This is a genomic window from Pelomicrobium sp. P1 (assembly GCF_052805615.1).
This window is the reverse complement of record NZ_JBRBEM010000011.1, coordinates 1-54,022: the sequence shown is the minus strand read 5'-3', so window position 1 is coordinate 54,022 and position 54,022 is coordinate 1. Positions and strand designations below refer to the sequence as shown.

Annotated in this window: 60 protein-coding genes (1 of these 60 cut by a window edge); 13 read left to right on the top strand and 47 right to left on the bottom strand. The window is 65.4% G+C overall.

The window, feature by feature from the left end; translation table 11 throughout:
* The 27 genes from ACUVYZ_RS11770 to ACUVYZ_RS11640 form a co-directional block, all read right to left on the bottom strand.
* Positions 1–240 carry the start of a HoxN/HupN/NixA family nickel/cobalt transporter gene (locus ACUVYZ_RS11770; protein WP_446033065.1) on the bottom strand. It extends 660 nt beyond the left edge of the window, so the window shows 240 of its 900 coding nt (coding positions 1–240); it begins with the start codon at positions 238–240; the stop codon falls past the left edge of the window.
* A 244-nt stretch (positions 241–484) separates the two neighbouring features.
* The gene (locus ACUVYZ_RS11765; RefSeq protein WP_439934641.1) at positions 485–1,789 is read right to left on the bottom strand and encodes a sensor histidine kinase; all 1,305 of its coding nucleotides are present in this window, start codon (positions 1,787–1,789) and stop codon (positions 485–487) included.
* 70 nt (positions 1,790–1,859) lie between these two features.
* On the bottom strand, positions 1,860–2,312 hold the full coding sequence (gene nikR, locus ACUVYZ_RS11760; RefSeq protein WP_439934640.1) for a nickel-responsive transcriptional regulator NikR: 453 nt from the start codon (positions 2,310–2,312) through the stop codon (positions 1,860–1,862).
* Between the two features lie 73 nt (positions 2,313–2,385).
* Entirely contained in the window at positions 2,386–3,834 is a 1,449-nt protein-coding gene (locus ACUVYZ_RS11755; protein WP_147799291.1) for a nickel-dependent hydrogenase large subunit, read from the bottom strand.
* Positions 3,835–3,913: 79 nt separating this feature from the next.
* Entirely contained in the window at positions 3,914–4,948 is a 1,035-nt protein-coding gene (locus ACUVYZ_RS11750) for an NADH-quinone oxidoreductase subunit B family protein (RefSeq protein WP_439934639.1), read from the bottom strand.
* Positions 4,920–6,044: a sigma-54 interaction domain-containing protein gene (locus tag ACUVYZ_RS11745; RefSeq protein ID WP_439934638.1), complete on the bottom strand. Its 1,125-nt coding sequence runs from the start codon at positions 6,042–6,044 to the stop codon at positions 4,920–4,922. Before ACUVYZ_RS11745 ends, ACUVYZ_RS11750 begins: the two co-directional genes overlap by 29 nt.
* 10 nt (positions 6,045–6,054) lie before the next feature.
* On the bottom strand, positions 6,055–7,029 hold the full coding sequence (hypB, locus tag ACUVYZ_RS11740) for a hydrogenase nickel incorporation protein HypB (RefSeq protein WP_439934637.1): 975 nt from the start codon (positions 7,027–7,029) through the stop codon (positions 6,055–6,057).
* The gene (locus tag ACUVYZ_RS11735; protein ID WP_439934636.1) at positions 7,020–7,358 is read right to left on the bottom strand and encodes a hydrogenase maturation nickel metallochaperone HypA/HybF; all 339 of its coding nucleotides are present in this window, start codon (positions 7,356–7,358) and stop codon (positions 7,020–7,022) included. Before ACUVYZ_RS11735 ends, hypB begins: the two co-directional genes overlap by 10 nt.
* A 16-nt stretch (positions 7,359–7,374) precedes the next feature.
* Positions 7,375–8,463 carry a hydrogenase expression/formation protein HypE gene (gene hypE / locus ACUVYZ_RS11730; RefSeq protein ID WP_439934635.1) on the bottom strand — a complete coding sequence of 363 codons (1,089 nt, stop codon included), beginning with the start codon at positions 8,461–8,463 and terminating at the stop codon, positions 7,375–7,377.
* Complete coding sequence (hypD, locus tag ACUVYZ_RS11725; protein WP_439934634.1) at positions 8,460–9,629, bottom strand: hydrogenase formation protein HypD; 1,170 nt, start codon at positions 9,627–9,629, stop codon at positions 8,460–8,462. Before hypD ends, hypE begins: the two co-directional genes overlap by 4 nt.
* Positions 9,626–10,315, bottom strand: coding sequence for a D-sedoheptulose-7-phosphate isomerase (locus ACUVYZ_RS11720; RefSeq protein ID WP_439934633.1), 690 nt, complete (start codon positions 10,313–10,315; stop codon positions 9,626–9,628). Before ACUVYZ_RS11720 ends, hypD begins: the two co-directional genes overlap by 4 nt.
* Before the next feature lie 53 nt (positions 10,316–10,368).
* Entirely contained in the window at positions 10,369–10,644 is a 276-nt protein-coding gene (locus ACUVYZ_RS11715) for a HypC/HybG/HupF family hydrogenase formation chaperone (RefSeq protein WP_439934632.1), read from the bottom strand.
* A gap of 15 nt (positions 10,645–10,659) precedes the next feature.
* Positions 10,660–13,062: a carbamoyltransferase HypF gene (hypF, locus tag ACUVYZ_RS11710; protein WP_439934631.1), complete on the bottom strand. Its 2,403-nt coding sequence runs from the start codon at positions 13,060–13,062 to the stop codon at positions 10,660–10,662.
* Positions 13,059–14,273 (bottom strand): NHL repeat-containing protein, encoded by a 1,215-nt coding sequence (locus ACUVYZ_RS11705; protein ID WP_439934630.1) that lies wholly within the window; start codon positions 14,271–14,273, stop codon positions 13,059–13,061. Before ACUVYZ_RS11705 ends, hypF begins: the two co-directional genes overlap by 4 nt.
* A gap of 2 nt (positions 14,274–14,275) precedes the next feature.
* Positions 14,276–15,181: a NifU family protein gene (locus ACUVYZ_RS11700; protein ID WP_446033064.1), complete on the bottom strand. Its 906-nt coding sequence runs from the start codon at positions 15,179–15,181 to the stop codon at positions 14,276–14,278.
* 12 nt (positions 15,182–15,193) lie between these two features.
* A complete protein-coding gene (locus ACUVYZ_RS11695) occupies positions 15,194–15,409 on the bottom strand; it encodes a hypothetical protein (RefSeq protein ID WP_333841066.1) in 216 nt (71 codons plus the stop codon).
* A gap of 24 nt (positions 15,410–15,433) precedes the next feature.
* The gene (locus ACUVYZ_RS11690) at positions 15,434–15,664 is read right to left on the bottom strand and encodes a hypothetical protein (RefSeq protein ID WP_147799280.1); all 231 of its coding nucleotides are present in this window, start codon (positions 15,662–15,664) and stop codon (positions 15,434–15,436) included.
* Positions 15,665–15,693: 29 nt separating this feature from the next.
* Entirely contained in the window at positions 15,694–16,707 is a 1,014-nt protein-coding gene (locus ACUVYZ_RS11685; RefSeq protein WP_147799279.1) for a hypothetical protein, read from the bottom strand.
* A gap of 98 nt (positions 16,708–16,805) precedes the next feature.
* Positions 16,806–17,075 carry a hypothetical protein gene (locus ACUVYZ_RS11680; protein ID WP_439934628.1) on the bottom strand — a complete coding sequence of 90 codons (270 nt, stop codon included), beginning with the start codon at positions 17,073–17,075 and terminating at the stop codon, positions 16,806–16,808.
* A gap of 79 nt (positions 17,076–17,154) precedes the next feature.
* Positions 17,155–17,628, bottom strand: coding sequence for a hydrogenase maturation protease (locus tag ACUVYZ_RS11675; RefSeq protein WP_439934627.1), 474 nt, complete (start codon positions 17,626–17,628; stop codon positions 17,155–17,157).
* Between the two features lie 163 nt (positions 17,629–17,791).
* A complete protein-coding gene (locus tag ACUVYZ_RS11670; protein WP_439934626.1) occupies positions 17,792–18,106 on the bottom strand; it encodes a hypothetical protein in 315 nt (104 codons plus the stop codon).
* A gap of 52 nt (positions 18,107–18,158) precedes the next feature.
* Entirely contained in the window at positions 18,159–18,473 is a 315-nt protein-coding gene (locus tag ACUVYZ_RS11665; RefSeq protein ID WP_333841062.1) for a hypothetical protein, read from the bottom strand.
* 322 nt (positions 18,474–18,795) lie between these two features.
* Positions 18,796–19,383 (bottom strand): OmpW/AlkL family protein, encoded by a 588-nt coding sequence (locus ACUVYZ_RS11660; protein ID WP_147799275.1) that lies wholly within the window; start codon positions 19,381–19,383, stop codon positions 18,796–18,798.
* A gap of 105 nt (positions 19,384–19,488) precedes the next feature.
* Positions 19,489–21,084, bottom strand: coding sequence for a nickel-dependent hydrogenase large subunit (locus ACUVYZ_RS11655; protein ID WP_439934625.1), 1,596 nt, complete (start codon positions 21,082–21,084; stop codon positions 19,489–19,491).
* Positions 21,085–21,114: 30 nt separating this feature from the next.
* The gene (locus ACUVYZ_RS11650; RefSeq protein ID WP_147799273.1) at positions 21,115–22,077 is read right to left on the bottom strand and encodes an NADH-quinone oxidoreductase subunit B family protein; all 963 of its coding nucleotides are present in this window, start codon (positions 22,075–22,077) and stop codon (positions 21,115–21,117) included.
* A gap of 266 nt (positions 22,078–22,343) precedes the next feature.
* Positions 22,344–22,592, bottom strand: a complete 249-nt coding sequence (locus tag ACUVYZ_RS11645; RefSeq protein WP_147799272.1) for a hypothetical protein — start codon at positions 22,590–22,592, stop codon at positions 22,344–22,346.
* 10 nt (positions 22,593–22,602) lie between these two features.
* Entirely contained in the window at positions 22,603–24,060 is a 1,458-nt protein-coding gene (locus ACUVYZ_RS11640) for a sigma-54-dependent transcriptional regulator (protein ID WP_439934624.1), read from the bottom strand.
* 168 nt (positions 24,061–24,228) lie between these two features.
* Here ACUVYZ_RS11640 and ACUVYZ_RS11635 point away from each other — a divergent pair, with 168 nt between their 5' ends.
* Positions 24,229–25,416, top strand: a complete 1,188-nt coding sequence (locus ACUVYZ_RS11635; protein WP_439934623.1) for a phospholipase A — start codon at positions 24,229–24,231, stop codon at positions 25,414–25,416.
* A gap of 15 nt (positions 25,417–25,431) precedes the next feature.
* Here ACUVYZ_RS11635 and ACUVYZ_RS11630 read toward each other — a convergent pair whose 3' ends face one another.
* From ACUVYZ_RS11630 to ACUVYZ_RS11620, 3 genes are read right to left on the bottom strand one after another with little or no spacing between them, the layout of a single operon-like run.
* Entirely contained in the window at positions 25,432–25,728 is a 297-nt protein-coding gene (locus ACUVYZ_RS11630) for a YqjK family protein (RefSeq protein WP_439934622.1), read from the bottom strand.
* Positions 25,725–26,123 carry a phage holin family protein gene (locus tag ACUVYZ_RS11625; protein WP_333844462.1) on the bottom strand — a complete coding sequence of 133 codons (399 nt, stop codon included), beginning with the start codon at positions 26,121–26,123 and terminating at the stop codon, positions 25,725–25,727. The genes ACUVYZ_RS11630 and ACUVYZ_RS11625 overlap by 4 nt, the downstream gene beginning before the upstream one ends.
* 10 nt (positions 26,124–26,133) lie before the next feature.
* Complete coding sequence (locus tag ACUVYZ_RS11620) at positions 26,134–26,451, bottom strand: DUF883 family protein (protein WP_333844464.1); 318 nt, start codon at positions 26,449–26,451, stop codon at positions 26,134–26,136.
* Between the two features lie 321 nt (positions 26,452–26,772).
* Between ACUVYZ_RS11620 and ACUVYZ_RS11615 the strand changes: the two genes are divergently transcribed.
* From ACUVYZ_RS11615 to ACUVYZ_RS11595, 5 genes are all read left to right on the top strand, one after another.
* Positions 26,773–27,345 (top strand): LemA family protein, encoded by a 573-nt coding sequence (locus ACUVYZ_RS11615; protein ID WP_439934621.1) that lies wholly within the window; start codon positions 26,773–26,775, stop codon positions 27,343–27,345.
* A 39-nt stretch (positions 27,346–27,384) separates the two neighbouring features.
* On the top strand, positions 27,385–28,287 hold the full coding sequence (locus ACUVYZ_RS11610; protein WP_439934620.1) for a hypothetical protein: 903 nt from the start codon (positions 27,385–27,387) through the stop codon (positions 28,285–28,287).
* Between the two features lie 165 nt (positions 28,288–28,452).
* Positions 28,453–29,016, top strand: a complete 564-nt coding sequence (locus tag ACUVYZ_RS11605) for a cytochrome b (RefSeq protein WP_439934619.1) — start codon at positions 28,453–28,455, stop codon at positions 29,014–29,016.
* Positions 29,017–29,032: 16 nt separating this feature from the next.
* Positions 29,033–29,587, top strand: a complete 555-nt coding sequence (locus tag ACUVYZ_RS11600; protein ID WP_439934618.1) for a YceI family protein — start codon at positions 29,033–29,035, stop codon at positions 29,585–29,587.
* A gap of 79 nt (positions 29,588–29,666) precedes the next feature.
* Positions 29,667–30,233, top strand: a complete 567-nt coding sequence (locus ACUVYZ_RS11595) for a YceI family protein (protein WP_439934617.1) — start codon at positions 29,667–29,669, stop codon at positions 30,231–30,233.
* Positions 30,234–30,253: 20 nt separating this feature from the next.
* Here ACUVYZ_RS11595 and ACUVYZ_RS11590 read toward each other — a convergent pair whose 3' ends face one another.
* The 13 genes from ACUVYZ_RS11590 to ACUVYZ_RS11530 form a co-directional block, all read right to left on the bottom strand.
* Positions 30,254–35,086: an NAD-glutamate dehydrogenase gene (locus ACUVYZ_RS11590; RefSeq protein ID WP_439934616.1), complete on the bottom strand. Its 4,833-nt coding sequence runs from the start codon at positions 35,084–35,086 to the stop codon at positions 30,254–30,256.
* 125 nt (positions 35,087–35,211) lie between these two features.
* Entirely contained in the window at positions 35,212–36,150 is a 939-nt protein-coding gene (locus ACUVYZ_RS11585; protein ID WP_439934615.1) for a PLP-dependent cysteine synthase family protein, read from the bottom strand.
* Positions 36,147–37,319 carry a molybdopterin-synthase adenylyltransferase MoeB gene (gene moeB, locus ACUVYZ_RS11580; protein WP_439934614.1) on the bottom strand — a complete coding sequence of 391 codons (1,173 nt, stop codon included), beginning with the start codon at positions 37,317–37,319 and terminating at the stop codon, positions 36,147–36,149. The genes ACUVYZ_RS11585 and moeB overlap by 4 nt, the downstream gene beginning before the upstream one ends.
* A complete protein-coding gene (locus ACUVYZ_RS11575) occupies positions 37,316–37,645 on the bottom strand; it encodes a ubiquitin-like small modifier protein 1 (protein WP_439934613.1) in 330 nt (109 codons plus the stop codon). Before ACUVYZ_RS11575 ends, moeB begins: the two co-directional genes overlap by 4 nt.
* Positions 37,642–38,058 (bottom strand): Mov34/MPN/PAD-1 family protein, encoded by a 417-nt coding sequence (locus tag ACUVYZ_RS11570; protein ID WP_439934612.1) that lies wholly within the window; start codon positions 38,056–38,058, stop codon positions 37,642–37,644. The genes ACUVYZ_RS11575 and ACUVYZ_RS11570 overlap by 4 nt, the downstream gene beginning before the upstream one ends.
* A gap of 52 nt (positions 38,059–38,110) precedes the next feature.
* Positions 38,111–38,431: a Rieske (2Fe-2S) protein gene (locus ACUVYZ_RS11565; RefSeq protein WP_439934611.1), complete on the bottom strand. Its 321-nt coding sequence runs from the start codon at positions 38,429–38,431 to the stop codon at positions 38,111–38,113.
* Between the two features lie 58 nt (positions 38,432–38,489).
* On the bottom strand, positions 38,490–38,846 hold the full coding sequence (locus ACUVYZ_RS11560) for an SUF system Fe-S cluster assembly protein (RefSeq protein ID WP_439934610.1): 357 nt from the start codon (positions 38,844–38,846) through the stop codon (positions 38,490–38,492).
* A gap of 10 nt (positions 38,847–38,856) precedes the next feature.
* Complete coding sequence (gene sufU, locus ACUVYZ_RS11555; protein ID WP_439934720.1) at positions 38,857–39,306, bottom strand: Fe-S cluster assembly sulfur transfer protein SufU; 450 nt, start codon at positions 39,304–39,306, stop codon at positions 38,857–38,859.
* A gap of 35 nt (positions 39,307–39,341) precedes the next feature.
* Complete coding sequence (locus ACUVYZ_RS11550) at positions 39,342–40,592, bottom strand: cysteine desulfurase (RefSeq protein WP_439934609.1); 1,251 nt, start codon at positions 40,590–40,592, stop codon at positions 39,342–39,344.
* Complete coding sequence (gene sufD / locus ACUVYZ_RS11545) at positions 40,589–41,932, bottom strand: Fe-S cluster assembly protein SufD (RefSeq protein ID WP_439934608.1); 1,344 nt, start codon at positions 41,930–41,932, stop codon at positions 40,589–40,591. The genes ACUVYZ_RS11550 and sufD overlap by 4 nt, the downstream gene beginning before the upstream one ends.
* Positions 41,929–42,699, bottom strand: coding sequence for a Fe-S cluster assembly ATPase SufC (gene sufC, locus ACUVYZ_RS11540; protein WP_439934719.1), 771 nt, complete (start codon positions 42,697–42,699; stop codon positions 41,929–41,931). Before sufC ends, sufD begins: the two co-directional genes overlap by 4 nt.
* 28 nt (positions 42,700–42,727) lie before the next feature.
* A complete protein-coding gene (sufB, locus tag ACUVYZ_RS11535) occupies positions 42,728–44,176 on the bottom strand; it encodes a Fe-S cluster assembly protein SufB (RefSeq protein ID WP_439934607.1) in 1,449 nt (482 codons plus the stop codon).
* A 25-nt stretch (positions 44,177–44,201) separates the two neighbouring features.
* Positions 44,202–44,663, bottom strand: coding sequence for an SUF system Fe-S cluster assembly regulator (locus tag ACUVYZ_RS11530; protein ID WP_439934606.1), 462 nt, complete (start codon positions 44,661–44,663; stop codon positions 44,202–44,204).
* Positions 44,664–44,825: 162 nt separating this feature from the next.
* Between ACUVYZ_RS11530 and ACUVYZ_RS11525 the strand changes: the two genes are divergently transcribed.
* The 4 genes from ACUVYZ_RS11525 to ACUVYZ_RS11510 all read left to right on the top strand — a co-directional run bounded on the left by ACUVYZ_RS11525 (position 44,826) and on the right by ACUVYZ_RS11510 (position 48,997).
* Positions 44,826–45,734 (top strand): alpha/beta fold hydrolase, encoded by a 909-nt coding sequence (locus ACUVYZ_RS11525; protein ID WP_439934605.1) that lies wholly within the window; start codon positions 44,826–44,828, stop codon positions 45,732–45,734.
* Between the two features lie 228 nt (positions 45,735–45,962).
* The gene (locus ACUVYZ_RS11520; protein ID WP_439934604.1) at positions 45,963–47,414 is read left to right on the top strand and encodes a diguanylate cyclase domain-containing protein; all 1,452 of its coding nucleotides are present in this window, start codon (positions 45,963–45,965) and stop codon (positions 47,412–47,414) included.
* A 23-nt stretch (positions 47,415–47,437) separates the two neighbouring features.
* Positions 47,438–47,866 carry a DnaJ family domain-containing protein gene (locus tag ACUVYZ_RS11515; protein WP_439934603.1) on the top strand — a complete coding sequence of 143 codons (429 nt, stop codon included), beginning with the start codon at positions 47,438–47,440 and terminating at the stop codon, positions 47,864–47,866.
* A gap of 93 nt (positions 47,867–47,959) precedes the next feature.
* A complete protein-coding gene (locus ACUVYZ_RS11510) occupies positions 47,960–48,997 on the top strand; it encodes an MBL fold metallo-hydrolase (protein ID WP_439934602.1) in 1,038 nt (345 codons plus the stop codon).
* Positions 48,998–49,126: 129 nt separating this feature from the next.
* Here ACUVYZ_RS11510 and ACUVYZ_RS11505 read toward each other — a convergent pair whose 3' ends face one another.
* The gene (locus ACUVYZ_RS11505) at positions 49,127–49,783 is read right to left on the bottom strand and encodes an ArsR/SmtB family transcription factor (RefSeq protein ID WP_439934601.1); all 657 of its coding nucleotides are present in this window, start codon (positions 49,781–49,783) and stop codon (positions 49,127–49,129) included.
* Between the two features lie 98 nt (positions 49,784–49,881).
* Here ACUVYZ_RS11505 and ACUVYZ_RS11500 point away from each other — a divergent pair, with 98 nt between their 5' ends.
* From ACUVYZ_RS11500 to ACUVYZ_RS11490, 3 genes are read left to right on the top strand one after another with little or no spacing between them, the layout of a single operon-like run.
* Entirely contained in the window at positions 49,882–50,736 is an 855-nt protein-coding gene (locus ACUVYZ_RS11500; protein ID WP_439934600.1) for a sterol desaturase family protein, read from the top strand.
* Positions 50,723–51,763 carry a VTT domain-containing protein gene (locus ACUVYZ_RS11495; protein WP_439934599.1) on the top strand — a complete coding sequence of 347 codons (1,041 nt, stop codon included), beginning with the start codon at positions 50,723–50,725 and terminating at the stop codon, positions 51,761–51,763. The genes ACUVYZ_RS11500 and ACUVYZ_RS11495 overlap by 14 nt, the downstream gene beginning before the upstream one ends.
* A complete protein-coding gene (locus ACUVYZ_RS11490) occupies positions 51,738–52,091 on the top strand; it encodes a DsrE/DsrF/TusD sulfur relay family protein (RefSeq protein WP_439934598.1) in 354 nt (117 codons plus the stop codon). The genes ACUVYZ_RS11495 and ACUVYZ_RS11490 overlap by 26 nt, the downstream gene beginning before the upstream one ends.
* 44 nt (positions 52,092–52,135) lie before the next feature.
* Here the strand turns inward: ACUVYZ_RS11490 and ACUVYZ_RS11485 are convergent, their stop codons facing one another.
* The 3 genes from ACUVYZ_RS11485 to ACUVYZ_RS11475 form a co-directional block, all read right to left on the bottom strand.
* Entirely contained in the window at positions 52,136–52,642 is a 507-nt protein-coding gene (locus tag ACUVYZ_RS11485) for a MaoC family dehydratase (protein WP_439934597.1), read from the bottom strand.
* 16 nt (positions 52,643–52,658) lie between these two features.
* On the bottom strand, positions 52,659–53,822 hold the full coding sequence (locus ACUVYZ_RS11480; RefSeq protein WP_439934718.1) for an acyl-CoA dehydrogenase family protein: 1,164 nt from the start codon (positions 53,820–53,822) through the stop codon (positions 52,659–52,661).
* A 65-nt stretch (positions 53,823–53,887) separates the two neighbouring features.
* Positions 53,888–54,016 (bottom strand): hypothetical protein, encoded by a 129-nt coding sequence (locus ACUVYZ_RS11475; RefSeq protein ID WP_446033067.1) that lies wholly within the window; start codon positions 54,014–54,016, stop codon positions 53,888–53,890.
* Positions 54,017–54,022: the final 6 nt, after the last annotated feature.

Genomic DNA, 54,022 nt, shown 5'->3' with positions numbered 1-54,022 from the left:
GACCACCGCCCCGTGGCCGAGCGAGAACAGGAAACCGCAGAACCGCGCAAGCCTTGGGTTTGCCCGGGCGTTGAAGCGGGTCAGGCCGTCGATCGTGGCCAGGTGGTCTGCGTCGAGCCCATGCTTCAATCCGAGCGTAAACGCCAGAACCATCAAGGCGAGCCCGTTCGTCTGTAAGGCTTCCAAGTTTCTCCTCCGATTTTCAACTGCCGCGTCTGTGGGCCGGTCCCTGCGAATCATCGAGCGGCTCCCAGCAGAGGAGCAGGCGACGATCCGCCCAGAAGCCATCGCCATCTCCGTCGAGGCGGCCGTCTCGAACCTTGACCGGCCCGGCGGTATGACGATTTACAAAATTGTCATAACAAAAACCGTGCCATGTAGCCGGTCCATTGTTTATTCATGGTTTTTGTGCAATTTCTGGACGGGGGAGTGGAAAGTTGCTTTCCAAACTGTTCGCGCCCCTGGCATCCCCTTGGACGCTGGCTCACGCCAAGGGCAAGGCCAAGGTGAAGACCGCGCCCCCTTCAGGATGATTGGCGGCGCAAAGCCGCCCCCCGTGACGCTCGACGATGCCGTAGCTGATGGACAGCCCCAACCCCGTGCCCTTGCCCACCGGCTTGGTGGTAAAAAACGGGTCGAACACGCGGGGAAGGTACTGTTCGGGAATGCCGGGGCCGTTGTCGTGGAAAGCGATCTCGATGCGGCCGTCCTTCGCCCGACCCGTGATCTCCAGCCGCGCATTCTCTTTCCTGCCGACGCTGTCGACCGCGTTTTGCACGAGATTGACGATCACCTGCTGCATCTGGCCCGCGGAGCCCATGACCGGGATCTCGGGCGGAACGTCCATCACCACCTGCAGGTGGGTGCCCGAAGCCTTGATCACCCAGCGCACCGACCGCTCCAGGACTTCCCGGAGGTTAAAGCGCACGTTTTCATTGCTGTCCGCAGCGGAAAAGCGTTTCAGGGCATCGACGATGTCGCGGGTGCGCTCGGCGCCCTCGATAGTGCCTTCGATCAGGGGGTTCAAGTCCTCCAGGATCCGATCGATGCGCAGGCTGCGGCGCAGCTCGGCGAGTCTGGCCTCGGGCGCACCGGCATGCACGGCTTCCAGATAGGTCCAGAGGCGGCCGACATAGCGCTTGAGGGCATGCACATTGCCCAGGACGAAGCTGATGGGATTGTTGAGCTCGTGGGCCACCCCAGCCACCAACAGGCCCAGAGAGGCCATTTTCTCCGAATGCACCAACTGCTGCTGGGTACGTTTCAAGTCCTCATGCGCTTCCCGCAATGCTTGATAGGCGCGCTTGAGTTCCCCCACCGGGCGCCCCACCAGCACCATGCCCACCGCCTTGCCCACCGTGTTGTAGCGAGGCGTCCAGTTCACAGCGACCGGGATCGCCGTGCCATCGGTCGCCCGGAACTGCAGCTCGCAATCCGTCAGGCCTTCCCCGTGGAGGTGGTGAATAAACTGAGCCGCCCGCTCCCGGGAAGCCTTGTCAGCGAGCAGCTCCAGCACGCACACGCCCCGCAACGCCGCGGCCTCTCGTCCCACCAGCTTGACGAGCGCGCGGTTCACCTCCTGGATCGCTCCTTTCCGGTCGCACACGATGAGGATGTCGGACATGGAAGTGAGGACGCTGAAGAGGAACTGCTGGGTTTCCTCCAGCTCGGCGTTCTTCTGCTCCAGCGCCACCTCGTACTGCAACAGTTCGCTGTAGACCTCGTCCATCTTGCGGATCACGTCGATCCACACGGATTCGCCGACTTCGCCGAGGTTTTCCGGAATCACGGACCGCTCGGGCAGAGCGCGCCCTGCTGTCGATCGCTCCTGTTTGTGCCGGGCCTTCATCGCCGGACTGCTAAGTCTTGGGGCGAGTGTGGAGATGTTGATGGGCGGCGTCCGCCGCCTCCAGGTCCACGGGAACGAGGTTGAGGCTGCCATGGCGCACGCCGCGCTCCGCCATCACGCTCTCCGCGAACTGCCTCACCGCCGCGGTCGGGCCGCGCAGAACCACGGTCTCCAGGCAATGCTCGTGATCCAGGTGCACGTGCATCGTCGACACGCACAAGTCGTGGTGAGCGTGCTGCTTGTGGGTCAGGCGCTCGGCGAGCTCCCGCTCGTGATGGTTGTAGATATACGACAGGCTGGCAGTGCAGAAAGGTGCATCCCCGGAGCGCAGGCGCTGCTCTTCCAGGTGCCGGCGCAGCAGATCCCTGATCGCCTCGGAGCGGTTCTGGTAGCCGCGCACCCGGATGAACTCGTCGAATTCCCGGGCAAGGCGCTCATCGAGCGAAATCGTGAAGCGTTCCATCTCCTGGGCTGTAATCGCTAAACTTAAGCCGCGACTCGCTCTCCACCCCCCCGGCAGCCCGCCGTTTCACCTCCTAATGCACGGTGCATACCATGCAAGGGTCGAAGGAGCGCACCACGTGCTGGACGGCGACGGGCACCGTTTCCCCTTCCTGCACCGGCGCGCCCACCAGGGCCTGCTCCAGGGGGCCGGGCACGCCCTGCGCGTCGCGGGGTGAGAAGTTCCAGGTGGTCGGTGAAATGATTTGATAATTATGGATGCGGCCTCGCCGGACCTCCAGCCAATGGCCGAGGCTGCCGCGCGCGGATTCGGTGAGCCCGACCCCGCACCCCTCTTCCGGCACCGGCGCGTGGTGGCAGAAGGGTGCACCCGGCTCCAAGGCCCGTACCCAGGACTCCATGGCGGGAACCACCAGCGCCAGCTCCAGCAGCCGGGCGATGACCCGATTGCGCACGTTACCGCCGCTTTGCGCCACGAGGTCCCGGATGAGGGGGTGCCCGTTCACCACTTGGCGGGCGAGCGCCCCCGTCTCCGCCACGTCGCCGTTCAGGCGCGGCGCCTTGCACCAGGAGTAGGCCTGCGGTTTCTCGGCCAAAGGCTGCGTGACCCCATGCGCAGGAGGTTGGGGCTTGGCCGGTCCCGCCATCCAGCTGTGGCTGATGTCCTCGGTAATGGCGTCGACATCCAAAGGCTTGAACTCGCCATCCCATACGCCACGGCGGAACATGAATCCATCCCCCTGGGAATAGGTCCCATAGCTCAGAAACCGGTCGGTCGCGCGTCCCAGTTTTTCCAGCGCCAGGTCCTGAGCGATCTCCAGGAACAGACGGAAATCGCTCGCGTCCGGCGCCCGGGCTGCCATCCAGCCTTCCAGGTCCCGGGCGCTCTCCAGGCCTGCCACCGCTTCCAGGGCATCGCCAAACAGCGTTTTCTCCAGAGACCTCCGGAACTCCCTCAGGATGCTGTAAAGCCGTATCTTTTCCCCTCCCTCCACGGGACGAGCGGAGCCCCCCGGCTGGATGGAAAGCGTATGAGGCCACTTGCCGGCCATGGACCCCATGAGCGAGAGCAGCTTCGCCCGGGCCGGCAAGGCGTCGCCGGCGGCCGAGCCCTCGATGGCCTTGAAGCGCGCCTGGACGGCGGTAAACCAGGGCCGATGGCGGTAGACGTCCCTGGCAAAATCCGGCATGAAGAAAAGGTAGAAATGGGTGAAATGATCGGCCAGGTTCTCCGCAGCCAGGATGAGGTTGGTCGCCAGCCGGCCATTCTCTGGCGGCTCGAGCTTCATGAGGTTTGCCAGAGCTGAGGCCGCCGCGACCGACTGGGACACCGAGCAGATGCCGCAGATACGCGGCGCAAACACGAGCGCGTCCATGGGGTCTTTGCCGCGCAGGATCTGTTCGAAGCCGCGGTATAGGGGGGAATTCACCCGGGCCGAACGGACTCGGCCTGCCGCGACCTCGAGGGTGACTTCGAGGTCGCCCTCCACGCGGTTAAAAGGGCCAACGACTAGCCGGCTCATGGGAGTATCCTCTTCCCGGCAAGGTCTTTTCTGCCCTCCTCAAAGAGAGATGAGGATACCACACCGGCCATCCTCCGCTTCATCGGAGGCGGGTTTTGCGAATCGCAGGCGTAATCACCTGGTGGTCGGACACTGCATTCTCCCGCACCCGCCTGGGCGTGGCCGATTTCGACAGCGACGCCAGCGCCACGAACCACGCCTTGGGCATATCCGTGGGCAATCCCACGGGAATGCCGGCGATCTTGGGCGTCTGGGCAAAGGGATGACCCGGCTCCTCAAAGCCGGGCTCGGTGCAACTGATGCAGGCATAACCGCCTCGGGTACATGAGCCCTCGCCGTTCCACAGGCGAATGTTGCAGTCGGCGTGGGCCTGGGTACCCTTGCAGCCCATGTTCTCCATCATGCAGCCCAGGTCCGAGGGCTTCTCCGCGCTGGCCTTGAATTCGTAATACTCGTTGCGCGTGCAGCCATGGTGAACGAGATGATCGGCGTAGAAACGCGGCCGCCCCAGCGCGTCCATATCGCGCTCGGAAAAAAGGCCGAAGGCCAGGCACATGAGGGTCTCAACGACCCAGTTGGGGTGCGTCGGGCAGCCCGCGACGTTGATGACCGGCAGCCCTGATCGGGAACGATATTCCACACCGAGCAGCCCGCCGGGCTCGTCGCCCTCGTACTGGAGCCCGCAGGCGTCCGTCGGATTGCCGCCGGCCGCCGTGACCCCACCGTAGGCGGCGCAAGTCCCGACCGCGACCGTATAGCGGGCCACGCTCGCCAGCTCCCGGACCCAGTGGATCATAGGGCGGCCAGTACCAGCAAAGAGATGAAAGCGCCCGGTGCCGTTCGGGCCCCGAAGCAGCGACCCCTCCACGCACAGCGCGTCGAGCGTCACCTGACCTGACAGGCAGCGCTCCATGACTCTGGTCACTTCAACTCCCGTCTCCTCGGACAAGGAAGGGTGCCACAAGAAGCGTACGCCCGCCGAGCTCAGCATCTCGAAGAGGTTGCACGAATCGGCGCACAGCAGCGACATGGTGCAGCCTCCGCAGCCGCCCGACTGCAGCCAGAGAACGTTGATGCCTTCCGGTTTAGGGCCGATCATTTTTTTCCATTCCATAACGGGCAAGCTTACTGCGCAGGCCCGCCCTGGAGAGTCCCAGCTCTCGGGCGGCTTGGGTCTTGTTCCAGCGGTGGCGGATGAGGGTTTCCTTCAGCATGCGGGCTTCCAGGATTTCCATCCGCTCCTTGAGCGTTCCGTCCAGCCGTGACAGGGTGGTGAAGGCCGCTTCGTCGGCCTCTTCCTCTGCGGCGTGAAACACCTGGGGCGAAAGCAGCTCGGCGCCAAGGCGGGGGCCTCTGGCCAAGGCCAGCATGCGCACAATCTCGTTTTCAAGCTGGCGTACGTTACCCGGCCAGCGATAGGCTTTGAGCAACGCCAGGGCCTCTTCGGTAAACCCTTCCACGGGCTTGCCCAGCGCCGCCATGGCCCGCGCCAGGATATGGTTCGCGATGAGCGGAATGTCCATCGGGCGCTCCCGCAACGCAGGCACATGGAGGGTGACCATGGCTAGACGGTAGTAAAGGTCTTCTCGAAAACGGCCCCGCCGCACCTCCTCCTGGAGGTTTCGGTTGGTGGCGGCGATCACCCTCACATTCACGCGCAGCGTACGGCTGGAGCCCACCGGCCGGATCTCCCCGTTTTGCAGCACGCGCAGCAGCTTCACCTGAAACGCGGGTGAGGTTTCACCGATCTCGTCGAGCAATAGGGTGCCACCGTCGGCCTGCTGGAACAACCCCACATGATCCTCGTAGGCGCCGGTGAAGGCCCCGCGCCGATGACCGAAGAGCTCGCTTTCCAGGAGCGGATCCGGCACCGCGCCGCAGTTTTCCACCACGAAGGCACGGCTCGCCCGGAGGGAACGGTCATGGATGGCGCGGGCCAGCAACTCCTTGCCCGTGCCGGATTCGCCGGTGATCAGGACGGAGATGTCGTACGGGGCAACCGCCTCCGCCAGCTCGCACACGGCGTTCAAGGGACTGTCCGGGGCCCGTACCAGGCGGTCCAAGTCGCCCAGGCGGTTTAGAACCTCGCCTTCAGCCTGGTGGGAACGCGCCTCCTCATCGACCAGGCGCACGGTCGACCGCTCCGCCACCAGCCCTTCCCTGCGCCGGGGATCGACCTGCGGGCCGCGCGCTGTAACGATCGCCTCCATGCTTCGCGCCTTATGCAACCCCCGCGTGCGGCCTCTCGTGACGCTGACTTCGCAGCCAGCCGTACCAGGCGTCCATGCCCTCTCCTGTCTGAGCCGACACGCGCAACACCCGGATCGCAGGATTGACCTCCCGGGCAAAGGCGATGCAGCGTTCGATATCGAATTGAAGATAAGGCAGGAGATCGATCTTGTTGATGACCATGAGCTCACTCGCCTTGAACATGTGGGGGTATTTGATCGGCTTGTCCTCGCCCTCGGTCACCGACAGAATGACCACTTTGGCCTGCTCGCCCAAATCAAACAGCGCCGGACACACCAGGTTGCCCACGTTTTCGATCATCACCACCGAGCCGAACGGCGGATCGAGTTCGCGCAGACCCCGCGCCAGCATTTCGGCGTCCAGGTGGCAGCCGGTTCCGGTGTTGATCTGAATCACCTTGCATCCCGTGGCTCGGATACGCTCTGCATCGTTGATTGTCGCCTGGTCGCCTTCGATTACATGGATCTGCAGCTCTTCCTTGAGATCGCGGATGGTGCGCTCCAGCAACGTGGTCTTTCCAGCACCCGGGGAGCTCATGAGGTTCAGTGCCACCACGCCGCGCCCCGCGAGCCATCCCCGATTGCGTTCGGCGAGCAACCGATTCTTCGCAAGGACTTCCTCCTCAAGCGCCATGGTGCGGGTGTGCCCTTTGGCCTGGCCCCCGATCGCTGCACCGGCCGGCACGGGCCCGTGAGCATGTTCATGGACGTGGTCATGGGCATGATCGTCGGGATGATCGTGTCCGTGGCCGCGAAAGGCATCGCGATCATGCGTGTGCCCGCGCCCCTGCGAATGCTCGCGGATATGCGCATGACTGTGATCGTGCGCGATCCCCAGGGCATGGGCGCGGTCATGCTCCGCCTTGCTCAGCGTGATCGTCTTTCCCGTTGCCGGATCCGTCAGAGTGATTGTCTCTGTGTCTGAACAGCCGCAGGTCATGCACATTCCGCCACCTCCATCTCTTTGATTTTCAGCTCCTCTCCGGCAATCAGCTCGAGGCTCGAGCTGCCACACGGACAACGGCCGTAGGGTTCGGCAAGCGCCATCTCACCGCCACAGCCCCGGCAAATGGCCCGCCCCGGCACCTCGATGATTTCCAGTTCTGCGCCCTCGGCCGGCGTGCCCCTTGCGCACACATCGAAACAAAACCGCACTGCATCGGGCATCACGGCCGACAGCTTGCCGATTTCCAAGGTCACGCGCAGAACCTTCGCGCCCCGGGCCTGTTCGCTCACGATCGCGACGATGCTGCGGGTAATGCCGAGCTCATGCACGTCTTGCGTCTCCTCGCTAGCAGATTCTCGGCAGTTGTTCGCCCACCAGCATGTCAACGATGCGCTCGCCGCCGAACACGGTCTGCAGAACCACGACGCCCGCCTGTTCGCCGGTCACTTCTCCGATCACCGCTGCATGCTCGCCCGCTGGGTGGGCGCGCATGGCCGCCAGCACGCGCTGCGCCGCTTCAGCCGGCACCACGGCCACCAGCTTTCCCTCATTCGCCAGATAAAGCGGGTCGAGGCCCAGAATCTCGCACGCGCCCTTCACCTCCTGGCGCAGCGGCAGCGCTGCCTCCCGAACGCGGATCGTGACCCCGGAGCTCTGCGCGAACTCGTTCAGCACGGTCGCCACGCCGCCCCGGGTCGCGTCGCGCAGGCAGTGGAGATCGGGACATGCCCTCAACATGGTCTCCACCAGTCCGTTGAGCGGTTGGCAGTCGCTTGCAATCTGGGTTTCAAGCGCCAGCTCGTTGCGGGCGACCAGGATTGCCGTGCCATGATCCCCCAGGTAGCCGCTCACGATGACCGCGTCGCCCGGGCGGGCGTTGCGTGCGGAAATCGATATCCCTTCCGGAACGACGCCGATCCCGGCCGTGTTGATGAAGAGCTTGTCCGCCGCGCCTCGTTCCACCACCTTGGTGTCACCGGTGACAATGTAAACGCCCGCCTGTTCTGCGGTGCGCTTCATGCTCGCCACGACGCGGCGCAGCGCCTCCACCGGTAGCCCCTCCTCCATGACGATTCCGCAGGACAGAAACAGCGGCTTTGCCCCGCTCACCGCGAGATCGTTGACCGTGCCCGCCACCGCCAGCGTGCCGATGTCGCCGCCGGGAAAAAACAAAGGATTGACGACGAAGGTGTCGGTGGTGAAGGCGAGACGATCGCCGTGGGAAGCGAGTTCCGAAAGCGCAACCACCGCCTGGTCTTCCAGGGCGGCGAGCGCCGGGTTATCGAACGACCCGACGAACACGTCTTCGATGAGATCCCGCATCGCCTTGCCGCCGCTGCCGTGGGCGAGCGTGATGTGCGAATCGCGCAGCCGGCCGCGCTTGCGCAAGCTCCCTTCGATCACCCGGACGGCGGCTTCAGCCCGATCGCTCATGGGTTGATCCTTCGCTGAGGCCCGCCATGTTGCAGCCGGCCGTGTTTCGAACCTAGCTCGATCCGCCCATAGCTGTAATAGGCCGCGCAGGCGCCCTCGGACGAGACCATCAGAGCGCCGAGCGGTGTTTCCGGGGTACAGGCCGTCCCGAACACCTTGCATTCGTGGGGCTTGATCACACCCTTGAGCACCTCCCCGCACTGGCACGATTTGGGGTCGGCGATTCTCACGTTGGGCACGGAAAACTTGCGCTCGGCGTCGAACTCAGCGTAGGCGTCTCGAATACGCACGCCGGAGTGATCGATGGAGCCCAGGCCACGCCATTCGAAAAACTCCCGCAGCTCGAACACCTCATGGATGGCGGCCAGAGCTTGGGCGTTACCCTCCTCGGGCACAACCCGGCCATATTGGTTTTCCACCTCGCAGCGGCCCTCGGCGATCTGCCTGAGCACCATCCAGACGGCCTGAAGCACGTCCAGCGGCTCGAACCCGGCAATGGTGATCGGTTTCCCGTAATGCCTGGCGATAAACTGGTACGGGCGGGTGCCGATCACCATACTCACGTGACCCGGGCCCAGGAACCCGTCCAGGTGCATGTCCGGTGAATCGAGAATCGCCTTGATGGTGGGAATGATGGTGATATGGTTGCAGAACAGCGAGAAGTTGCGCAGCCCCTCGGCCTTGGCCTGCAGCACCGTCATGGCCGTGCTGGGCATGGTGGTTTCAAACCCGAGGCCGAAAAAGACGACCTCCCGCCCGGGATTTTCTCGCGCCAGCTTGAGCGCGTCGAGGGGCGAATACACCATGCGCACGTCTGCGCCGTCGGCTTTTGCCTGCAACAGGCTCTTCTTCGACCCGGGCACTCGCATGGCATCGCCGAAGGTGGTGAAGATAACCTCCGGGCGCTCCGCCAGCGCCACGCAGTCGTCCACCCTCCCCATCGGCAGCACGCATACAGGGCAGCCGGGACCGTGCACGAACTCCACTTCGACCGGAAGCATCTGCTGGATGCCGTAGCGGAAAATCGAATGGGTGTGGCCGCCGCACACCTCCATGATCTGCAGGGGACGCCGGCGCGCCCGCTCGATCCGCCCGACCAGGTCCCGGATCTCTTTGGCCAGCGTGCGCGCCTTTTCCGGGTCGCGGAACTCATCGACATATTTCATGGTTCATTCCTTGCCGCAAGACCGCCGCGGTCGTCAGCGAGCAGCGTGTGCACGAGATCCCACAAAATGTGATAAATCGCCACGTGGGTTTCCTGGATGCGATGAATGCTGTCGGTACGCACCGTCAGGCAGTAATCCACATCGGGGCTTACGGCCATCTTGCCGCCGTCCATGCCCGACAGCCCAATGGTCACCATTCCCATTTCCTTGGCCTTGGCGAAAGCCGCGAGCAGGTTTTCCGAGTTGCCGCTCGTCGAGACCCCGATCAGACCGTCGCCGGCGCGCCCCAAGGCGACGATCTGGCGAACGAAGATGTGCTTGTAACCCACGTCATTGCCCACCGCCGTCATCATCGCCGTATCGGCTACCAGGTTCACCGCCGTCAACGCAGGGCGCCCGGCGGTGATGGGATGCAAAAACTCCACCGCGATGTGGGCGGCGTCGCAACTGGAACCGCCGTTACCCATGCTGTAAAGGCGCCCATGACGGCGATACACATCGGCGATAGCGTGGGCGACCTGAACGACCTGCTGCGCGTTCTCTTCAAAGAAGGCGCGCTTCACCTCGTAGCTGTGCCGGGCCTTTTGCCGCACCGACTCGAGCAGCGCCTGGTTCAGCGCGTCCGGATTCTGTCGATCGCCGTGCAGGAACGGGTAAAGCGTTTGCAATGCGTCGCGTTCTGGCATGGGTCAAGCGGCTCAAGGGGGGTCAGCGGCGACTATTTCAGAGCGCCGGGCCGCTACGCCGTGGCTTGCATGGCCTGGATTTCGGCCTGCACTTCGCCCAGTTGGGTCAGAAGCTCCAGCGTGCGCGCGGCCTCTTCTTCGTCGATGCGGCTCATGGCGAAACCGACGTGCACCAGGACCCAGTCGCCGACGCATGCCGCAGCGGGATGGGCCTCATCGACGATGCAAGCGATGTTGACCGTTCGCCTGACGCCTCCCACATCGACGATGGCGAGCTTTTTGTCGGGATCGGTCACTTCCACGATCTGCCCCGGGATTCCCAAGCACATCCTTTCCTCCTTGCCCTATTGGCTATTGGTCAGCGATCTTGCCGCGGCGACAGCAGCCTGTCCCAGCGCCAGCCCGCCATCGTTCGGAGGCACATGCCGGTGGGTCAGTACCTCAAAGCCGATGGCCTTGAGCCGCGCCGTCACCTGCTCCAGCAGGACGCGGTTCTGGAAGACGCCGCCCGACAAGGCAACCGTCCTGACAGGCTGGTCGCCGCCGGCCTCCCGGCTGAGCGTGTCGACCATGCGCGCGATGACCATGGCCAGCCCCTTGTGGAAGCGAGCCGCAATGACCGGGACCGGCGTGCCCAAAAGCAGATCCCCGAGCAACGCCTGCCACATGGCCAGCGGCTCCACGTAAGGGAGATGGGCGGACTTGAGCCTCGGAATCGCGAACGGATAGGCGAGGAGTTCGTCCTCCTCCTTCAGCGTGCGCTCGTCCACCAGGGCTTCGAGCGCCACCGCCGCCTCCCCTTCGTACGTGACCCGCTCCCGACACACGCCTGCCGCCGCCGCGACGGCGTCGAACAGCCGCCCGCACGAGCTGGCGAGCGGGCTGTTGATTCCGCGGCTGATCATCCGATCCAGCAGGCGGCGAGGCTTGGCTTCCAAGAAGCGGTAAAGGTCGAGTTCAGCGTAGTTCATCGCGAACCGGGCCCAGCCCATCTCGGCCATCAGGTGCGCGTAGGTGTTGCGCCACGGCTCGTACACCGCCTGCTCCCCACCCGGCATCGCCACCGGCTTGAAGGTGCCCAGCCGCTTGCACACGCGGTAATCAGCGAGCAGGAACTCCCCGCCCCATAGGGTGCCGTCCGTGCCGAAGCCCATCCCGTCCAGCGCCACACCGATCACCGGTCCCCCCTCCAGCGGGAAGGCGTTTTCCGCCAGACAGGCGGCGATATGGGCGTGATGATGCTGCACTTCCAGCAGGCTCGCGCCCCAGCGCGCCGAGAGCTCTTGCCCCCACTTGCGCGATAGATACTCGGGATGGCAATCCACCGCGACGATCCGTGGTTCGTGCTCGAACAGCTTCAAATACTGTTCGACGCAGCTGCGGTAATCCGCGTAGGTCAGCGCATCTTCCAGATCGCCCATGTGGTGCGACACGATGGCCCGTCCGTCACGCAACAGGCAAAACGTGTTTTTCAGCTCGCCGCCCATGGCGAGCACCGCCGGAGCGGCGGAAAAACCAGGCGCGAGGGACAGAGGGGCCGGCGCGTAACCCCGTCCCCGCCGCAGGACGCGCGGTGCACCGGCCATCTCGCGCACCACGGAATCGTCCACGCGCCGGGCGACGTCCCGGTTATGCATCAGGAAATACTCGGCGATGCCGCCCAGGCGGGCGCGGGCCTCGGCATTGTCGATGCACTGGGGCTCGTCCGAGCGGTTGCCGCTGGTCAGCACGATAGGCCGGTTCATCCGCCGCAGCATCAAGTGGTGCAGCGGCGTGTTGGGCAACATAAAGCCCAGGGTCTTCACGCCGGGCGCCACGCTTTCCGCCACCCGCTCCGGTCCGGTCGCATCCAGAACGACGATCGGGCCGGCCGGGCTGCGCAGCAGCGCTTCTTCGCCCTCGGTCACCGCACAGTAACGGCGCACCGTCTCCACATCCCGCGCCATGAGGGCGAAAGGCTTGCGGCTGCGCCGTTTGAGCCGGCGCAGGCGGGCGACGGCCGCTTCATTGCAGGCGTCGCACGCGAGCTGGAACCCTCCCAGCCCTTTGATCGCGACGATATGCCCGCGCTGGAGCAGCGTACAGACAGCGTCCACGTCGTCCAGCATGGTGAACGCTTCGACCGCCACCGGCGCCCCATCGGCGCGCTCCAACCAGGCACGGGGCCCGCAGGCATGGCAGGCGATCGGCTGCGCGTGGAAGCGGCGATCCGCGGGGTCGGCGTACTCAGCGCTGCACTGCGGGCACATGGCGAACGCCCGCATCGTGGTCGTGGCGCGGTCGTAAGGGATGGCCTCGATGATGGACAAACGCGGGCCGCAGCGGGTGCAATTGGTGAAAGGATAACGGTAGCGCCGCGCGAAGGGATCGAATACCTCCTGGACGCATTCGGGACAGGCTGCCGCGTCGGGCACGACGCCGGTGCGAATGCTGGTCGCATGGCTGCCAAGAATGCGAAAATCCGGGTGCTGGGGAAGAACTGCGGTCGGCTCGCGCTCGATGCGATCGATGCGGGCAAGCGGCGGAGCTTCGCGAAGCAAGGCTGCAGCGAACCGATCGAGGGCCGCGACGGGACCGCACACATGGATGCTCACGCCCTGCCCGTCGTTCGCCACCGAGCCGCGCAGGCCGTAGCGGCGGGCGAGCCGCCACACGGTGGGCCGGAACCCCACGCCTTGAACCAGGCCCTGCACCCGGATGCGCTCGGCCGCCTCCTGGGTGGTCTGCATATCGGCGACATCGTTCATGAAGCCAGCTCCTCCGAGAGCCGCCAGAGCAGCACGCGGTTGTTGCCCGAATCGCTGACCACGACCAGTCCATCGCGGTGCATGATTCCATAGGGCCAGCACAGGCTGTCCCGCGCGGGAAGCTGCCAGCGGTTATCTCCCTTGGCGTGGAAATCCGGCTGCCCCGTGAGCGCCCTGGCCTCCGCCCCGGTGCGGCAATCTTCCGCCCGCCACGCGAGCAGACGGGAGTTGGCGGTATCCGCGACAAGGAGCCAGCCTCCAGCGGCATCCACGCCGTAGGGCATGTTGAGGCTGGCAGCGCTGGGCCAGTAGAGGGATTGGTTATGGTCCACTTGGTGAAAATCGCGCTGCCCCAGCACCACATCGCAGGGTGTCCAGTTCTCGCCCGGAATCGCGTCCCACACCATGATGCGGTTATTGCCTGCGTCGGCCACGCAGAGCCGGCCCTGCCACACGACGATGCCGTGGGGCCAGCGCATGCTGGCGGCCGTGGGCGCTCCCCCGCCGTTCTCGTCGCGGCTGACGAAATCACGCTGCCCCAACACCAGATCCGCCGGTTGGCCGTTCACCTCCGGCAGACCGTTCCACATGAGCACACGCCGGTTGCCGGTGTCGGCGACCCATAACCGGGCGCCATCCCAGTGCACGCCGTAGGGCCAGAATAGACTGCCGGCGGATGGATCGTCCTTGCCGCCGTTGGGCTCGACCGACTCAAAGTCTTTCTGCCCGAGCACCCGGTCCGCCGGAACGTTGTGGTCCCGGGGAAGGGTTTTCCAGATCAGCACCCGGTGGTTCCAGGCGTCGGCGACCGCCAGCCCGTCGCCGCAGAGCGCGATGCCGGTGGGCACATTCAGCGTTGCCGGGCCCGCCGGTCCTTTCGCGTTACGTCCCTCGTGCGCGAAATCGGGCTGCCCAATGACCCAGTCTGCCGGCGTCCCGTCCTGAGACGGCAGCCGCGCCCAACCGAGCAGTCGATGATGGCCAGTGTCGCTGACCCACAGCGGTCCCTCAACCCCTGCAAGGCAGGCTCCCCGAGGTCCAAAGAGCGAGGCGGCCTCCGGCTTCACGGGGAGCGCCAGGCCCTCGCCGCTGCGGGCGGCGCCGATGCACGCGAAGGGTCCGCCGCGGTCCAGCACGGGCACAGCAGACGTTCCGCCGACCATCTCGCGCTTCAAGGCCGGAGTCCACCTCACCCGTAAAGACGTCGCCATCGCTACTCTTCCAACCGCACCTGGACCCGATCGCCGAGCACCCGGACGGCATGCACCCGTAACTGGACCTCGGGGGCCGTCAGGCATTCGCCCGTCTCCAACAAGTACTGAAAGCCGTGATAAGGGCACGTGATGATGCCATCGCGGACCTCTCCCATCTCCAAAGGCATCCCGAGGTGGGCGCAGCTATTGTCGAAGCAGCTCACGTGGTCGCCGCGTTTGCTGAGCAACACGGAGCGCCCTTTGATCTTGCACTCGGTCACGCCGCCTTCCGGGATGTCGTCGAGCCGGGCAGCATCCACCCAGCCGGAGCCCGCGTGCAGCGCGAAGGGGCTGATAAAGTGCACCGTGGCCACGCCTTTGTTTTGGGTATCCGCAGCACCCTTGCTTGCCTGTTGGATATGGAGAATCTCCGGGCAGTGGACGCGGATCGCCCTTTCGACGCCTTCGGTCAGCGTCTGGCTTGAAGCGGGACAGCCCTGGCACGACCCGATCAGACGGATTTCCACCGTGTCGGGGGGCTTGACTGCCACCAGCTCCACGTCGCCGCCGTGGGACTGCAAGAACGGGCGCACTTCGTCCAGCGCTCTCTGAACCCGCGTCTCCAGGGGCTCCTTGACGAGTCCGTGGAAACGCAGCACCCCATAGACCACTTGGTCGCTGACGGCCTCCCGCATGCGAGCAAGCGCCGCCGGCTCACCCTTCAGCGCGCGAATCAGGCGTTTCAGGGCTTCCTTATGCAGGTCCTCGATCGCCGATTTGAGCGCCTGCACGGTCAGCCGCTGCCCCTCGTCCCAGTCGGCGATGATCGCTTCGAGACGGGTGATCGCCTGAACCAGCCGTTCCAAATCGGCCGCGGAATCGCCGCCGCTCTGGAGGCCTGCCTGATCAGTCGAGGGGCCGTTCATAGAGGAGGAAACTCAGTTGTACTTGAGATCCTTGAACAGATAGGGCTGCAGCAAGCCGGTTCCCAGGGCGGCGATCACCACCGTCCACCCGATCGGCAATCCCGCTTTTGCCAGGACGATGACAGCGATCAGGGATGCCAAAAAACCGATAAGCCACTTCCTGAACACTGCGCGCGGGTCCCGGAACAGCTTGCCCTTGAAAAACAGCTTGAGCGAATTAAGAAACATATCCCACATGGTTCCCCCTCAGCCTCAGACCAGCGCGAGGATGATCAAAGCCAGCAGAATTCCGGGCACCGCGCCGGTCGGGCCGAACATGGCTCCCATCAGGGCCGCCAGCTCATTGCCCAGATCTTTTCCAGCGAGCCTCATACCCGCCACCGCCCCGCCGCCCATCGCCAGCAGGAAAGCCAAAAAAGTCCAAATCGCGATCGTGAGAACGCCGAGCTGTCCGGTTGCCAATTGATTCAAGATTCCCTCCATTCAGTGTTTTCCTCACGACAAAGACACCATCAAAGCCGACTCGCCCGCCCATCGCCATTGCCGCGACGGGCCGACTGATCGGCAAGCTCCTGCTCGATCTCCGCCAGTGCCTCTTCCACGACGGCTGCGCTTCCAACCTGATTCAGGCTTAAAAAAATGCGCCGCGCCTCCTCATAGAGTTCCCGCGCCCGGAGAAGATTGGCACGACGCCCGGAACCAGGGTTTTCAAGCTCATCTGGAAGATTTCTGAGCACGTTGGCTTTGTTTGATATGGTGTTGGCATATTCCAGAGGCGTGTCGCGGGCGTTGCGGACCTTGAGCGCCTCATCGTAGGCGGCAAGCGCGCGCAAGTTGTTTTCCAGCGGATGGCCGGAGGCGGCATATTGCAGCGCGTTGCCGAGGTTGTTCTGAACCATTGCGTATTCGGTCGGATGATCGACCAGGTTGATGACCTTGAGGACCTCTTCGAACGACTGAACGGCCAGCGCCTCGCGCATTTTGCCGCGCTCGTCGGACAGCGGAATCGACAAATAGGCAATCGCCAAGTTATTGTGGAGAATGGCGTATTCCTGGGGGTACGCGTCGCGGGTGAAGACTTTCAAGGCTGCGTGATAGCACCGGATCGCCTCTTGGATGCGGGCCGCGCCGGCGCTGGAGAGCGACTGCAGCACCAGCCCCAGGTTCATTTCCGCTTCCGCAACCTCTTCCGGCCGCCCCTTCTCCTTGAGGACGGGGATCGCCTCTTCATAGCACGCCCGGGCCCGATGGAGCGCGTCGACACCGCCATCGGGCAATGCCTGTAAGGCCGTGCCCATGCGGGCGCGCAGCCGGGCCCTGAGCAAGACCGCCTCAGCGGGACAGAGATCGAGCGCGCGCTCGTAGAGCGCGACGGCGTGCTGCAACTGATCCGGGGTTTTCGGCCGCATCTGCATGCCCATGGCAATTTCCATGAGCATTTCGGCCTTCTCCTCCGGCGTCCCCGCCGCCGACTCCGCCGCCTGAATGGCGGCCTTGAATTGGGACGCCGCCAGGGTCTGCGCCATGGGCTCCTCCTAAGGTCGTGCGATCAACTTATTTTTTAGTCGTACTTTAGAAGGAAACCGAAAAACTGTCAATAGATTTTTCAACTTGTAAATTAAATTTACACTCCCTGAGATTTCGCCAAGTTGGACAGGACCAGGGCGGCCGCCTCGGGGCTCCACTGGGCAAGGACGACATGCTGTTGAAAATCTTCAGCAAAACCGTTTTCCCGGAAAAACTCCTGAGCGTGAACCACCCGGTCTCCCCGGGCATTGCGCGTCTTGACCAGCAATCCCCCGGCAGACCCGTGCACCAAGGGGATGACCAGGATCTTGTCTTCCCGGGCGACGAGCGCGACCGTCTGAGCGCCGGCAAAGTAAAGGTCGTACATCTCCCGCGGCAAATAGAGGCTGCCCCGACAGATGGAAACGGCCCTCTGCGGCCGATCAGCTTCAACAAGGCCGGCGGGATCAGGCTTCCGCGTATTCATCGATCATCTGCTCAAGGTCAGCGATCACCTTCTGCGCCGACAGGCGCACCGGCTCGCTCAGTTCCAGGCCAAAATCGAGGCGAGCCGCCTCGATCAGGTACACGGTCACATCGGTCGGGAAGTCTTCGCGAAAGAGCCGCTTTCCTGCGGCCAGCGCATGGTCCCAGCGGAAATCGTGCAAGGTGTATCCAGGCTCGTGATCGGAAGCCAGCTCGCTTCCTGGCACCTGGAAGATGGCGCCGGCCTCGGATCCGGTCCTGGCTGCATCGACGATGACGAGTTTGCGCGTGCCCCGGGCCTGGAACATCACCTCCATTCCGCCGGTCCCGGCGTCGAACACGCGCACATGGTCACGTGGCCGCTCGACCAGATAGGCCTGCAACGACCGGGCGACGAACACACCCACGCCGTCGTCGCTGCGAACCGGATTGCCACAACCGATGATCGTGAGCATGCTTTACCCCCTCTTCACCGAAACAGCGGGGGACCCGCTCCACCGTCCAAGGCGATCAAGCGTTTCTCTGGGCGGTCGCAGGGCGCGGCATCAGGCCCGGTGGAAAGCCCACGACGCCCTGGCGGCAGCCGCACCCCGGGAGCCTGGGCGCCCGGTGCCGTCTTTAGATGCGCCACAGCCGGCACGACCACTTCGGCTTCACCGGGATTTGCAGTTCCGGCAGCTCGCAGAACTGCCGATGAATGACGAAATACATACAGGTCTCGCAGGCTTGTTCAATCTCTCCGCCAGCACCATAAGGCTGGCTGGTAAAACCGGCGACCTTGAGCTTGGAGACATAATCGTCAGGCCGGATCGCCTGAAGCCGCGCCACGATACGGTTGACCTCCTCGCTGGTATAAGCGCGCTCCCGCCATTCCGTCTCGAGCCCTTGTTGAAGGAGATGCTCCAGCTCGCGCCGCAAGGCTTCCTCAACCATCGTTTCCCTCCTAAACCTCATCGTCCCCAGAGATTCGGGGCCGGCGCTGCGATCAGATCCGCCATAAGCGGCACCACCAATCCGGCTCCACCGGCAGATTAAGCTCCGGCAGATCGCACCATTTCCGATGGACCAGGTAGTACATGCACTCCTGGCAGCGCATCTTGTCCTCGCCGTAAGGATGATCTACAAATCCTGCCAGCACCAGCTTGCCTTTCAGGTCATCTGCGGGAAGCTCACGCAGCGCTGCCAGCAACTCCCCGAACTGCCGGTCATTTTCGGGAAAAGGCTCTGTTTGGGTCTCCAGCCCATCAGCCAGCATCCGCGCGATCTTGGCACGCAGTTGGTCTTCCTCGTCGCGTCGCATCTACCGCATTCCCTTCTGTTCGGCGCCGGCCATGACAACCCCCTAGATCCTTCTTCTGTCGCAGGACCCCGATGCTGTCGAGCCAAGACGCTGTCCATCAATCCTTGCCGCACCCTGCCGAGGATTTCATCACCGAATGCCCGAACTCGCCTCGTCGGCGCTCCCCCTCTCCCCAAGCCCTCGTCTGGAGAGGGGGACGACTGCATACGCTCAGAGGCAAAGTCCCCTGCTCCCTGGAAAAGGGGCGAGAGGAGAGGGCTGATCAGCGCTTCCTCTTGTCGCAAAGTGATGTAAGGCCCTCTCGGAAGCATGAGCACGACGGCTAAAACTTCATCCCCACCCCGGCCCCGATGATCCACGGGTCGATTTTCAAGTCGGTGAGTGGCGCCCCTGCCGAATTGACATCGGTCTTGATGAAAACCTTCTTTAAGTCGAGGTTGAAAGAAAAGCGCTCATTCAACGCGACATCGAACCCCACCTGCAACGCCGCTCCCCAGCTCTCCTTATCCAGGGACAGCGGCGAAGCAAGGTTCACGTCGTGAAAGCGAGTATAGTTGATACCGGCCCCCACATAAGGGCTGAACGGCTGTCCGGGCGTAAAGTGGTACTGCAGCAGGAGCGTGGGCGGCAGCACCTTGACCGAGCCCAGGGGAGCGCCGTTCAGGCTTACGTTGAATTTCCTATCGGTTGCGACCAGCTCCAGCGCCAGATGGTTGGTCAAAAAGTAGCTGACATCCACTTCTGGAGCGACTTCCGAGCTCACATCCAGACCAGGCAGGGATGAGTCCACATCCGGGTTGATGGAGAGCAGCCGGACACGACCCAACCAATCCCCAGCCCCCGCATCGGCGGAAGTCGTCGAAGCCGCCAGCAAAGCAGCCACAATGCTCAAGCTCCATCGCTTGTTCATGAGATTCTCCTCCTGAGTTGGTCTGATTTCTTGCGCCAACACCCTCCCGCCCGCCGCAGGCGGGAGGGCGAAAGCGAAGGATTGATTTGGCTACGGCAACCCGGCTCAGGCCGTACGGAAACGGGCGAGCTCCTTGCCCGTCTTGGCATCGTGGGCGTGCACGGTGCACACGAGGCAGGAGTCGAAAGACCGGGCCACATGTCCCACTTCGACGGGGTCAGTGGGATCGGCAATCGGTGCGCCGATCAACGCCTCCTCGATCGGCCCCCGGTTGCCTTGAGCGTCCCGCGGGCCCACGTTCCAGGTCGTCGGAGCGATGATCTGGTAGTTCTTGATTTTGCCGTCCTTGATTTCAATCCAGTGGCATAGCGCGCCCCGAATCGCCTCGGTCGCCCCCCAACCACGCCCATCCTTCTCTTTGGGCTTGATGTACCAGGGTTCGTTCAAGCGGAATTCCCGCAGGCAGCGCTCGGCCTGGCGATAGAGCTTGACCGTCTCGTGCATGCGGGCGATCTGCCTCAGATGGAGACTCGGCCCACCCATCTTCTTGAACATGTCCAGGATGAGCCCATCGTAATGTTGCCAAGATTCGCCGTGCTTGCCGCCCGCGATCAACTGACGGGCGAACGGTCCAGCCTCCAGGCGACCGAATTCGGAATGCAGTACCGCGGTATCCCAGGTGTATTTGCCAGAGAAGTCGGTGTTGTTCTTCTGGATCGGGCGAGTGACCCGGTCGAACGGATGGACATCGGTCGAGCCCTCTTCGTACCAGGCGTGAACGGTATTTTCACGAACCTTATCCTGGGTCATCAGCACGTGCCGGTCGGTCTTGCTGTCGTAGACACCGCTCTTCATGATGACCGCCGCATTGCGACCTTCGATCGTCGGCTTCTGGTACTTGTCCTCGTGCGGCAGATAACCCCAGGAGACGTACTTGCCCACGCCGCCGCCGTACTTGTCCAGCCCGATATCAAGTCCCATGCGCCAGTAGAATCCCAGGTCCGAATTGGCGTGCGCCGGGCTCTCGTCCAGCCATGCCAGGAAGTCCTCGTAGGTCTTGATCTCTTCGTAACGCTCCAACGAACAGCCGAGCCAGACCGGCTCGAGCCAGTTATTCTTGAAATACTCGAGGATCGACCAGGCGCGGGTGATATCGGCCAAGGTCGGGGCGCACATGACGCCGCCCGGCACCATGTAACTCGAGTGGGGCCACTGCCCGCCGAGCAGCGCATAGATCTCCACGGGCTTACCCGAAATGGTGACCCCGATCTCGTAGGATCGGCCCGTGAAGGGCGCAAAGCGTTTGACGGCCTCTTCGTAGAACTTGCTGTTGCGGTACTTCTTGTTGGTCAGGTCGATCGCATACAGACCGTAAAAGTAGCGGGGGTTGCTCTGCAAGCTCTCGACGATCTGCCCCAAGTTGCGCGCCAGAATGGCGTTGCGCGGAACCTCGGTCTGCCAGGCCGTGTCCAGGGCCCAGGCGGCGCAGGTCAAGTGCGAGGCGCCGCAGATGCCGCAGGCCCGCGGCGTCACCACCAGTCCGGCTTGCGGGTCCTTGTCACGCAGAATGATCTCGAATCCGCGAAACAATTCCGCCTGGGTCCAGGCATTGACGACTACCCCGTTGTCGATGTCCACCCGAACGTCCAAATCGCCCTCAACGCGCCCGACCGGCGAGATGTCCAGCGTTTGTACTGCCATGATTGCGCCTCCTCAGATGTCTGGAACTTGTTAAACCACAAAAATGTCCTGTTCAGCCCACGCGGGCGCGGCGTTTTTCGCCGCGCCGGTCAGCGCGATGTAGCCCTTCTTGTCGACACCGGCGGGCAGATCCTTGGGAATGCCCATGACGGTCTGGGTTTTGAACACGGTGCCCGGCGCCAGGTCGAAGAACGGGAACTCCGGTTCGGTGCACCCCAAGCACGGCATTCCAGCGCGGGTCTTGGAGGACTGTCGGTTCCACAGGATCCGGTTGCAGGGGGAGTGCGTCATCGGCCCGCGGCAGCCGAGATCGTAGAACAGGCATCCCTTCCGCTGCCCGAACTCGGTCGCGGAAACCTTGTAGGCAAAGTGCATGTTGCGGGTGCAGCCGGTCTGGGTGAAGCTCTGGAAAAAGGTCTTGGGTCGCTGCAGGTCGTCCAAAGAAATGTCCTTGGCGCGGCCCGTGGCGACCGCGACCAGGATCTGGGTGACCCAATCGGGGTGGGCCGGACAGCCTGGAATATTGATCACAGGCAGCCCCGACTTCGCCCGGAAGTCCTTGCCCAGGAATCCGCCATGCTGACGCTTCAGAAACTGCAGTCCCTGGGACTCGCTGGGGTTCGGTGCCGTCGCCGGGATGCCCCCCCACGTGGCACAGTCGCCGATCGCGACGACAAACTGGGCGGCATCGGCAAGCTCCCGCACCCACTGCTTCATCGGCCGTCCGGCAAAGCGGTTCCATTCGCCGGTGCCGTTGGGGGCGTTCACGACGGTGCCCTCGAAGACGAAAATGTCGAGAGGAATCGCGCCGGACACGCAATCGCGCAGGATCTTCTGGAGATTGTCTCCCAACTCCAGACCCAGCGACGGATGCCAAAGGATATTGATCCCGAAGTCCGTGACCAGGTCACAGGCGCTGGGCTCCTCGGCGTTCAGAAACGACATCGTATTGCCGGAACACGCGCCTCCTTGCAGCCAGAGCAGGTTGGCCATCTTGAAGCTCCTCCTTCGGTTGATGGTTGGGTGAGTTGGGCGTGCGCGCCAGCGGCGCTGCTGAATCGCACGCTTCACTTCGTGCCACAGCAACGCCCGTGCCAACTTGACCGAAGTACGGACGACTGGCTTTTTATCAACGAATTAGGAACAGCGACGCGAACCGCCGCGGGCGGTGTTCGAAGGATAAGACTGCAAACCCTCTTTACAGCGGCTATGCAGTCGCAAGCGCAATTTACGACGTGGGGACAGGGTTTTTGGGGTGCCTACCCCTTGCGATTGCCGCAAACCGGACACTCGGCCTCCAAGGTGTAGCCAAACCAGATCCCCTGGCATCGGCTGCACCAGTGGCCATTGGTTTGCTCCACCGTCAGGCCCAGCTGGCGCGCAAGCGGTGTGACGCCGAGATCTTTAAAGCCGCCGGGCGTCGCGGGCGGGTTGGTGCGGGAGTAGGGAAAAGGATAAGTCTTTGCCGGAGCGCTTCGGTCAGGCGGGTCGTCTCGGTCTTCGGACATGGACAGCCTCCTATTGGGCACCCGATTTATCCAACTTGTATCGCTTGATCTTGTTGGCCAAGCCGACGCGGGAAATACCCAACTCCCGCGCCGCCCGGCTGTAGTTCCATTTATGCTTGAGCAGCGACTGAGAGACCAGATGCATCTCCAGCGCCTCGACTTTTTCCTTCAGCGTTCCTTTTTCCAACAAGAAAGCAGCCCGTCCATTGTCGGGCTTGGCCGGGAGCAGCTTGGCAAGCTCCGGCGACATGTGCTTGACGGACAGGATCTCCCCGTCTTCAGCCACGGCGACCATGCGCCGCATTTCGTTCTCGAGCTCCCGCACGTTGCCCGGAAAAGGATAGAGCTTCAGGCGCTGCAGCACCTCGTTCGATATTCCCGCGATGTTCCGATTGATCGACTTGGCGTACTTCTTCGCCGCGTGTTCCGCCAGCACCGGAATATCTTCCACCCGTTCGCGCAAAGGCGGAATGTTCAGCTCGAAGCCCCGCAGGCGATAATAGAGGTCCTGACGGAACTTCTTCTGTTCAACCAGCTCTTTCAACGGCCGGTTTGACGCGGCAATGATGCGGACGTTGCAGTGCCGGGTCTGATCCGACCCCAGGGGCTTGACCTCACCTTCCTGAAGGAACCTCAACAAGCTCACCTGAAAAGACGGCGACACTTCGGAGATCTCGTCAAGGAACACGGTGCCGCCATCGGCTGCGGGGAAAAGCCCCAGGCGGTCGCTGATGGCGCCGGTAAAGGCGCCTCGTTTGTGCCCAAACAATTCCGAGTGCAGCAATTCGTCGGGCAGAGCGCCGCAGTTTTGTGCCAGAAAAGGAAAGGCCTTTCGAGCGCTGAAGAAATGCACCGCTCGAGCCATCAGCTCCTTTCCCGTCCCGGTCTCGCCCTGGATTAAGACCGGCAGGTCAGTGGCAGCTGCCTGGCGCGCCAAGTTGCAAACTTCCACCATCTTGTCGCTGGCGAACACCAGTTTGTCGAATTCGTAGGTGTCCTGGAGCAGTTTGACCATGTGGTCGTTCTGCCGCCGCAGCACGTCGTCGCTGAACTTGAGCTCCCTGCTCAGGTAGCGGTGACGCCGGGCCAGCTCGCGGCTTTCAAGCGCCCGCTTGATGAGGAGCAGAAGATGGTCAGGCTGCCATGGCTTGGATACAAACTGGTATATCGCCGCCTCGTTGATGGAACCGATGATATCGTCGGGGTCCGTGTATCCGGTAATCAGGACGCGAATGACCTCCGGATGGGACACCCGTGCCTCCCGAAAGAATTCGACCCCGGTCATGTCGGGCATACGCTGGTCGCACAACACCAGGTCGACTTCCTCCCGGTTCAAGATTTCCAGCGCCTCCCGCGCAGAGGCTGCTGTGAGCACTCGGTAGTCCTCTTCCAGGCAGCGCGTCAATGATGCCCGGACCTGGGCCTCGTCATCGACGACCAGAACCGTCCAAAAGCCGTCGGACTGCATAATACCTTTTTATCAAATCGTATACTAAGTTAACACTTTAGCAGGGTTTCCAGGAAGATCAAAGGGTCGAAATCGGGCCCCGGGCAATCCTGTATATTCAGGGCCTGGTTCGCAGGGCGCCCCCGAAACCCGTCAGGGGCGCTCACCCGTCACCCAAGGAGCCCCGTCATGTCCCGATGCTCATCGACGATGGCAGCCGCCGTGCTGCTGTACGCTGCCGGCGTCGCCAGCGCCGACGTTTTGGTCATCGCCCCCGCCGAGCCGGTCGTCGCCGGCACCACCATGACCCTGGAGCTGTACTTCAAGAATGAATCCAACACACCCCGGACCGTCACCGTACCGAAGGTGATCTCCGCCCGGCTCTCGGCCGGCAGTTCCTCCTCGCCGATGGAACTCAAGGCCCGGGAAGCGCGTGACGTTCCTGCTGTACAGCTTGCGCCCCAGTCCTTCGTTCGCGTCGCCTACACAGGAACGCTGCCCCCCTCCCTGGACGGCATGGTCACCCTCGCTTTGGACGGCCTGACCGCAAACCGCATTCTGCTGGCGGTGCGGCCCGCGCCGGAGCCGGCCCCGGTGACGAAGGGCGTCACCGGGGAAATCAGGCAGGCAGAGCCCTCGCCGCCCCAGCCCGCCCCCTTCGCCCTGATCTCTCCTTACGAACCGCTGTATTTCATCTATGGCACGCGGGATGGCGAGAACGCCAAGTTCCAGCTTTCTTTCAAGTACCGCTTTGTGAGGCCCGACAGAGACCTGGCGCGCCTGCTGCCCGGGATCGAAGACATTTACCTCGGCTATGCCCAGACCTCCCTTTGGGACCTGGAGCGGGAGTCGAAGCCTTTCCGGGACACGAGCTACAAGCCGCGGCTTTTCTACTTCAAGGAAGGCCTGTGGCGCAGCGTCGGGGACCGCCTGCGCCTGGGGCTCGAGGCCGGCTACGGTCACGAGTCCAACGGGCGCGACGGCGATCAGTCCCGCTCCATCGACATCCTCTACGCGAGACCCGTCTTCACGTTCGAGAACCGCCAGGACTATCACCTGGTGGCAGCGCCCGGGGTATGGGCATACCTGGACAAGGAGGAAAACCCGGACATCGATGAGTTCCGCGGCTACGGAGACCTGTACCTCGCCCTGCAGAAGACCGACTCGTGGCAGCTTGCCACCACCCTGCGGCTCGGCTCCGACGGCGACAAGGGCAGCGTGCAGGTGGATCTGTCCTATCCCCTCACCCGGATCGGGTTCGGCAACATCGACGGCTACCTGCTGGCCCAGTACTTCAACGGCTACGGGGAGTCCCTCCTGGACTACAACCGCAAGCTGCGCTCCCAGTTCCGGTTCGGGGTCATGCTACTGCGTTAAAGCGAGCGGACCGGCTCACACCCCCAGGGACTGCAGTAGTCTGCGGGCACTGCGGAGCGCCCGCCACCCGACCCAGGCCCGCGAGGCGAGGCGCAGGGCTCTGCGGGGCTTCAGGATCACCGCTAGGAGCACGGCGATGGCGACCCAATGGGGATGGGTGCGAAGGTAGTGAACGGTCTCGACGGCCCGATCGGCGAGCCGGAGAGCGGGCGAGAAGCGCTCCAGCGTGCCGACCAGCAATTCCCGCTCCTGCTGGGCTTGGGCCAGGAGGCGAGCGCGCCTCGCGGCTAGATCGTGCGGTGGCGCGTTCATGTACGCCGGCTCAGGCGCTCCCGATCCTTGGCGAGCTCCTCCAGCGTGGTACCGAAAACCGATGGCCGGCGCCGCCACCAAGCCCGCAGCCCCAGTCCTACCGCGGCCGCGGCCCCAAGGGAGAGTCCCGTGAGCACGCCCAGGACGGCGAGCCGCTGGCTTTCCCAGAAGGCGACGACAATGAGCATGGCGGCCAGTACCACGCCGAGGAACAGGGAAAACAAGAAAACGGTGCCCCAGAAAATCAGTCGCACCAGGGCGTCGCGCTCCTCCTCCAGATCGGTGGACAGGATGCGCAGCCGGGTCTCCACCGCGGCGACTGCGGTCGTCCCCAGCGCCTTGAGTGATTCCAGCAGCCGCGGCTGGGCAGGCTGCCTGCCGGAATCCCCGTTCATGCGGGCAGGGTCAGCGGCGCCCGATCAGCAGCCCGACGATCAAGCCCACGCCGGCGGCGATGCCCACCGCCTTCCAGGGATGCTCGTGGACGAACTCGTCCGTCGCCTTGGCGGCGATCCGGGTGCGCTCGGCGGCGAGACCTTCCAGCTCCGCCAACCTGACCTTGGCTTTTTCTAGGCTGGCCTGCACCCGCTCGCGGGCGGCGCTGACCCGCTCGCCCGCCTGGCTGGCGGTCAGCTTCAGCAGCTCCTCAGCGTCGGCCAGCACGACCTTCAAGTCGGCCATCAGCTTGTCCCTTTGGGAAGTCGTGGAGGTCGTGTCATTCATAATGAAAATTCCTTTTAAGTGAGCTTGTGGAAAATGCAATAGAGTTAACCTACCGTCTTTTCCTGCGCAAGGCAATGGCGGGCACGGAGCTCGCTCGCGCGAGAGTGGCTCGGATATACTGCAATTTTATCCCCGGTGCGACTGCCCGGCGAGCCTCCGGCCCATAATTTGGAACCGTCGGCCATCGTCTCCCCTCTCCGGATGGAAGTGGGAGAAAGGAAGAGGTGCCGAACACCGCCAAGCTTGATTTCGGAATGCTCGGGGGGTCGGATGGGCGCCCTGTCCGCACCGGCGACCGGGTGTTCTTGGAAAGGAGTCTCTATGGGCGTATTGGGGATTGCGTTGCTTGTGCTGCTGGGGGTGATCGCGCTCTACGCCGTGGTGACCTATAACAACCTGGTCACCCTCAAACACAACGTGGCCAAAGCCTGGGCCAACATCGAAGTCTTGCTGAAGCAGCGCAACGACGAGTTGCCCAAGCTGGTGGAGACCTGCAAACAGTACATGCGGTTCGAGCAGGAGACTCTACAGCGGGTGATGGAGGCCCGCGCCCAGTCCCAGATGGCCCACGCGGCCGGCAACATGGCCGCCCTCGGCCAGGCGGAAGGGGCGCTGCGGGCGGAGCTCGGGCGCCTGTTCGCCGTCGCCGAGGCCTATCCCGATCTCAAGACCAACGAGACCTTTCAGCACCTGCAGGGCCGCATCACCCAGTTGGAGAACAGCATCGCCGACCGCCGCGAGCTCTACAACGAGAGCGTGAACATCAACAACGTCCGCATCGAGCAGTTTCCGGACGCCATCATCGCGGGGCTGTTCAACTTCAAGCCGTTCCAGCTTCTCGAGTTCTCGGACGGGGAAAGGAGCGACGTGGACATGAAGAAGCTGTTCGCCTAGGGAGGTTCCCGGGCGGCCCCTTCTCGAGCGCTGCCCGCCATGATGCGCGAGCTGCGGCGCCGCTACGGGGATTACCTCGCTTCGGGCGCCTACTTGGCCATCGTCCTCTTCGGGCTGGAGAGTCCCGCGCCCCAATCCCGGCTCATGGCCGCGGGCCTCATCGCCGTCCTGGCGCTGTGGGCCTGGCTCGCCGCGTTCCATCGCTACCGGTTCATCGCCGACACCCCCACGTCCCGGATCGCCTCGGCGGCGCAAGGGTACGTGGAGCTCCTGGGGCGCGCCCGCTCCCATCCGGGCAACCGGATCCTGAGCAAGCTGACCCTGCTCCCGTGCGTGTGGTTTCGTTACGAGATCCACCGCCGGCAGGCGGACGGCAAATGGGAGCGGCTCGACCATGGGGAGAGCCCGGACACCTTCCTGCTGGACGACGGAAGCGGCGAATGCGTCGTGGACCCGGAAGAGGCCGAGATCGTCACCCCGCGCAAGCAGGAATGGCGGCGGGGGGAATACCGCTATCGGGAATGGTTGATCCTGGAGCAGGATCCCCTCTATGCCCTGGGCTATTTCGTCACCCTGGATCCCCTCGGCGGGCCGCCCGCGGCGCGGGAGGAAGTGGGCGCGCTGCTCGCCGAATGGAAGCGGGACCGGGCGGCGTTGCTCGCGCGCTTCGACGCCAACCGGGACGGGGAGATCGACCTGGTGGAATGGGAAGCCGCCCGCAAGGCCGCGAAGGCGGAAGTGGCCGAGCGGCACAAGGCCCTCCAGTCCGCGGCGGGCTCGATCCACGTCTTGCGCAAGCCTCCGGATGGGCGGCTCTATCTGCTCTCCAATCTGCCTCCCGAGGGCCTTGCCGGGCGCTTCCGCCGCTGGGCTTGGTTCCACCTGGCGGTGCTGCTGGCTGCCGCTCCGGCGGCGATCCTGTTCTGGCTCGGGCTCCTCTAGCCCGGGGCGTCCAAATATTTTGAAATACAGGCTCAAAACCGCTCATGCCGCCATGAGGATATTTTCGGCGTGTCGCGGTCTAACCCGCCGGTGAGAACCGATCCCGGTCCGACGGCACGGATTCGCTGCACCGAATCCACTGTATTGTGATGGAGAAAGCGCTCGATGGCCTTGGCTAACACGGCCGACCGCTATGGACCGGTGGCCCAGGCGCTGCACTGGGCCACCTTCCTGCTGCTCGTCGGCTCTTTCTCCCTGGGATTGTGGATGGTGGAGCTACCCCTGTCGCCCCTCAAGCTCAGGCTGATTTCGTATCACAAATGGATCGGGGTGACCGTCTTCCTGCTGGTTCTGATGCGGCTCGCCTGGCGGCTCTACAGCCCCCCTCCTCCCCTGCCCGCCTCGGTTCCCCTCTGGCAGCGGCGGGCGGCGAAAGCGGTCCACGGGCTGATCTACGTGCTGCTCATCGCCATCCCGCTGATCGGCTGGCTGGGCAGCTCCGCCAAAGGCATCCCCACGGTCTACCTGGGGTTGGTCCGGCTGCCCGACCTGTTGGCCAAGGACCCAGAGCTGGCCGAGCGGCTGTTTCTGGTCCACTGGGTCCTCAACAAGGCCCTGCTCGTGGCGGTGGGCGTGCACGTGGCGGCGGCGCTCAAGCACCATCTGGTGGACCGGGACGAGGTGCTCGTGCGCATGCTGCCGGCGAGCCTGATACGAAAACGCGCTTGAAATGAGGATTCCTCCCATGATTCGATCGGGCATCGTCATAGCTGGGCTGCTGGCGGCCACCGCCCTGGCCCAGGCGTTCCAGGAGGTAGATTACGCCAAGAGCTGGGTGCGTTTCGCGGGCAAGCAGATGGGGGTGCCGGCGGAAGGCGAGTTTCGACGCTTCACCGCCCGGGTGCGCTTCGACCCCGCCCGGCTCGATCAGGCGCGGGCGGAGGTGGAGATCGACGTGGCAAGCGCTGCCGTGGGCGACCCGGAGGGGGACGCGGAGCTCAAGCGCAAGGCCTGGTTCGACGTAGGGCAATATCCGACGGCCAGGTTCGTCTCCACGGCTTTCCGCAAGGTGGGAGAAAATCGCTACGAGGCCACCGGCCAGCTCACCCTCAAGGGCCGCACCCGGGACGTGGTGGTGAGCTTCACCGCCAAGCCCGCGTCCCCGGGCCTGGAACTCACCGGGACCCTGCCCATCAAACGGCTCGATTTCGGCGTCGGTGAAGGCATCTGGGCCGATACCGATACCGTGGCAAACGAAGTGGAGATTCGTTTCCGCCTCATGTTGGGACCGCCGCGATAGCGTGGCTTCTAAAGATTTCCTTTCGCGCTCTTCGCGTCCTTTGCTTTGAGTTTTTTGTTCCTTCGCTCTGGAGGTGACCATGGAAAGACGCATTCTTGGTTTGCTCGCGGGACTTGCGCTGGCGACCGGGGCGGCGGCCGCCGACTCCTACACCCTGGACCCGAGCCACACCTATCCGAGCTGGGAGGTGTGGCACCTGGGCATCTCCAAGTTCCGCGGCAAGTTCACCAGGAGCGAGGGCAAGGTGACCCTGGACCCGGCCAACAACACCGGCCACATCCTGGTCACCATCGATCCGGCCTCGGTGGCGAGTGGCCACGAAAAGCTGGATCAGCACCTCAAGACGGAGGATTTCTTCCACGTGGAGAGGTATCCCGAGATCCGCTTCGAATCCACGGCGCTGCGCTTCACCAGCGGCGTGTTGACCGGAGTGGACGGCAACTTAACCATGCTGGGGGTGACTCGGCCGGTGACGCTGAAAGTGCAGTCCTTCCGCTGCACCGAGCACTTTCGCTTGAAAAAGGAGGTGTGCGGGGCGGAGGCCACCACTACCATCAAGCGCTCAGACTTCGGCATGACCTACGCCCTGCCCCTGGTGGGCGATGAGGTGACCCTCAACATCGAGATGGAAGGCTTCAAGGATTGAGCCATCCCGCGGGCTCTGCCTCAAGCCAGGTTGCGCAGCTCCCGCAGCGCCACCAGCAGCATGGCCAGATCCGGCTGGCTGGCCGCCTGGAGCTCGGTGAGCATTTGCTGCAGGCGCGCCAAGGCCCCTTGATGGTCCGACGCCCAGGCTTGGATCAGGGCGTCCGCTTCCGCCAGTTCCGGCCTCGTCTTCAGGATCACCGCGACCAGGGCCCGCAGTTTCTCCCCTAGCTCGTCCCGCAGGGTGGTGCGCGCCAGCGCCTGCCAGTGGCTGTCCGTGGGCAGCAGCCCCACCTGCTCCCTCAGCCAGGAAAAGCGCAGCCGGGCCGCCAGCCGGAAATACACCTGGGCGACGCTGGACGCCGGACGGCCGGTGGCCCTGGAAACTTCTGCGATGTCCAGGGCCGCGTACAGGGGCTCGAGCCGGGCCACCCGCAGCGCCAGGGCGGCCGGCACGCCGCCCTCGGCGTATTCCCTCGTTTCCTCCTCGAGCCGCTCGCGGTCTTCTTCCTGCAGCAGCTCCCCCAGCTCCCCGGCCAGCGCTTCCACCGGCGCGCGGAACCGGGCGATGGTCTGTTCCAGATCGGCGGCGTGCAGCCGGTGGCGCAGGAACCACAGGGTGGCGCGCACCAGCACCCGGCTGGAGCGCACCAGCATGGCGGTCTGCAGACGGTCCGCCACCCGGTTGTCCAGGGCCTCGATCTCCCGCCATAGCTCGGGCATGTGGAACACCTCCCGGGCGGCCACGTAGGCGCGCACCACGTCGGCGGGCGCCGCCCCGGTCTCCTCCGTCATCCGGTGGACGAAGGCGCTGCCCATCCGGTTGACCAGGGCGTTGCCCACGTGGGTGGCGATGATTTCCCGTTTCAGGGGATGGCGCGCCATGTGGGCCCCGTAGCGGCCCCGCAGCGGCGTGGGGAAATAGTCCGCCAGGGCCCGGCCGATGAAGGGATCCTCGGGAACGCTGGACCGCATCAGCTCGTTGAACAGCCAGATCTTGCCGTAAGCGAGCAGCACCGCCCGCTCCGGGGAGGTCAGCCCGATGCGGGCGTTCCTGCGGGCGGCGATCTCCTCATCGGAGGGCAGGAATTCCAGCGCCCTGTTGAGCTTGCCTTGCCGCTCGAGATAGCGCATGAAGCGCGCCTGGGCGTCCAGCACGGCGACCCCCATGGCGCCGCTCACGGCCAGGGACTGGGCCTGGTCGTAGTTGTCCCGCAGCACCAGCCGCGCCACTTCGTCGGTCATCTCCTCCAGCAGTCGGTTACGCTGTTTCTCGGTGAGCTCGCCCTCCGCCACCACGGCGTCCAGCAGAATCTTGATGTTCACCTCGTGGTCGGAGCAGTCGACGCCGGCCGAGTTGTCGATAGCGTCGCTGTTGATCAGCCCCCCCTTCAAGGCGTACTCGATGCGGCCCCGCTGGGTGAAACCCAGGTTGCCCCCTTCCCCCACCACCCGGCAGCGCAGCTCCCGGGCGTCCACCCGCACGGCGTCGTTGGCCCGGTCGCCCACGTCGGCGTGGGACTCGGCGCTGGCTTTCACGTAAGTGCCGATGCCGCCGTTGTAGAGCAGGTCCACCGGGGCCTTGAGGATGGCGCGAACGAGGTCCGCGGGCGTGAGCGCCTCTGCGTCGATCCCCAGGGCCCGGCGCGCCTGCGGAGAGAGGGTAATGGACTTGGCGCTGCGGGGATACACGCCGCCACCCTGGGAGAGGAGCTTCGGATCGTAGTCGGCCCAGGAGGAGCGGGGCAGCCGAAACAGCCGCTCCCGTTCCCGGTAGCTCGTCTCGGGATCCGGATCCGGGTCGATGAAGACGTGCCGGTGGTCAAAGGCGGCGATCAGCTTGATGTGGCGGGAGAGCAGCATCCCGTTTCCGAACACGTCCCCCGACATGTCGCCGATGCCCGCCACCGTGAAATCGGTCGCCTGGATGTCCACGCCCAAGGTACGGAAGTGTTTCTTCACGGACTCCCACACCCCCCGGGCGGTGATGCCCATCTTCTTGTGGTCGTAGCCGGTGGAGCCCCCGGAGGCGAAGGCGTCGCCCAGCCAGAACCCGTATTCCCGGGCGATGCCGTTGGCGATGTCGGAGAAGGTGGCGGTGCCCTTGTCCGCCGCCACCACCAAATAGGGATCGTCGTCGTCGTGGCGCACCACGTCCTGCGGCGGCACCACCCGGCTTCCGATCCGGTTGTCGGTGAGATCCAGCAGTCCCCGGATGAAGACGGAATAGCACGCCATTCCTTCCTTGAGCAGGGCCTCCCGGTCATCCCCCGGAGGCGGCTGCTTCACCACGAAACCGCCCTTGGCCCCCACCGGCACGATGACGGCGTTCTTCACCATCTGGGCCTTCATGAGACCCAGGATCTCGGTGCGGAAGTCCTCCATCCGGTCGGACCAGCGGATGCCGCCCCGCGCCACTTTCCCGCCCCGCAGATGCACTCCCTCCACCCTAGGCGAGTAGACGTAGATCTCGAACATGGGCCGGGGTTCGGGCATCCCGGGCACCTTGGACGGATCGAGCTTGAACGAAAGGTAGGGCTTGGCCCGGTCGTCGCTCGTTCGCTGGTAGAAGTTGGTGCGCAAGGTCGCCAGGACGAGCGCCAGGAAGCGGCGCAAGATACGGTCCTCGTCCAGGCTCGCCACCTCTTCCAGGGCCTCCTCGATCTCCCGCGCCAAGGCCTGGGCCCGTTCCTGCGCCCCCGCGGGGCGCCAGGGATCGTGGCGTTCGTGGAACAGGGCGATCAGTTTGGCGGCGATGCCGGGATGGGCCGCCAGCGTGTGCTCCATGTACGCCTGACTGAAGGCGGCTCCGCACTGGCGGGAATACTTGGCATAGGCCCGCAGCACCGCGATCTCCCGCCAATGGAGGCGGGCGCCCAGCACCAGCCGGTTGAAGTCGTCGCTCTCCGCCTCGCCGCGCCACACGTGCAGGAACGCCTCCTGGAACAGCTCCCGCACTGCGTCGATGTCCACTTCGGCGCCCTTGCCGGTGGCAAGCCCCATGTCATGGATCCACACCGGCGCGGCGCCTTCCGGCTTGATCTCGTAGGGGCGCTCGTCCAGCACCTGCACGCCCATGTGCTCCAGCATAGGCAGGCTCTGGGACAGGGGCACCGGAGAACCGCGCCGGAACAGCTTGAAGCGCAACTCACCTTCGGGGGCTTCCAGGGGCAGGTAGAGGCTCATGCCCAGGCCCTCCTCCCCGAGCCCCTCTATGATCTCGATGTCGTGGACCGCGGCGCGGGGGCTGCACTCCTCCCGGTAGCCCGCCGGAAAGGCGCCCTGGTAGGCGCGGGCGAGCCGCGTGCCCCGCTCCTCCCCCAGCCGGGCGATGAGGGCTTCCGCCAGGTCGTCCTCCCAGCGGCGCGCCACCCGCGTGAGCCGCGCTTCCAGCTCCCGCACGTCGTAGTCCGGCACCGTCCCGGGCCGGGTGTGGACCACGATCAGCACCCGGGCCAACACCGATTCGGTCAGGCTCACGCTGAATTCGCTGGAGACGCCGTTGAACGCCTCCATCAGCACCTGCTGCATGCGCTGGCGTACCTCGGTGTTGTAGCTGTCCCGCGGGACGAAGATGAGGCAGGAGAGAAAGCGGCCGAAACGGTCGCGGCGCACGAACAGCCGCGTGCGCTGGCGCTCCTGCAGACGCAGGATCCCCATGGCGATCCGCAGGAGCTCGTCGGCGGAGATCTGGAACAGCTCGTCCCGGGGATAGGTCTCCAGAATGGTGAGCAGGTTTTTGCCCATGTGGCTGCCGGGCAGCAGCCCCGCCCGCTGCACCACCGCCTGCACTTTCCGGCGCAACACCGGGATCTCCTGGGCGCTGGCGCTGTAGGCGGTGGAGGTGTAGAGCCCGAGGAAGCGGCGCTCGCCCACCACGCGCCCTTCGGCGTCGAAGCGCTTGATCCCCACGTAGTCCATGTACCCGGGCCGGTGCACGGTGGCGCGAGAGTTGGACTTGGTGAGGATCAAGAGTTCGGGCACCCGCGCCTGCTCCCGCACTTCCGGCGGCAGGATGGCGAAGCTCACCGACCGGGCCTCGCCCCCCTTTTCCCGCAGGATGCCGAGCCCGGAGCCCGGCACCACCTTGAGCACGTCCTCGCCCCCCTCGGTGGCCAGATCGTAGTCCCTGCAGCCGAGGAAGGTGAAATGATCGTTCATGAGCCACTCGAGGAAGGCGATGCCCTCGACCATCTCCTCCCGCGCGAGGGGCGGCGGCGACTCGCGGATCGCCTCCACGGTCTCGCGCATGCGCTGGACCATGGGCTTCCAGTCGTCCACCGCGGCGCGCACGTCCTCCAGCACCCGGAGGAGCCCCTGCTCCAGCCGGGCCAGGTCCTCCGGATCCGTCTCCCGGCTCACCTCTACGTGCATGAAGGATTCATAACGGGCGTCCTCCGCCTCCTCCGCCGCGGTGGGCTCCAGCGGCAGGATCTCCAGCAGGTTCCCCTCTCTGTCCCGCCGCACCCGCATCACCGGATGGATGATGAGATGGATGGTGTAGCCCTGGCGGTTGACCTCCATGCGCACGGAATCCACCAGGAACGGCCGGTCGCTGTTCACCAGCTCGATGACCGTATGGGGGCTCTGCCAGCCGTGCTCCTTAATCCGGGGGTTGTAGATCCGCACCTTGGGCCCGTCTCCGGAACGGCGGCGCGCGAAATGCCATTGGGATAGGGCGGCGCCGTACAGGTCGGCCGTCTCCCGCTCCCGCAGGTCCTCCAGGTCCACCTGCCGGTAGAACTGCCGGGTGAACTCGGCCACCTGGGCCTGCTCCCGCAGGGGAACGCGGGCGCGGATCAGGGCGAGGACATCCTCGACCAGCTCGGCGTTGTCTTCGTCACGCAGGTTCACGGGCGCTCCGGGAGCGGGTCTTGCAGGGCCGCCGGAGGGCGGCCCTGCAGAGCGAGATTAGCGGAAATCCCCGCCCCTGAGAACGACGGCGCGGATTTCGGCGCGCTTTTCCGGGGCGTTCCGGGCTATGCGGCCCGTTTCCACATGCCGGTGGAAACGTAGCGCTCCCCGGTGTCGTTGAGCAGGGTGACCAGGGTGCGGAAACGGCCGGTGGCGGCGAGCTGCAGCGCCCCGTGCACGTAGGCGCCCGAGGAGGGGCCGACGAACAGGCCTTCCCGGGCGAGCCGGCGGCACAGCGCCACCGCCTCGTCCAGAGTGACGGGGATGCGCTGGTCAATCAAGGCTTCGTCCAGGATGGCGGGCACAATGTCGCCCGGGTGGCCGAGGGGCTTCAACCCCTCGACTCCCGGGAAGGTCTCGGGAATGACCGCCGCCACGTGGGCGTCGGGGCGCGCTTCCTTGAGCCGACGCCCGACGCCAGTAACGGTGCCCCCGGTGCCCACCCCGGCGACGAAGGCGTCCGGAGGGCCCAGCCCTTGCTGGGCCAACTGGTCCAGGATCTCCCGGCCGGTGGTCTCGTAATGGGCGCGCCAGTTCTCCGGGTTGGAATACTGGTCGCAGTACCAGTAGCGGTCGGGATAGGTCTCGGCCAGCCGTTTCGCCTCCCGTAAGGCGAAGTCGTAGCCCTCCAGGGGATCGGTAAGGATCAGTTCGGCGCCGTGGGCGGCGATGCGGGCGAGGCGCTCTTCGCTGGCGTTGCCCGGCACCACTAGGGTGATCGGGATGCCCAGGGCCGCCCCCAGCATGGCGTAGGAGATGCCGGCGTTGCCCGAGGAGGAGTCCAGCAGCCGACGCCCTCCGGCGAAGCGCCCGTCGGCCGCGGCTTGCATCAGCATGCGGGCTACCGGCCGGTCCTTGATGGAACCGCCCGGGTTCACGCTCTCCAGCTTGGCGAACAGCCGCACCCCCGCCTCCCGGGCGAGCTGGATCTCCACCAGGGGAGTCCCCCCAATGCGAGCGATGAGGGGATGGGAGGCGAGGGCTTCCGGCCGTGCCGGCTTCATGGCGTGGCGCTGGCACAGAAACGCTCGTAGTCGATGTAGCCGGGGAACTGGGCCCCGTCGCCGCAGTAGCGGCAACTGGGGTCCCGCTCCAGGGCCAGCTCGTCGAAGCGCCCGCACAGGGCATCGTAGTAGAGGAGCCGCCCCACCAGGGGATCGCCGATGCCCAGGATCAGCTTGATGGCTTCGGTGGCCTGGAGCAGCCCGATGATCCCGGGCAACACCCCCAGCACGCCAGCCTCGGCGCAGGAGGGGGCGAGCTCCGCCGGTGGGGGCTCGGGATAGAGGCAGCGGTAGCAGGGCCCGCGGCGCTTCGGATACTGGGGCCAGAACACCGTAGCCTGGCCTTCGAAGCGGAATACCGATCCGTGCACGTTAGGAATCCCGAGTTTCACGCAGGCGTCGTTCACTAGGTAGCGGGTGGGAAAGTTGTCCGAGCCGTCCACCACCAGGTCGTAGCCGGAGAAGATCTCCTCCACGTTGCGGCTGGAGAGGTGGGTCTCGTAACCCACCACCTTCACCGCCGGGTTCAAGGCGTTAAGGGTCTTCTTGGCGGAAGCGACCTTGGAGGTGCCCACCCGGTCGTCGGTATGGAGCACCTGGCGCTGCAGGTTGCTCCGATCCACCACGTCGTGGTCCACGATCCCCAGGGTGCCCACGCCGGCGGCCGCCAGGTACAGGGCCGCGGGACTGCCCAAGCCGCCGGCGCCGATCAGCAGGACCTTCGACTGCGTGAGCTTGAACTGGCCCGCCTCCCCCACCTCCGGCATGAGGAGATGGCGCGAGTAGCGCTCGCGATCGGCGGGCTCGAAGCGGGGCGGCACTTCCACGGGCAGTCCTTCGTTCTTCCAGCGGGTGAAGCCCCCCGCCATGGAATAGACGTGCTTGTACCCGAGCCGCTTCAGCTCTTCCGCGGCGAAGAGGGAGCGCACCCCGCCCGCGCACAGGGTGACGATGGGACGCTCGTAGTCCGGCACCGCATCCTCGATCTTGAGCTCCAGGTAGCCCCGCCCGAGCCGGTGCGCCCCCGGGGGGCTGCCTTGGGCGATCTCCTCTGCTTCCCGCACGTCCACCAGGGCCGCGCCCTTGGCCTGCAGGGCCAGGGCCTCGGTGGGCGTCACCTCGGGAATGGTGCGCTTGAGCTCCGCCAGTCTCAGGTCCCGCGCTTTCATGACGATCTCTTGAAGAGCAAATCCCACTCGCCGCGCCGCGACGTACGTCCACCCCCCGCCACCGCCGGAACGATGGAGATCACGTCTCCGTCGGCCACAGGAGTCGCCAGGCCGCTCAGGCTGCGCACGTTGCGCCCGGCGACGAAAACGTTCACGAACTGCCGCAGTTCCCCGTCGGGCCCCAGCACCCGCGGCAACAATCCCTCGTGGCGGCGGCCGAGGGCCTGGAGCGCCTCCCCCACCGTGGCTGCGGAAACCTCCACCTCCTCGGCGCCGCCGGTGTGAGGGCGAAGCGGCATGGGAATGCGGATTTTGACCGTGGTCATGGGGTCACCGTCTCCTCTTCGAACGCGCCGTCCTCGAGCCGCCAGGAGCGCAAATCCGTGACGCCATTCGGACCCACGGAGGCGATCAGGTACGACCACCCCTCCCAGGCGTGGGCCCGGTCGGTGGCGGAGGGCCGGGCCGGATGGTCCGGATGGGAATGCCAGATGCCCACGATGGAAAGCCCCCGCTCCCGGGCGGACTCGTCGGCCCTTAGGTAATCCTGGGGATCCAGCAGGTAGCGGTCCCGGGCCCGCTCCTGGTTCAGGTTACAGGCCGGGAAGACTTCCACCACTTCGGTGACGCCATCGCGGCTGCGGCCGATGAGGACGCCGCAGGTTTCCTGGGGATAGCCCTTTTCCACCCAGGCTCGCAAGCGCTCTTGCTCGGCTGCGGGCAAATGGAGCGTTGCCATCGAGCTTCCTCCGTTGGCCGATCGGCCCGCCGGCGGGCGGGTGCAGAAGCGCCTATCCAGCGGGCTGATCGCAGACCTGCACTATCCCGTTCTCCACCCGCACCGGGAAGGTGGCGACGCCCTCGTACGCCGGGGGGGCCAGCACCTCTCCGGTCTTGATGGAAAAGCGGGCTCCGTGGCGCGGGCACACGATCACGTCGCCCTCGATGTCGCCGCTCGCGAGATCCCCGCCGTCGTGGGTACAGAGATCCTCGATGGCGTAGAACTCCCCGTCCAGGTTGATCACCGCCACCGGCCGCCCGTCCAGATCCACGGTGCGGCAGGCGCCCGGAGGGATCTCCTCCACGGGAGCGACGTCGTACCACTCGGCCATGTCGGATGAATGAATCAGTCGTCGAAAGCGAGGCACCGGGCCTTCGGCTCTCCGGTTCTCACAACATCCCCAGTTGCAGCTTCGCCGCCTCGGACATGCGCTCCATGGTCCAGGGCGGCTCCCAGGTGAGTTCCACCTTCACGTCCTTCACCCCTTCGACGGCGCTCACCCGGTCCCGGACCACGTCCGGAAAGGTCTGGGCCACGGGGCAGCCGGGGGCCGTGAGGGTCATGGTGATCGCCACCTCTCCCTCGGGCGTCACCTCCAAGCCGTACACCAGTCCCAAGTCGTAGATGTTGACCGGGATCTCGGGATCGTAGATCTCCCGCAGCGCCGCGATCACCTGGCCCTCCAGCCCTTCCTGGGGGATCGCCTCGTCCTGCCTTTGCGCCACGTCTTCCCAATGGGTGCTCATGGGCGTCTTTTCACTCCGTGGATACCGGCGTCTTCTGGTCGCTCAAGGCGGCGTGGAGGGTATGCCAGGCCAAAGTCGCGCACTTCACCCGGGCCGGGAATTCCCGCACGCCCGCGAGCACTTCTAGCTTGCCCAGGTCGGCGTGGCTGCCTTCGTCCGAGTCGGTCACCATGGCATGGAACGCGTGGAACAGCCGCTCCGCCTCCTCCAGGGTCTTTCCCTTGAGCGCCTCGGTCATGAGGGACGCGGAGGCGGTGGAGATGGCGCAGCCCGACCCCTGGAAGCTCACGTCGCCGATCGTGTCGCCCTCCAGCTTCAGGTACACGGTCACTTTGTCCCCGCACATGGGGTTGTAGCCGTCGGCATGGCGATGGGCGTCCTCCATCTTCCGGAAATTGCGCGGGTTCCGGTTGTGGTCGAAGATGACTTCCTGGTACAGCTCCCGCAGGTCCGCCACGATTCAGCCTCGTCGTCGCTAAGGGTCCGAAACAGGCCTCAGCCGAAGACTTCCTGCACCTTGCGCAAGCCCGCCACCAGGGCATCCACGTCCTCCCGGGTGTTGTACAGGGCGAAGGACGCGCGGGCGGTGGCCGGCACCCCATAACGGTCCATCACCGGCATGGCGCAGTGGTGCCCGGCGCGGATCGCCACCCCCTGGTGGTCCAGGATGGTGCCGATGTCGTGGGGATGCACCCCGTCCATCACGAAGGACAGGATCCCGGCCTTTTGCCGGGCGGTGCCCACCAGGCGCAGGCCCTTGATCCCGGCGACCGCTTCGGTCGCGTACTCGAGCAGGGCGTGCTCGTGGGCGGCGATCGCCTCCATGCCGATGCCCGCCACGTAATCCAAGGCCGCCCCCAGGCCGATGGCGCCGGCGATGTGGGGCGTGCCCGCCTCGAACTTGTAGGGCAGGTCGTTGTAGAGGGTCTTCTCGAAGGTGACCACCTTGATCATGTCGCCCCCGCCCTGGTACGGCGGCATGGCCGCGAGCAGCGCTTCCTTGCCGTAGAGGGCGCCGATCCCGGTAGGGCCGTAGATCTTGTGGCCGGAGAGGGCGTAGAAGTCGCAGTCCAGGGCCTGCACGTCCACCGGGACGTGGGGAGCCGCCTGGGCCCCGTCCAGCAGCACCTTGGCCCCCACGGCGTGGGCCCGCTCCACGATGCGCCCGACCGGGTTGATGGTGCCCAGGGCGTTGGACACGTGCACCGCCGCCACGATCTTGGTGCGCTCGGAAAGGAGCCGCTCGAACTCCTCGAACACCATCTCGCCGGCGTCGTTGATGGGCGCCACCTTGAGCACGGCGCCGGTCTGCTGGCACGCCATCTGCCACGGCACGATGTTGGAGTGGTGCTCCATGGCGGTGATGAGCACTTCGTCGCCGGGCTTGAGAACGGCGCGCCCGTAGCTCTGGGCCACCAGGTTCACGCCCTCGGTGCAGCCGCGCACGAACACGATCTCCCGTGCCGAGCGGGCGTTGAGGAACCGGGCGACCTTCTCCCGGGCCCCCTCGTAGGCATCGGTGGCCTTCTGGGACAGGGCGTGCACGCCGCGGTGCACATTGGCGTTGTACTCCTCGTAGTAGCGCCGCTCGGCCTCGATCACCGCCGCCGGCTTCTGGCTGGTGGCGGCGTTGTCCAGATAGACCAGGGGCTTGCCGTAGACCTGCTGCTTGAGGACGGGAAAATCCTCCCGCCAGCGATATGCCGGGGCCACGTGCCGGACCAGAGCTTCCTTCGTCGCGCTCATACCAGTTCCCTGATGGCTTCACCCTCGGGCAGGCGCCCGATCACGAATTCCTCCAGCCGCACCCGCAGAGGTTTCAGGCCGATGCGGTTGATGACGTCGTTGGCAAACGCGTAGGTAAGAAGATTCCTTGCCGCCACATCCCCAATGCCGCGGGAACGCAGATAAAACAGCATATCCTCGTCGAGCTGCCCCACGGTGGCGCCGTGGGCGCACTTCACGTCGTCGGCGTAGATCTCCAATTGGGGCTTGGTGTCCACTTCGGCGTCCTGGGAAAGGAGCAGGTTGTTGTTGGTCTGCTCCGCGTCGGTCTTCTGGGCGCCCGGATGCACCACCACCCGTCCGCTGAACACGCCCCGGCCGGCCCCGTCCAGCACGCCCCGGTAGTACTCCCGGCTGGTGCCGCGGGGTTTGGCGTGATCGATGCGGGTGTGATGATCCACGTGCTGGCGCCCGCCCACCAGGTAGAGTCCGTTCAGGGTCGTTTCGCACCCCTCGTCGTCGAGCGCCACGGCGATGTCGGTGCGGGCGAGCTGGGCCCCCAGCGCCATGGAATGGGAGACGAAACGGCTGTCCCGGCGCTGCTCGGCATGAATGCCCGCCAGGTGGACGGTCTTCACGTCCTCCTGCTGCAGCTTCACGTGCTCCACCGCCGCGCCGGGGCCCACCGAGATCTGGGTGAGGGTGTTGGTGAACGCCACCGCCCCGGGCACGCCCGCGTAGTGCTCGATCACCAGGGCCTGGGCTCCCTCCTCGGCCAGGACCAGGTGGCGCAGGTGGGCCGCCCGCCCGCCGCCGCTCGCGAGGATCAGCAGGTGCAGGGGCCGGGGAAGCTTCACCCCGGGCTGCAAATGAACGACCGCCCCGTCCCGGGCGAAGGCGGTGTTCATCGCGGCGAAGGCGCCGCCCGGCGCCTCGGCCCCGAAATACGGCGCGAGTAGCGCCGACCCCTGCTCCAGAAGCCCGCCCAGCCCCGCCACCGTGGCGCCCTCCGGCAACTTCCCCAGCCGGGAAAGCTGCGGCACGAAACAGCCGTCCACGAACACGAGCAGGTCCGCGTCCAGGTGGGCGAAGCGGTGGATCGCCAGGGTACTCTCGAGCCCGCTGGACGGTGCGCTCCCCGCGGCCGGCGGGAAATGCCGCCGCTCCAGGGGCGCGACGCTGGTGTACTTCCAGTCCTCGTCCCGGAGCGTCGGAAAGCCCAGGGCCCGGAAACGCTCCAGGGCCCGCTCCCGCGCCTTGCGCACCCAGGGCACCCCGTGCCCCGGAAGCAGGTCGGCCACGGCCGCGTAGTCGTCGGCGTAGCGGGCCGCGGCGTTCGCCTTGAGATCGTCCACCTTCACGTCCGCGCCTCCTTGCCTTTGCCCCCGTGGGCCGCCATCCAGGCGTAGCCGTGTCTCTCCAGCTCCAGCGCCAGCTCCCGCCCGCCCGAGCGGATGATGCGGCCCTGGGCCAGCACGTGCACGAAATCCGGCACGATGTAGTTGAGCAGCCGCTGGTAATGGGTCACCAGCACCATGGCGCGCTCGGGGCCGCGAAGCGAATTGACCCCTTCCGCCACCACCTTGAGAGCGTCGATGTCCAGGCCCGAGTCGGTCTCGTCCAGGATCGCGAGCTTGGGCTCCAGCACCGCCATCTGCAGGATCTCGTTGCGCTTCTTCTCGCCGCCGGAGAAGCCCTCGTTCACCGAGCGGTAGAGGAACTCCTCCGGAATCTGCACCAGCTTCATCCGGTCCTTCACCAGCTTCAGGAAGTCCATGGCGTCCAGCTCGGGCTCGCCCCGGGCCTTGCGCACCGCGTTGACCGCCGCCTTGAGCAGGTAGACGTTGGAGACGCCGGGGATTTCCACCGGGTACTGGAACGCCAGGAAAATGCCCGCCCGGGCCCGCTCCTCGGGCGGCAATTCGAGCAGGTTCCGGCCCATGTAGAGCACTTCGCCCTCGGTCACCTGGTAGCCTTCCCGGCCGGCGATCACGTTGGCGAGGGTGCTCTTGCCCGAGCCGTTGGGCCCCATGATGGCGTGCACCTCCCCCGCGTTCACCTTGAGGGAGAGCCCCTTGAGGATCGGCTTGCCCTCCACCGTTACGTGCAGATTCCTGATTTCCAGCATCGTCATGTCCTTTCGAGATCCTCGATCCTCAGCCCACGCTTCCTTCCAGGCTCACCCCCAGGAGCTTCTGCGCCTCCACCGCGAACTCCATGGGCAGCTCCTTGAACACTTCCTTGCAGAAACCGTTGACGATCATGGAGACCGCGTCCTCGGCGGAAATGCCCCGCTGCATGCAGTAGAAGAGCTGGTCCTCGCCGATGCGGGATGTAGTGGCCTCGTGCTCCACCCGCGCCGTCGGATTCTTGACCTCGATGTAGGGGAAGGTGTGGGCCGCGCACTTGTCCCCCATCAGCAAGGAATCGCACTGGGTGTAGTTGCGGGCGTTGTCGGCGCCCTTGAGCACCTTCACCAGGCCCCGGTAGGCGTTGCGGCCGTGGCCGGCCGAGATCCCCTTGGAGACGATGGTGGAGCGGGTGTTCCTGCCGACGTGGATCATCTTGGTGCCGGTGTCGGCCTGCTGGTAATTGTTGGTGAGCGCCACCGAGTAGAACTCGCCCACCGAGTTGTCCCCCTTCAGGATGCAGCTCGGGTACTTCCAGGTGATGGCCGAACCGGTCTCCACCTGGGTCCAGGAGATGTGGCTGTTCGCCCCGCGGCACTCGCCCCGCTTGGTCACGAAGTTGTAGATGCCCCCCTTGCCTTCCTTGTCCCCCGGGTACCAGTTCTGCACCGTGGAATACTTGATCTTGGCGTTGTCCAGCGCGATCAGCTCCACCACCGCGGCGTGGAGCTGGTTCTCGTCCCGCATGGGCGCCGTACAGCCCTCCAGGTAGGAGACGTAGGAACCCTCGTCGGCGATGATCAGGGTGCGCTCGAACTGGCCGGTGGACTTGGCGTTGATGCGGAAATAGGTGGACAGCTCCATTGGGCACTTGACCCCCTTGGGCACGTAGACGAAGGAGCCGTCGGAGAACACCGCCGAGTTGAGGGCGGCGAAGAAGTTGTCGGTGTAGGGCACCACGCTGCCGAGGTACTTCCTCACCAGTTCGGGGTGTTCCCGAACCGCCTCGGAGAACGAACAGAAAATGATCCCCATGGCCGCCAGCTTGTCCTTGAAGGTGGTGGCGACGGAGACGCTGTCGAACACCGCGTCCACCGCCACGCCCGCCAGGATCTCCTGCTCCTTCAGGGGAATGCCCAGCTTTTCGTAGGTGCGCAGCAACTCCGGATCCACCTCGTCCAGGCTCTTCGGCCGCTCCTTCTTGGTCTTGGGCGCGGCGTAGTAGTAGATGTCCTGGTAGTCGATCTTGGGGTAGCGCACGCTCGCCCACCCGGGCTCCCGCATGGTGAGCCAGTGGCGGTAGGCCTTGAGGCGCCACTCCAGCATGAACTCGGGCTCCTCCTTCTTCGCCGAGATCAGGCGGACGATGTCCTCGTTCAGCCCCTTCGGGACGAAATCCGTCTCGATGGGGGTCTCGAAGCCGTGCTGGTATTCCCGGCGAATCAGCTCGTCCAGTTGCTGTGCGGCCGTCGACATGGAAGAGTCTCCTCTGGCAATCCGTTCAAGCGTTGACCCGGACCCGGCGGTGGGCGAGCAACTGGTCGGCGTTGATCACCGCCAGGGTGGGCTGGGCCATGTCCGCCAGGGTCACCCCCGTGAGCGCCTGACGCACTGCGGCGTTGATTTTCATCCAGTTCACCCGCACCGAGCAGGAGGTCTCCTGCTCGCACGACCCCGGGGCGCTCGAGCACTCCGTGAGTCCGATGGGCCCCTCGATGGCGTCGATGATCTCCATGAGGGTAATGGCCTCCGGCGCCCGGGCCAGGCTGTAGCCTCCCCGCATGCCCCGGTGGGATACCAAGATGGCCTCCCGGGCCAGGATCTTCAGGATCTTGCTCACCGTGGGGAGCGAGATCTGGGTGGCAGCGGCGATTTCGGCGGCGTTGTGCACGCCCGCCGGGTGGCGCGCCAGGTAGGTCATCACCAACGTGCCGTAATCGGCCAGTTTGCTCATGCGGATCATGGAGATTCCCGCTCCCCTGGGATTTAGGACTATTTTAGTCCTGTATCGTTTCCCGGTTCAACAAAAATTTCTCATATTGCTTCGCAGCAAGCTTATAATCCCTTTAGAAATCATGGATATAACCAACGGCCGGCGAAACCGTCCGAGAGCGATTCTAACGCCGTGAAACAAAGAAGCTTTCTGGCCCTGGGGCCCCAGGGCTTCCACCGTCTCGCCTACACGGAATGGGGCGATCCCCGCAACCTTCACGTGGTGATCTGCACCCATGGTCTCACCCGCAACAGCCGGGACTTCGATACCCTGGCCCGGGCCTTGGCCGGGGACTACCGGGTGATCTGCCTGGACGTGGCCGGCCGAGGCAAGAGCGAGTGGCTGGCCGAGCCGGCCCATTACGGCTACCCCCTTTATGTCTCGGACGCGGCGGCGCTGGTGGCCCGGGTGACCGGACCCCGTCCCTCCCTCTGGTGGCGCTTTTTCGCCTTCCTGACCGGGCGGGACCCCCAACCCAAGGTGGACTGGGTGGGCACCTCCATGGGCGGTCTCATCGGCATGATGCTGGCCGCTCGGAAAAATTCCCCCATTCGCCGGCTGGTGTTGAACGACGTGGGGCCGGTCATTCCCCGGGAGGCCCTGAACCGGATCGGCCGCTATGTGGGCAAGGACCCCCGGTTCGATAGCCTGGAGGCCTTCGAGGCCTATTTGCGGGAAATCCACGCCCCCTTCGGGCCCCTTTCGGACGCCCAGTGGCGCCATCTCGCCCTTCACAGCCACCGGCGTACGGAAGACGGGCGCTACGCGCCCAACTACGACCCGGCCATCGGCGAGGCTTTCCGCCGGCCCTTTCTCCAGGACCTGGAGTTCTGGGACGTGTGGGACGCGGTCCGCTGCCCCGTGCTGGTCTTGCGGGGCGCGGATTCGGATCTCCTGACCCTGGATACGGTGCGGCGGATGCAGGAGCGGGGCCCCGGCGCCCGTTACGTGGAATTTCCGGGGGTCGGCCATGCCCCGGCCCTCATGAGCGAAGACCAGATCCGGCCCATCCGGGACTTCTTGCGGGCAAAAGCGCCTTGAGGCGCCGTATCGACGATCCGGGTCTACGACACTATCTGTGGGAAATTCGACTCCGGGACGTCATCGCGGCCTGGTTCGGGCACTCCCGACTTGCCGCCAATCGTTTGTTCAGTAAGCGCTTTCATCGCGATGCCGCGACGCGCAACACCTGGCACAGTGCTTGCAGCGCTCCGAACGCGGGGGCCGTTCGCGACGGCTCTGGGCACGACACCGAGAACGGGACGACCAATGTTGAAGCTCATCCACACCGCCGAGCAGTCCGCCGGACCTTCAGGGAAAGGCCCGGCAGCGGGCATGGACCTCCAGGGCTTGCTCGATCGCCTGGACCAGATGGTGTACCGCTACCGCACCGATGGGGAAGGGGCCATGGAGTTCGTGGGCGGCGGCTGCCTCGTGGTCACGGGATTCCCCGCCGACGACCCGGTGTTTCGCTCCCGCGCGGCCTTCGAGGAATTGATCCTGCCCCAGCACCGGCGGCGCGTGCGCCGGGCGATCGAGGAGGCCCTGGCGGCCTGCCAGCGCTTCGAAGTGGAATACCGCCTGATCGACGCCTTCGGCCAGGCGCGCTGGGTGCTGGAGCGGGGCATCGGCATCATCGATGCCAACGAGCGCTGCGTCGCCGTCGAGGGCACGGTGACCGACATCACCGCCCGCAAGCATTGGGAGCGCTCCCTCAGGAAGTCCGAAGAGCGCTTCCGCGGCACGGTGGAACACGCGGCCGAAGGGATTTTTCAATGCACGCCCGAGGGCGCCTGGCTCTACGCCAATCCTGCCGCGGCCTCCCTCTTCGGCTACGGATCCCCCCGGGAGCTCATGGCCTCCGTCTCCAACATCGCGCTGCAACTGTACGCAGAGCCCGCCCGCTTCGCCGAGTTCCAGCGGCGGCTGCGGGAGGAAGGAACGGTCATCGACTTCGAGGTGGAGATCAACCGCAGCGACGGGGAAAGCCTGTGGGTGCTCCAGAGCGGGCGCGCGGTGTACGGAAAACGGGGCGAAATCGCCTATTTCGACGTCTTCGTTCGGGATGTAACCGAGCGCAAGCAGCACCTGGAAGCGATCCAGCACCAGGCCACCCACGATCCCCTCACCGGGCTACCGAACCGCAACGACCTCTACCGGCGCCTGCAGCAGGCCATGTCGGAAGGCGCCCGCAGCGGCTCGCCCCTGGGGCTCGCCCTGCTGCATCTGGACGGGTTCCAGGAGATCAACCGGCGCCTCGGCTACTTGATGGGGGATCAGGTGCTGCGGGCCGTGGCTCAGCGCCTGGGCGTCTCGGTGCGGGAAAAGGACGCCGTGGTACGCATCGGCGGCGGACAGTTCGCCTTGCTCCTGCCCGGCGAGCCCGACGGGGGCGCCATCATCGATCAGGTGAACCGAGTGGTGCAGGTGGTCTCCCAGCCCCTCCTCCTCGGGGGCGAGGAGCTGTGCCTCACCTTGAGCGTGGGCTTGAGCCTGTTCCCCGAGCACGGGGGCAGCCCCGAGAAGCTCTTCATCCGGGCCGAGGAAGCCATGAACGCCGCCCGGGACGCGGGCGGCAATACCCTGCGCCTGTATCGTCCCACCGAGTCCACGGTGAGCGACACAGCAAGCGGCACCTGGTCCAAGGCTCCCAGTGCGGCGGGGCCCCTGGACCCCCTCAAGCGCCTGTACGCCCGCCTGCGCCCCCAGTCCCGGCCTTGACGCGACCCCGGGCCGGGCGGAAGATGGTACGAATCGCGCCGCCCTTTCACCGCTTTCTTTCCTCTCATCCCATGCTCATCTTCGAGCTGATCGCCGAGCAGCGCATCCAGGAAGCGATCGAGGCCGGAGAATTCGACAACCTGCCGGGGGCCGGCAAGCCCCTCGCCCTGGACGACGACTGCATGGTGCCCGAGGCGCTGCGCGTCGCGTTGCGGGTGCTCAAGAACGCGGGCTACGTGCCGCCGGAAGTGGAGCAGCTCAAGGAGCTGCGGGAGCTCACGCGCTACATCGAAGCCGCGCCAGAGGGAGAGGAGCGGCGCCGGGCGATCGCCAAGCTCAACCTGCTGTCCCTTCGCCTCTCCCTGTCCCGGGGCCTGGGGGGAAGCTTGCGCATCGACTCCCAATACTACGAGAAGGTCATCCATCGCCTGGCGGGCCATCACGGGAAGTGATGGGGCGTCGCGGTCCGCGAGGTGTCGGCGCGGTAAAAGCGTCAGAGCATCTCGATATAATAAAATTTCATCGCATCGCACCCTTTTCCGAGCATGCTGTTTCTCGAGCTCAATCACGGCAAGTGCAAGACCTATCTGTTAGGCTGCGACGAGACCCGCCGGGCCGCCCTTATCGATCCGTTGCGCGAGCGGATCGAGCGCTACCTGGGGGTGCTGGCCTATCACGGCTACCGGCTCGAGTACGTAATCGACACCCACACCCACGCCGACCACCGCACCGGCCTCTTCGAGCTGGGGGAGCTCACCGGCGCGAAGCGGGTGATGCACCGCCAAGCCCCCGCCCCCCACGTGGACCTGCACGTGGACGAGGGCGACGCGCTGCGAGTGGGAAATCTGACGCTCAAGGTGTTGCACACTCCGGGCCATACCCCCGACAGCATGAGCCTGTACGCGGAAGACCGGGTGTTCACGGGGGACACCCTCCTCATCCGCGGCACCGGCCGAGCGGACTTCGCCGGCGGCGACCCGGGCCTGCAGTATGACAGCATCGTGGGCAAGCTCTGCTCCCTTCCCGACGAGACCCTGGTCTACCCGGCCCACGACTACCGCGGCAACACCCGCTCCACCGTCGGCGAGGAGAAGCGCCTGAATCCGCGGCTCGCCGGCCGCACCCGAGAGCAGTACGTGGAGCTCATGAACAACCTGGGGCTGCCCCTGCCGGAGAAGATCCAGGAGGTGCTCCAACCCAACCAGACCGCCCTGGACGACGACGTGGTCCACTTCCCCACCATGGCCCAGCTTTCCCAGGTGCGCCAGCTTTCGCCCGAAGAGGTTTACCAGCTCGTTCAAGGCGGCCAGGACGTCCTGCTGCTGGACGTGCGCGAGCCCGAGGAGTACCGGGGCGAGCTGGGCCACGTGTCCGGCAGCCGGTCGATCCCCCTCAAGGAGCTGGCCAACCGCGCCGGGGAGCTGGAGGCTCTCAAGAGCCGACCCGTGGTGGCCATCTGCCGCGCCGGCGTGCGCAGCACCACGGCGGCGGCGATCCTCACGAGCCTGGGGTTCGAGCAGGTATACAACCTCAAGGGCGGCATGCTGGCCTGGAACGACCGCAGGCTGCCGGTGGAGCGTTGAGCTCCCAGCCGCCTCCTGGGGTCGGGACGCGCTCTCAAATCTCGGCGATCAGGCCACGGCGGGATCCTTTTCCGAAACGGGCGAGCCCTTTCGAGTCGCCGTGTTCCATGCCCCGCTCCAGCCCATCCCCTATTCGACCGGGAAGCCGGCCGCCTTCCACTCCGGGAAGCCATTCTGAAGGCGCCGGGCCTTCAAGCCTTTCTGGCGCAGCCGCGCCACCGCCTCGAAAGCCAGCACGCAATAGGGCCCCCGGCAGTAGGCCACGATCTCCCGGTCCCGGGGGAGCTTGGACAGCCGGCCCTCCAGCTCGGCCAGCGGAATGTTGATGGCTCCCGGCAGGTGGCCGGCGGCGTACTCCTCGGGCGGGCGCACGTCCAGCACCGTGACCAGGCCCTTGCGCGCCCGCTCCAGCAGCTCCCGGGCCGGAATGGGCTCCAGGTCGTCCCGGCTGGTGAGGTAGCTGCCCACCAGTTTCTCCACCTCGGCGATACGCCGCTCCGCCACCTGGCGAAGGGTGTGCAGGAGTCCCACCACGTCGTCCCCGGCGATCTCGTAGTAGACGCGTAAGCCCTCCTTGCGCGCCACCACCAGCCCGACCTGCCGCAAAGCCTGCAGGTGCTGGGACGTGTTGGCCACCGACAGGCCGGAGACCTTGGCCAGCTCCTCCACGCTGCGGGGCCCCTGGGCGAGAAACTCCAAGAGCTCCAGCCGGTTGGCACTAGCCAGGGCCCGAGCCACCCGGGCGAATTGGGCGAACAGCTCGTGCTTGGCACCTGGTCTTGACATGACCGGAGAGTCTTCTCTACAATTCAATTGAATACTTGAATACTAACCCATTTTCCCCACGCTCCGAAAGAGAAGCGCCGGGAGCAGGAGGAAGGCTTTTGAACGGTAACGAGTTTTTCGCCGCATGGGAAGTGCCCTTGCGCCTTGCCGCATTCTTCGGCGTGCTGGGCGCCATGGCCTTCTGGGAGCTCAAGGCGCCGCGCCGGGTTCTGGCTCTGCCCCGATGGCAGCGCTGGCCCGGTAACCTGGGGATCGTGGCCCTCGACGCCCTCCTTGTCCGGCTTCTGGTTCCCGTGGCGGGCGCGGGAATGGCGATGCTCGCCGCCGCCCAGGGCTGGGGGCTGTTCAACCAGGTGCCGGTTCCGTTCTGGCTCGCCGCCTTCCTCTCGGTGGTTCTCCTCGACCTGGCCATCTACGTGCAGCACGTGGTCTTCCACGCGGTACCCGCGTTGTGGCGCGTGCACCGCATGCACCACGCGGACCTGGATTTCGACGTGACCACGGGCGCCCGCTTTCATCCCATCGAGATCGCGCTCTCCATGCTGATCAAGCTGGGCGTGATCGTCGCCCTGGGGGCACCCGCTATGGCGGTGGTGTTGTTCGAGATCCTGCTCAACGCCACGTCCATGTTCAACCACGGCAACGTGCGCCTTCCCGCGGCGGTGGACCGGGTGCTGCGATTTTTGATCGTGACGCCGGACATGCACCGCGTCCATCATTCGATCAAGCGCCGCGAGACCGACAGCAACTTCGGCTTCAATCTATCCCTGTGGGACCGGCTGTTCGGCACCTACCGGGCCCAGCCGGAGGGCGGGCACGAGGGGATGACCCTCGGAATCCCCGATTTTCGCGACCCCCGCGACTGCGCGACGTTGCCGGGCATGCTGGCCATCCCCTTCCGCGGCCGCGCCGGGCGCGCGCCCCGTCTCGAGCGCGGCCATGAAGGCCGCTAGCCTGCTGCGCGGCGCCCTTGCGCTCCTGCTCGCCGGCGGCATCGTGGCCGCCGCCGTTCACTCCGGTGGCGCGGATTCCCTCGAGCTGCAGGCGCTGCTCGAGCGGGCGGGTGTGGCCGCCCCCCTTGTCTTCATTGCCATCTATGCGGCGGGGGCGGTGCTCTTTCTGCCCGGCTCGGTCTTCACCATCGCCGCAGGCGCCCTGTTCGGGCCGGTGGCGGGCGCGTTCTATAGTCTCGCGGGCGCAACCCTCGGCGCGACGCTGGCCTTCCTCTGCGCCCGTTACGTGGCCGGCGAGTGGGTGCGGCGGCGCGCGGCCGGCCGCCTGCAGGCGTTGCTCCAGGGGGTCGAAGCGGAGGGCTGGCGGTTCGTCGCGTTCGTCCGGCTGGTGCCGCTCTTTCCGTTCAATGGACTGAACTACGCGCTGGGCCTCACCCGCATCCCGCTGGCGCAATACGTCGCGGCCTCCTATGTCGCCATGCTGCCGGGGGCGGCGGCATATGCTTATCTGGGTTATGCCGGTCGGGAGGCGTTGACGGGAAGCGAAACCCTGATTCAGAACGGGCTCATCGCCCTGGCGCTCCTGGCGGCGGTGGCGTTCCTTCCGCGCCTGGTGCAGCGCTTGCGCCGTCGCGGGATGGATACCATGGCGGAGATCATCGACGCGCCGACGCTCAAGCGGCGGCTTGAAGGTGGCGAGCCGCAGGCGATCCTGGACGTGCGAAATCCCGACGAGTATCACGGCGAGCTAGGCCACATTCGCGGCGCGCTCAATATTCCGGTGGCCGCCCTGCCGGACTCGCTGCCCCAGCTGGGGCCGTTCAAAGACAAGTCCCTCGTCGTCGTGTGCCGGACCGACAAGCGCTCGGCCAAGGCAGCGGAGCTGCTGCGGGGGAAAGGGTTCCGCCGCGTCCTGGTGCTCCGGGGCGGCATGGAGCAGTGGAACCGGGAAGGTTTTCCGGTCACCCGCTCGACTCCTTCCAACCCGAAAGGAAACCTTCATGGGCAGAACCCTCATCATCCTTAACGATCCACCCTACGGCACGGAGCGCAGCTACAACGGCCTGCGCCTGGCCATTTCTCTCCTCAAGACCGAGGGCGAAGCGGTCCGCGTTTTCCTGATCGGCGACGGGGCCGCCTGCGCCAAGAACGGCCAGAAGGTGCCCCAGGGCTACTACAACATCGCCGACATGCTGGGCATGGTCGCCCGCCGCGGCGGGCAGATCGGCGTATGCGGCACCTGCCTGGACGCCCGGGGCATCGCCGACGCCGAGCTGGTGGAGGGCGCCCAGCGCAGCACCATGGCCGAGCTGACCGCCTGGACCCGGTGGGCGGACAAGGTGGTCCCGTTCTGAGGCCGACCCGAGCGGGCGGCCCGTAACGACCAACGTAAGGGCGCTCAGGGCGCGCTTTCGAGCTTGGGCCGCGGGATGGCGGGCGCCTGCCCGCGCTTGTAGACCATGAGGGTGCGCTTGAACGTGATCACCACCACCCCGTCCTGGTTGTAGCCCGTGGTCCTGATGGTCACGATGCCCACGTTGGGGCGCGACCTGGATTCCCTCTTCTCCAGCACCTCCGACTGGGAGTAGAGGGTGTCGCCCTCGAACACGGGGTGCGGCAGCCGGATCTCGTCCCAGCCCAGGTTGGCGAACACGTTCTGGGACACGTCGATCACGCTCTGGCCGGTGACCAGCGCCACCGTGAAGGTGGAATCCACCAGCGGCCGCCCGAACTCTGTCTGGGCCGAGTAGTGGGCGTCGAAGTGAATCGGAGCCGTGTTCTGGGTGAGGAGCGTAAACCAGATGTTGTCGGTGCGGGTGATGGTGCGCCCGAGGGGATGGGGGTACACGTCGCCCACCTCGAAGTCCTCGTAGAACCGCCCGCGCCAGCCTTCCTTCAGCGCCATCGCTGTCTTCCCCCGTTCAATAGGACCTGGGGAGCCCCAGCACGTGCTCGGCCACGTAGGCCAGGATCAAGTTGGTGGAAATCGGCGCCACCTGGTACAGGCGCGTCTCCCGGAACTTGCGCTCCACGTCGTACTCGGCGGCGAAGCCGAACCCGCCGTGGGTCTGGAGCGCCACGTTGGCCGCCTCCCACGACGCGTCGGCCGCCAGGAGCTTGGCCATGTTGGCCTCCGCCCCGCACGGCTCGCCCCGGTCGAACAGCTCGGCGGCGCGAAAGCGCATGAGGTTCGCCGCCTCCACGTTCACGTAGGCGCGGGCGATGGGAAACTGGACCCCCTGGTTCTGGCCGATGGGCCGGTCGAACACCACCCGCTCCCGGGCGTAGCCGGCCGCCTTCTCGATGAACCAGTAGCCGTCGCCGACGCATTCCGCCGCGACCAGGATGCGCTCCGCGTTCATGCCGTCCAGGATGTAGCGGAAGCCCTGGCCCTCCTCCCCGATCAGGTTCTCCGCCGGGATTTCCAGGTCGTCGAAAAACACTTCGAAGGTTTCGTGGTTCACCATGTTGCGGATCGGGCGCACGCTCGCCTGCTTCCCCAAGACTCCCCGCAGGTCCACCAGGAACACCGACAGGCCTTCCCCTTTTCGCTTGACCTCGGAGAGGGGCGTGGTGCGGGCGAGCAGCAGCATCAGGTCCGAGTGCAGCACTCGGGAGGTCCACACCTTCTGGCCGTTCACCACGTAGCGGTCGCCTTTTTTCACCGCCGTGGTCTTGAGCCGGGTGGTATCGGAGCCGGTGGTGGGCTCGGTGACGGCGAAGGACTGGAGCCTCAAGCGCCCGGCGGCGATCTCCGGAAGATATTTCCGCTTCTGGGCTTCGGAGCCGTGCCGCAAGAGCGTCCCCATGATGTACATCTGGGCGTGGCACGCCCCCGAGTTGGCGCCGGAGCGGTTGATCTCCTCCAGGATGACGGAGGCTTCCGTCACGCCCAGCCCCGCGCCGCCGTATTCTTCCGGAATCAGGGCCGAAAGCCAGCCCGCCTCGGTCAGCGCCCGGACGAATTCCTCGGGATAGGCCCGCTCTTCGTCCAGCCCGCGCCAGTACTCGGGAGGAAACGTCCGGCACAGGGCGCGGACCGCGCTGCGCAGCTCGGGGTGGGAGGCGGCTCCTCGAAACTCCATCACGGGAAGGCGGGCTGTCACGGTGAAAAAACGCCCCGCTATCTTTGCGGCAACGGCGCAGGGTGTCAACGCCGTGTATGAGTCCACCACCTTTGGCACTCGGGTTGGTGTTGGAGGAGGAATGATAGAGGAGTGCGCTGGCCGAGGCGATGGTGGGGGCGCTGGGTGTTGTAGAAGAGGAGCCAGTCGGCCAGTTTCTG

Coding starts and splice junctions, on each gene's coding strand:
- ACUVYZ_RS11640 (WP_439934624.1), bottom strand. CDS start 24,060: ATGCAGTCCGACGGCTTTTGGACGGTTCTGGTCGTCGATGACGAGGCC.
- sufB (WP_439934607.1), bottom strand. CDS start 44,176: ATGTCGACGGCCGCACAGCAACTGGACGAGCTGATTCGCCGGGAATAC.
- ACUVYZ_RS11570 (WP_439934612.1), bottom strand. CDS start 38,058: ATGGCAACGCTCCATTTGCCCGCAGCCGAGCAAGAGCGCTTGCGAGCC.
- ACUVYZ_RS11630 (WP_439934622.1), bottom strand. CDS start 25,728: ATGAACGCGCCACCGCACGATCTAGCCGCGAGGCGCGCTCGCCTCCTG.
- ACUVYZ_RS11520 (WP_439934604.1), top strand. CDS start 45,963: ATGTTGAAGCTCATCCACACCGCCGAGCAGTCCGCCGGACCTTCAGGG.
- ACUVYZ_RS11595 (WP_439934617.1), top strand. CDS start 29,667: ATGGAAAGACGCATTCTTGGTTTGCTCGCGGGACTTGCGCTGGCGACC.
- ACUVYZ_RS11560 (WP_439934610.1), bottom strand. CDS start 38,846: ATGAGCACCCATTGGGAAGACGTGGCGCAAAGGCAGGACGAGGCGATC.
- ACUVYZ_RS11620 (WP_333844464.1), bottom strand. CDS start 26,451: ATGAATGACACGACCTCCACGACTTCCCAAAGGGACAAGCTGATGGCC.
- hypB (WP_439934637.1), bottom strand. CDS start 7,029: ATGTGCATGACCTGCGGCTGTTCAGACACAGAGACAATCACTCTGACG.
- ACUVYZ_RS11720 (WP_439934633.1), bottom strand. CDS start 10,315: ATGCCAGAACGCGACGCATTGCAAACGCTTTACCCGTTCCTGCACGGC.
- ACUVYZ_RS11515 (WP_439934603.1), top strand. CDS start 47,438: ATGGTACGAATCGCGCCGCCCTTTCACCGCTTTCTTTCCTCTCATCCC.
- ACUVYZ_RS11665 (WP_333841062.1), bottom strand. CDS start 18,473: ATGCGACGCGACGAGGAAGACCAACTGCGTGCCAAGATCGCGCGGATG.
- sufC (WP_439934719.1), bottom strand. CDS start 42,699: ATGCTGGAAATCAGGAATCTGCACGTAACGGTGGAGGGCAAGCCGATC.
- ACUVYZ_RS11705 (WP_439934630.1), bottom strand. CDS start 14,273: ATGGCGACGTCTTTACGGGTGAGGTGGACTCCGGCCTTGAAGCGCGAG.
- hypE (WP_439934635.1), bottom strand. CDS start 8,463: ATGAGCGATCGGGCTGAAGCCGCCGTCCGGGTGATCGAAGGGAGCTTG.
- ACUVYZ_RS11485 (WP_439934597.1), bottom strand. CDS start 52,642: ATGGCGCTGAAGGAAGGCTGGCGCGGGCGGTTCTACGAGGACTTCGAG.
- ACUVYZ_RS11610 (WP_439934620.1), top strand. CDS start 27,385: ATGATGCGCGAGCTGCGGCGCCGCTACGGGGATTACCTCGCTTCGGGC.
- ACUVYZ_RS11695 (WP_333841066.1), bottom strand. CDS start 15,409: ATGTTTCTTAATTCGCTCAAGCTGTTTTTCAAGGGCAAGCTGTTCCGG.
- ACUVYZ_RS11600 (WP_439934618.1), top strand. CDS start 29,033: ATGATTCGATCGGGCATCGTCATAGCTGGGCTGCTGGCGGCCACCGCC.
- ACUVYZ_RS11715 (WP_439934632.1), bottom strand. CDS start 10,644: ATGTGCTTGGGAATCCCGGGGCAGATCGTGGAAGTGACCGATCCCGAC.
- ACUVYZ_RS11670 (WP_439934626.1), bottom strand. CDS start 18,106: ATGGTTGAGGAAGCCTTGCGGCGCGAGCTGGAGCATCTCCTTCAACAA.
- ACUVYZ_RS11650 (WP_147799273.1), bottom strand. CDS start 22,077: ATGGCCAACCTGCTCTGGCTGCAAGGAGGCGCGTGTTCCGGCAATACG.
- ACUVYZ_RS11645 (WP_147799272.1), bottom strand. CDS start 22,592: ATGTCCGAAGACCGAGACGACCCGCCTGACCGAAGCGCTCCGGCAAAG.
- ACUVYZ_RS11550 (WP_439934609.1), bottom strand. CDS start 40,592: ATGAGCGCGACGAAGGAAGCTCTGGTCCGGCACGTGGCCCCGGCATAT.
- ACUVYZ_RS11700 (WP_446033064.1), bottom strand. CDS start 15,181: ATGAACGGCCCCTCGACTGATCAGGCAGGCCTCCAGAGCGGCGGCGAT.
- hypD (WP_439934634.1), bottom strand. CDS start 9,629: ATGAAATATGTCGATGAGTTCCGCGACCCGGAAAAGGCGCGCACGCTG.
- ACUVYZ_RS11625 (WP_333844462.1), bottom strand. CDS start 26,123: ATGAACGGGGATTCCGGCAGGCAGCCTGCCCAGCCGCGGCTGCTGGAA.
- moeB (WP_439934614.1), bottom strand. CDS start 37,319: ATGAAAGCGCGGGACCTGAGACTGGCGGAGCTCAAGCGCACCATTCCC.
- ACUVYZ_RS11745 (WP_439934638.1), bottom strand. CDS start 6,044: ATGGAGGCGATCGTTACAGCGCGCGGCCCGCAGGTCGATCCCCGGCGC.
- ACUVYZ_RS11615 (WP_439934621.1), top strand. CDS start 26,773: ATGGGCGTATTGGGGATTGCGTTGCTTGTGCTGCTGGGGGTGATCGCG.
- ACUVYZ_RS11495 (WP_439934599.1), top strand. CDS start 50,723: ATGAAGGCCGCTAGCCTGCTGCGCGGCGCCCTTGCGCTCCTGCTCGCC.
- ACUVYZ_RS11660 (WP_147799275.1), bottom strand. CDS start 19,383: ATGAACAAGCGATGGAGCTTGAGCATTGTGGCTGCTTTGCTGGCGGCT.
- nikR (WP_439934640.1), bottom strand. CDS start 2,312: ATGGAACGCTTCACGATTTCGCTCGATGAGCGCCTTGCCCGGGAATTC.
- ACUVYZ_RS11680 (WP_439934628.1), bottom strand. CDS start 17,075: ATGTACGACCTTTACTTTGCCGGCGCTCAGACGGTCGCGCTCGTCGCC.
- ACUVYZ_RS11585 (WP_439934615.1), bottom strand. CDS start 36,150: ATGAAGCCGGCACGGCCGGAAGCCCTCGCCTCCCATCCCCTCATCGCT.
- ACUVYZ_RS11675 (WP_439934627.1), bottom strand. CDS start 17,628: ATGCTCACGATCATCGGTTGTGGCAATCCGGTTCGCAGCGACGACGGC.
- ACUVYZ_RS11750 (WP_439934639.1), bottom strand. CDS start 4,948: ATGGAATGGAAAAAAATGATCGGCCCTAAACCGGAAGGCATCAACGTT.
- ACUVYZ_RS11690 (WP_147799280.1), bottom strand. CDS start 15,664: ATGGAGGGAATCTTGAATCAATTGGCAACCGGACAGCTCGGCGTTCTC.
- ACUVYZ_RS11575 (WP_439934613.1), bottom strand. CDS start 37,645: ATGACCACGGTCAAAATCCGCATTCCCATGCCGCTTCGCCCTCACACC.
- ACUVYZ_RS11505 (WP_439934601.1), bottom strand. CDS start 49,783: ATGTCAAGACCAGGTGCCAAGCACGAGCTGTTCGCCCAATTCGCCCGG.
- ACUVYZ_RS11685 (WP_147799279.1), bottom strand. CDS start 16,707: ATGGCGCAGACCCTGGCGGCGTCCCAATTCAAGGCCGCCATTCAGGCG.
- ACUVYZ_RS11605 (WP_439934619.1), top strand. CDS start 28,453: ATGGCCTTGGCTAACACGGCCGACCGCTATGGACCGGTGGCCCAGGCG.
- ACUVYZ_RS11565 (WP_439934611.1), bottom strand. CDS start 38,431: ATGGCCGAGTGGTACGACGTCGCTCCCGTGGAGGAGATCCCTCCGGGC.
- hypF (WP_439934631.1), bottom strand. CDS start 13,062: ATGAACGATGTCGCCGATATGCAGACCACCCAGGAGGCGGCCGAGCGC.
- ACUVYZ_RS11510 (WP_439934602.1), top strand. CDS start 47,960: ATGCTGTTTCTCGAGCTCAATCACGGCAAGTGCAAGACCTATCTGTTA.
- ACUVYZ_RS11635 (WP_439934623.1), top strand. CDS start 24,229: ATGTCCCGATGCTCATCGACGATGGCAGCCGCCGTGCTGCTGTACGCT.
- ACUVYZ_RS11480 (WP_439934718.1), bottom strand. CDS start 53,822: ATGGAGTTTCGAGGAGCCGCCTCCCACCCCGAGCTGCGCAGCGCGGTC.
- ACUVYZ_RS11655 (WP_439934625.1), bottom strand. CDS start 21,084: ATGGCAGTACAAACGCTGGACATCTCGCCGGTCGGGCGCGTTGAGGGC.
- ACUVYZ_RS11530 (WP_439934606.1), bottom strand. CDS start 44,663: ATGATCCGCATGAGCAAACTGGCCGATTACGGCACGTTGGTGATGACC.
- ACUVYZ_RS11490 (WP_439934598.1), top strand. CDS start 51,738: ATGGGCAGAACCCTCATCATCCTTAACGATCCACCCTACGGCACGGAG.
- ACUVYZ_RS11755 (WP_147799291.1), bottom strand. CDS start 3,834: ATGAGCCGGCTAGTCGTTGGCCCTTTTAACCGCGTGGAGGGCGACCTC.